We start from the raw sequence: 54332 nt of genomic DNA, 5'->3' as shown, positions 1-54332 counted from the left end.
GCCCGGATGCTTATCGTGAAAGCGTTCCAGTAGAAGATCCAGGAAGCACCCTGCCGTGAGGGCATGAACGCCGATCCGAATATCACCTTGCTCGCTGCGCGCATGCATCCCGGCCGTCTTGATCGCCCGGTCGAGAATACCCATGGCGTCATTGACCTGATCGACGAAACGGCGTCCGGCTTCGGTCATCCGAACGCCGCGCGTGTTGCGGTCAAAGAGGACGATTCCAAGGTCAGTTTCCAGCGCCTTGATCCGGGCGCTCACGCTCGACTGGCTAGTGCCCAGCGCCAGAGCGGCACGGTGGAAACTGAGATATTCCGCGACAGCGAGAGTCTGGATCAGGGCAACCATCGGGACATGGCTTCGAAGGATTGAAAGGCGAGAAGCTATTTCCGGTTCTTTTCTCTGCCTCCTTCGCATGTTGTTTACCGCCGAGCTGAAACGTCACACTTCAGCGGCGGAAGCGGAGTTCTTGAACAAGGAAAGGCTGTTGCAGCTACGAGTCCAACGACATGCGGTCACTTTGGATTCGCGCATCACGGCTGCCCCTCAGCAGTTACTTCATCGCGGCGTTCGCGGCGGTTTCTCGCGGGAATTTCGCTGTTGACCAGCCATAATGCGATGCCGATCAGAATGCCTCCGCAGGCCTGGAGCCAGGAGAGCGTGGCGCCAAGTATGAAATACGACAGGATCACCGTGAACAACGGGGCCAGGAACAGAAAGCCGCTCGTCTTCGTTGCGCCCCCCTTGTTCAACGCCACGAACCACAAACCGAAGGAGCCTGTTGAGGCGGGGATTGCGAGCCAGAAGAACCATCCCCACTGCTCCCTCGTGACGGATGCCGGCCAGTGCTCGCCTGTACCGTATGCAAGCCCCAAGACAGCGAGGGAGCCGATCAGCATCTGCCAGAAGCTCAGCCCCCATGGACCAAACGGCAGATTGGCGCGTTTGTTGATGATCGTAGCTGTCGCCCAGCAGAGGGCGGATGCAATACCGATGATTTCACCGAGCAAAGTGTCGCCACCGGAAAGCATGTCTGGTCCAAGACCAATGGCGAGTCCGACGCCGATGACGCCGAGGACAAGCCCGGTCAATCTTCCACGATGAAGTGTTTCGCCAAGAAAGAAACGGCCCAGCACGGCAACCCAGATAGGATTGGTGAAAAGTAAAATGGCGGCGGTCGATGCGGACACGAACTGCATTGCCCAGAAGAGCAGGCCCATGACCGCTGCCGTCTGGACCAGCCCAATAAGGATCACCAGAGCAATATCACGCAGGCTAGCTCGGCGCGGAAAAAGTACCTGTCTGAGGTTACCCTTGTCGAGGAGGACCAAAGGGAGGGTGGCGAGTGCTGCAACAAGGAAGCGCCATCCCACCAGAATCATGGGGTCGAAACCCTGCTGGATCAGGATTTTCCCTGCGACGAAGCTGGACCCCATCAGAAAGGTGGATGCAATCAGTATTATAAAGAATGGCACTTGAGATACCGGCGCAGGTCGCGTCCGCGTGGGCATGATTACGCTCCCTGGCTGGACGTGGTAAATTTCGTGATGAGTTCTGCAAGGAATTCGGGCGCGTCTTCCGGTAGGAAGTGTCCAGCGTCGGCGACGATCTCAAGGCGAGCGTTGGGCATAGCTTCCACAAGTCGCTGACCATAGGTAACGGACTGAAAAACATCGCGCTCGCCCCATATAACCATGGTGGGAACTGGCAGAGTCTCGATCGCACCCATCCGGGATGTAAGGTCTTCTGTACGGAGCGCTCGCGCTGCGCGGAGATAGGCCCCGCGTCCTTCAACCCCTCTAAAAGGACGCTCATAGGCATCAATCAGCGCTGTCGTCACTCGGTCGGCACGAACCATCCCGCGCGTCAGTCCTTTCGCGAACCCTTTCTTCAGGTCGAAGTCTGGCGCAGTGAGGATATCATCCCAGGCCGGCTCTTTGAGACGCGCAATGCCGGGTTCCGGGAAGGAATCGTAGGCGATTGTGTCAATAAGAACGAGACCAGCGATGACGTTCGGATTTGCAAGGGCTATCAGCTGGGCGACCCCGCCGCCGATGTCATGGCCGACGATGTATCCGCCTCGCCAACCGACCTCTTCAAGGGCATCAACGATGTAGCGCGCTTGGGCGGCAATGCCGAGATCGGCGTCAACCGGCTTATCGGAGTCGCCGTAGCCGAGAAGGTCAAAGACAGTAACCTCGAAGCCGGCTTCCACGAGACGAGGCGCAACCTCGCGCCAGAGAAAACCATGTGTAGGTATTCCATGCAGAAGTACTATCGATGGTCCCTGACCTGCCCGAGCCATCGACAGTCGATAGGGACCGACGGCTACAAAATTGCTCTTAAGTGGCGGGATGTTCATGGCCGTCCTTTCTTCGCCTCTGCCGAAACGTTTCGCCTTTAGCGCGACTGCCGCACCGATCCATCGAGCACCAGCGCCGCCGGGAACTGCGGGATGAGTCGAGGAAGAGCATTCGGCAGTCAGGCTGCTCACACGCCTTGATGCGTGTTCGTAGCGGGCTGCCGAGAAGATCGATTGCATCCCTCGCAATTGTTGCGAGCGCTGTCTGAAATGGATCGTCGGCAAACAGCTTCACGGTTGCCGACCTCGCATCGAGCTTCGGCACCGCCAATGGCAGTGCCGCCATTTCATTCAATGTTGCGACCGCCTCTGCGGGCAAATCGCGCTCGGCGGCAGCCGCATCGGCAACCGCCCATATCGCTTCCCGGAGCGTCTCAAGGTCAGATGTCTGCTCAGGGGAAAGCGCCAGCAACTCTTGGCTCAGACCAGCGTCGCGCAGCCAGCGAGCCGGTGCGCCTGATGGCGCCAGCACGTCTTGCGGCTCGGAAGCCCTACGACGGACGGTTGCCGGAAGATCCAGAGCAAGACGGCCGGAATTGAATCGGAATTCATCTACGTTGATCATACAAACCGTATAAACCGGTTTGTTAGGTTTATCAAGTTTTCTTTATCCGAGCGTCACCTGCCGACTAATCCCTGCACGCGGACATCCTGACTACGACGTGCGGAGCCACTTCCACGCTACGCCGCCTATGGGAGCACTGTCGCCGCGAACTCGTTCACGTCGCCTGCGGCGCACGCGACAGGGCGCGCCAGCAGCTTGCGCACAGCTTCGTCGTTCACTTGCCGCCGGTGACGTCCAGGAATGTACCGGTGATGAAAGACGCTTCGTCACTCGCCAGCCACACAATCGCGCGGGCGACTTCTTCGGGCTGACCACCCCTTCCCATGGGAATCGTGTCCCTGACCCGATCCACCCGTCCGGGTTCTCCGCCGCTGGCGTGCATCTCGGTATAGATGTGGCCGGGGCGAATGCAGCAGACGCGTATTCCCTCCCGCGCAACTTCCTTGGAGAAGCCGGTTGTGAATGTCTCGAGAGCACCCTTCGAGGCGGCGTAGTCGACATATTCGTTCGGGCTACCGAGCCGGGCCGATGCCGACGAAATGTTGATCACGACACCACCCCGCCCGCTGTGGCGGGTGGACATCCGTCTGACCGCCTGCTGGGCGCAGAGCATCGGACCGATCGCGTTGACCGCGAATATCCGCTGCATACGCTCGAAGCCGAGATTTTCCAGCCGGGATTGCTGTGCAATGATCCCGGCGTTGTTCACCAGCACATCGATCCGGCCAAACTCCCGGTCGATCGTGGAGAAAAGCTGGGTGATTTGCTCGGGGTCGGCACTGTCTGCCCGCACGGCCAAAGCCCTGCGCCCGGCGGCTTCCACATCGGCTGTGACCGCATGAGCCGCAGCCTCATTGGAAACAAAAGTGATGACGACATTATAGCCTTTGGCCGCGGCCAGCCGCGCAGTCGCAGCACCCACGCCACGGCTTCCTCCGGTTATCAACATCAGGGGTGCCTGCAAAACGGTATTCATTTTCTGGCCTTTCTCAGGGCGTTGAATGAGGCCGGTCAGGAGCCGGTCGGTTATTTGGGGTCAGTCAATTATGCGACAGTTGTGGCGTCGGCTGCCGGGCTTCGCAGATGGGAGCCTAGCGCCAGGACAAGCGGAATGATCGAAACCGCGGTGGCGGCCGCCGCAAGAACCCCGACCGTTCGGCTGCTGTGATCCGCGATTGCCCCATAAAGGATCGGGGCGAGACCCCCGGAGCCGATAACGCTCGTATAGAAGATTGCGAAAGCTCGACCTGTATCGCCGTCCGACAGTTCAGGCACAGTGCCGTAGAGCACCGACGATGTGCCGTTGAGAACAACGCCGAGCAGCGGCAACAGGATGAGCGTCAAGGGCAGCGGCGTGAACAGCGTCGCGACGATCAGCGAGGCGGTCATGGCCTCGGCCACCATCACGGTCCTGACGACGCCCAGCCTTACTCCAAGGCCGCCGAAAACTGCTTTCCCGAACGCGCCACCGATAAACAGTAGCGCAAGTGCGACACCAACCGTCGGTAGGCCACCACCGCGTCCCTGAACAAGAAAGGGAAGAAACAGCAGATACCCCATGCGGGTGGCGGTATCGAAGCCGCCGATCACTGTGAGAATACGAAAACCGCTGCGTCGGCGGCTGATGGTCCGCTGTCTCTTGCTTTCGGTGGCAGCAGAAACGGGCGGCACCAGCCGAACCAGGGTGAACATCAAAGCGGCCCCGAGCGTCGCCATCAGTCCCAGCACTGGTCGCCAGGTAAGAACCGTCAGCAGCAATGCGACAAGCGCCGGCAAGATGGCCTTTCCGAGATCGCCCGCGAAATTATAGATACCGAGAGGGCGTCGCGCGGCATCCCCATAACTTTCGGTCACAAGCAGAGACGCACGCGGGTGCTGAATGCTCGACCCAATGCCGGCCACAACGAGGCCGACGCAGAGCCCCGCCAGCCCCAGTGGCAGAGCCATGATCACAAGGCCGGCTACCGCGATAGCTGTGGAGAGGATCAGCGCTGCGCGTGGCGACCAACCGCTAAGGAGCCGATTGGCAGGTAGCTGAAGCCCGCCCATGGTCGCGTAATAGAGGGCACGGATAACGGCAAGAGCCGCATAGGACAGCCCGAACTGCGCCTGCCATACCGGCATGAAGGCATAGAGGGAGTCTGTGTAACCATCATGCAAGGCATGTGTGAGGCTCGCTCCGACAAGGCTACGTTTTTGATTATTCCATCGATTGCTGCGGTTCATCTCTCACTGTTCTGCCCGGAATGCTGTTTACCTTGCCATGTCTGGCCAACTTGTCATTCGACGGTATACGTGTGAGATTTCATCGACTAGTATGGTTTTGCTCACGCATATCGTTCGCTTTTCTCACGGTTTCAACATGCGCCATCTTCCTCCCTTAAATGCCCTGCGCATATTCGAAGTCGCTGCCCGGACAGGCAGCTATGCAGAGGCGGGAGCTGAACTCGGCCTCACCCATGGCGCGGTGAGCCGTCAGATCGCCGTATTGGAAGGCTGGTTGGGGCAGAAGCTGTTCGTGCGGGATGGTCGCCGCATGGTCGCTACGCCAACAGCGAAAATCTTCGCCGCAGAGGTCGGGCTTTCATTCGACCGTCTGTCTGTCGCAGCAGAAGCCTGCGGCCGCCCGAACGCGCGCCGCATCCTGCGCGTGAGCGCCCCGACCAGCCTCGCGATGCGCTGGCTCATTCCCCGGCTCGGTCGCTATCATGCCGATCACCCGCATGTCGGAGTCGTCGTCACGACCGTGTCCTGCGTGCAGGAAGAGTTGCGCGGCGGCGTGGATCTCTCGATCCGGCGTGGCGTTGCGCGGGATGATATCTGGCCCCAACACCATGTCGTTCCGGTGCTGGACGACGTGGATACGTTGATCATGAGCCCCGCGTTATTCGCCGAGCGCCCAATCCTCAAGCCTGCGGAAATTGAGGGACATACGCTGCTTGCTAGTGAAACGCGTCCCGGCGATTGGGTGAACTGGCTTGAAGCGGCAGAACTCCAGCATCTCGCCGGACTGTCGCGTCAGACATTTGACCACTTCTTCGTTGCCCGCCAGGCGGTGGAAGATGGGCTTGGCATCGGGATCGGCCCGCTTCCCATGCTTGATATCGACATTGCCAGCGGAAGGCTGATGACGCCTCTGCCAGACATTCGGGTGCCGAGAACGGGCTATGTCGCGGTTATCCCCCGTCAAGCCGATCCTGGAGACTTGGTTCGAGGTTTCGTTGACTGGCTGATCCACGAAGCGCGTGGCATGAAAAAGGGTGCTGCGGAATTTGGCCAAGCAGCCGAATAGAAGGCACTACAATCCAAGCCCACGTTGCCGTCCAAGCTGCCATGAGACCGATCCGCCCTGCACGATGGCCATGACTTCGCGGCCGAGCTGACGGTCGATGACCGGCCGCCACGGGACAAGCGTGAACTCATGGCTCTTCTCGATGAGCGCGAACTTGCCGCTGGTTAGCTGCACGGTGCTAGTGAACTTGCCGCTGACGGTTTCGCCGCCTGTGGCAGCGCGGAACGGCAGCGCCTTGCTTTCGGCCATCTCTGCACCGACGCGGGCCACCTCCCGCTCGCGCAGGTTGGCGAGAAGGTTGCGTCGGTAGAAGACGCGGCCATTCTGCTGGCGGGTGGCGTCGCCATGTTCGATATGATGGTCGCGCCGCTGGTCCATGGCCTCGCGCACCTGCTGGCCGAATCCGGTCGAAGCGAGATCCGATGCGTCGTTCGCCAGCATGCGCCGGTCGAGCCAGGTGGCGCCGTCAGCGCCGATCTGTTTTTCCAGATCGAAGGCGGAGAGGACGCGCACGCTGGCCTGCCGATTGCGGCCGGCATCATAGGCGGACGCACGGTTCTCGAAGTCTTCAGGGATACGCCATTGGTCGGCGTCGATCCGCTCGACGATCCCGGCCCGGCGTAGCGCCTCCAGCCGGCGCACATGGGCATCGACATAGGCTTCATAGTCGCCGCCGGGAACGCGGCCCTCAAACTTCGCCTGCTCCAGATGGCGGCTCGGCCGATAGACGCCATCCTCGGCGATGGCCGTGATGGTGCGGTCGGACGGTCGGGCCATCGTTTCGGCCGGGCCGATCTCGATCACGCTGCCTATCCGCGCATCCTCGACGCGAGCCGGGTCAATGCCGGGGACATGGTGCGTGCGGCCGTCGATGCCGTCCACCACGATAGTCAGGTTCTCGCCCATCTCGTCGGTCAGATATTTGTCAACGACGCGGCCAACGATCGGAGTCTCGGGCGGCCCGTCATGGATATGGAAGGTCATGGGATCGCGCTCCAGGCCATCGGCCTTCAGCGCCTTGTGCATGTTGCGGATGATGTCGCCGCGCTCGCCCAACTCGCGCAGGGTCGGCTCCATGCGTTCGCTCATTTCCCAGACGCCGGGCGCGTGCTCGGTGGCCAGCCCCATCTTCTCCAGCTTGGCGAGACGACGCAGGCGCAGGGTCCGGTTGAACTGGCGGCGCGGATCGTCGGGTTCGTGGCGCAGGTCGAGGAACCGTTCGTCCGCTTCTTCGGTCATCGCCCGGTCGATGCGGGTGAAGCGGTCCTGATCGACTTCGGCCGAGAGCTTGCGGCTCTGCTCGATCTCGGTCACGGGGCCAAGCTCCAGCGTGGTCAGCTCGCTTGCACGCTCTCGAATGCCGTTGGCGAGATAGTCGCCATTGATGACAAGGTTCTCGCCCAGATCGTCCTTGCCCCGGACGATGACATGCACATGGGGATGGCCGGTGTTGTAGTGGTTGACAGCGACCCAATCGAGCTTGGTGCCAAGGTCGGCCTCGACTTGTTTCATGAGGTCGCGGGTGTGGGCGGTCAGATCGGTCAGGTCCGCGCCGTCCTCCGGCGAGACAATGAACCGAAACTGATGCCGATCCTCCTTGCCGCGATCGAGGAAGGCGTCGCCATCGGCCCGGTCCTCGTTGGCCGAATAGAGCTGACCGCGCTCGCCGTCGCGCGAGGTGCCGTCACGCTGGATGTAGCGCAGATGGGCGGCGGCCTTGCCGTTCTTGCCGGCCTGTTGGACGTAGCGGGTTTTGACGACGACGCGCCGGATGCCGGGCGCGCTATGACGCCAGCCGCCTGACAGGGTGCGGGCGCGGACAAAGGATGCGCCACGGCCTCGCCGGACGCCGGGACCGCCAGTCGCGCGGGGCGCCTTGCCGCCCCCGGCGGGCGACTTCCCCGCCGAGCGCGATCCGAGACGCGACGAATATTTGGGATGGGCGTTGCTATGCTGGCGGGCGAGCTTCTTCGCTTGGGTGAGAAAGCTCTTGGCCTTGCCCGCCTTCGGCGTGTCGGACCGGATGCGGCCGGGCTTCACCCGGAAGCGGTTCTCGTCGTCGGCGCTCATGGACGCGCCTCCGGCCTGAATCCACGAAAATCGGGTGATCGGCGGCCATGGTGCCGGTCGAAACCCAGCAAAGCCAAGGCTTTGCGCAAGATCACGGCACGCGCCGTCCAAAAACAGGGTGCCGCTCGCGGTTCCCCTAACCAGTGTGCAGACAACAAGAATTTCCAGAACATTGGCGACGTGGTGCCATGTTCCTTTATCTTGCCCTCCGCACTTCCTTCCCTTTCTGCCCTTCCTCCCCGGAATCCAGCCAGGCGAAACCCCGCATGACTGGACACCGGAACGGCTCGCACGAAGCGCGGGAACGCCATCCTCATGGCGCTCCCCCGTCATCGGCGCGAGCCACGAAAATGCTGCCGTCCTGCGGCTCCGTGTCGGCGGCATCCCGCACCGGAACGGTTGCGCGAGTGCCGCCGGATTGCACGTCCGACGACGGCGCGGCGGCAGTCCGCGTGTCGGCCGAGCGCGCAACGAACAGCGGAGCCGCGCGCCAGTCGGGCGGCGGCGCTGGTGCTGGCGCGGGCGTTTCGGATACGACCGCGCCGCCGAGAACCGGCGCGAGCGCGGCGACATAGGCGCGTGTCTCGGCGGGCAAGGCGCGGCTGGTCGCGCGATGGTCATCGTAGCGGCCGGGACCGGCATTGTAGGCCGCGAGCATCGCCGCGACATTGCCGTAGCGATCCCACATTTCGCGCAGATAAGCCGCGCCCGCCAGAATGTTGTCGCGCGGGTCGTAGGGATCGCGGCCGAGGCCATGACGGACGCGCAGGCCCGCCCAGGTGTCAGGCATCACCTGCATCAATCCCATCGCCCCGGTCGAGGAGATCGCGCGCACGTCGCCCGCGCTCTCGGCGCGCAGCACGGCGCGAATCCAGTGCTCGGGAATGCCGAAACGCTGCGAGGCTTCGGTGATGAAGCCGGCATAGGGATCGGCGGCGAGGACGCGGGCGACCGGCGCGGTCTGTGCGACCGCAACGGTCGGTCCCATGCCAAGCGCGAGCAGCGCGGCCAGCAGGAAAACGGCGCAGAGCGATCCTGCCCTGTCTCCGCCACGACGCCAGCCTGCCAGCGTGCTCGCTGCGGTCAAGGGTGCGCGCGAAGCGCCGGCCGTTGGCCGCCCCTGACCTTCGCTGCGCGCGCCGGCCGTCCTGCGGTCGAGCGGGACGAAGGAATGAGCCCGCTTTTCCGCGAACAAAGGAATGGCCGGAACGCGCACCGATCAGCTCCGATCCTCGCGGGGCTTCTGCCGCTTCCACGACAGCCGGTAGGTGCGACCCTCATCGCCGGCCTGGAACAGCGCCGGACGAAACAGCGCGCCGAAAAGCGGGCTGTCGATCTCCAGCGCGATGTAATCCCCGGCGCGTTCGCCGTTGCGTTTCCACGCGGCGCCGATCTCCGGGCCGTCCTCGTCGTCGAGGTGGATGCGCCAGGCCGGTGCATTGTCGGCGTCGCCCGGCTCGATGTCGACGAGCACGATGGGTTCATCGATGCCGAACAGCCGGACGCGGCCGGCATAGCCGTTGGCGGTGGATTCAAAGATATTGTCAGGCATGGTCAGTCTCCTTGTGGTTTGGGGTGAAGTGACGCTTCAGAGCGCCGGCCATTGCGTGTGGGCGCGCCATTCGTAGCGGCCGTCGCCTTCTTCATCGGTCCAGAGCGGCAGCGCCCGGCCGATGACGGAACTTGCGGGGATGGGTCCGAAGTAACGGCCGTCGAGGCTGTCCTGGACCTCCCAATTCATGAGGAAGATTTCGCCGTCGCCGATGACGCGGCAGCCCTGCCAGATGGGCAATTCGCGGCCGATCCGGTCGCGTTGCAGTGCCTTGCCCATCTCCACGCCGTCCACCGTGATGGTGGATCGCACGCGGCATACGCGCTGTCCCGGCAGGCCGAGGACGCGCTTCAGAAGCGGCACGCCGCGCCCGACATAGCCGCGCCCGACCATGAAGTCGGCGAGCGGCTTGGGCGGCATCACGGCGACCAGCTCGGGCACCTCGATCCGGTCACCCGGCTCGACGGTGTAGAAGCCGATCGGCGCGCTGGCCGTGGCGTTCCAGATCAGTTTGGTGGGCGTTGGGATGAACGATGCGATGGCGACGCCCATCGCCGCGAAATACGTCACCATGACGTAGCCGAACCGGGTCATGGCGCGATCCTCCGACGCCCGATCCACGCCGCATGTCGCTCCGGCGTGTAGGCATGTGGTTCCAGACCGGCGATCAGCCGGTTGTGGACGTGCCGCCAGTGATCCGGCGCGGCGTCGGCCGGATCGAGGCCGAGCGCCTCCACCGCGTCGATGGCGGCCAGCACGCGCTGAACCTTCCCCCAGCTATCGAGGCGCAACAGGATGTCACCGCCGGGGCGCACGAAGGGCAGCGTCTGGAAGGGTTCGCCGCGGCCGATGGCGCGCACGATGTCGATGCGTGAGACGACAGTGCCATGTTCGCCGGAAGCCCAGCGGACGAAGGCGAAGACGCTCTCGGGCGAGAAGCCGACGATACTGCGGCGGCGGTCGATGATCTGTTCGTAGCTCTTGCGGCCGAAGCGTATCCAGCGCTCGACCTTGCGCTTGTCGAAGGTCAGCTCGACCAATGTGGTGAAGGGCGCAGGCCCGTCCGGCAACGGACGGCCGTGCGAGCGGCGGGCCGCGTTGCCGGTCATGTCGGATCTCCTTCGGTGGTTGGAAATTCGCGGGCGAGCAGGTCACGCAGCATGTCGGCGACGGTGATGCCGCGCCGGAACGCCGCGACCTTGATGCGCCCGCGCAGTTCGGGCGTGATGTCGATGGTCAGGCGGGCGGTGAACGCTTCGCCGGCCGCCTTGCCGCTTGGCGGAGCTTCGGCCGCCCTGACCCAGCTTTCGGCATTGCCCGGCCGGGAGGCGAAGTCGGATTTGCGGGGAGCGCGGCTCATGGAGCAGCTCTCCCGACGCCGAGACGGTCGATCTCGGCGGCCAGCGCCACGATCTCGCGCGCAGCCGGGCTGCCGTCGTCGATCTCGGAAGCGAGCCGCCCGGACTGCGCGGCATCGGCGAAGACGACGCGCTGGCCGATGGTGGCGGCGAGCAAGGGCGGATCGTGGTCGGCCAGCGTCTCGGCCGTCTCGCGAGCAATGACGGTGCGCGCGCCGCAACGGTTGAGCACGAAGCGCGCCCCCAACTCGGGCCGGTAGATGCGCGCCTCCTTCAGAAGCGCCAGCATCTCGGCCGAGGCCCAGCCGTCGAAGGGGGACGGCTGCACCGGCATCAGCACCAGATCGGCGGCGAGCAGCGCCGAGCGCATGAGACCGGCGACGCGGGGCGGCCCGTCGATGACGACGAGATCGGCGTCACGCGCCAGCTCCGGGGCTTCGCGGTGCAAGGTGTCGCGGGCCAGGCCGACGACACTGAACAGCCTCGGCAGGCCCTCATGGCTGCGCGTCTGCGACCAGTCGAGCGCGGAGCCTTGCGGGTCGGCGTCGATCAGGATGACGCGCCGTCCCTGAGCGGCCCAGGCTCCGGCGAGATGCAGGGCGAGCGTGGTCTTGCCGACGCCGCCCTTCTGGTTGAGGAGCGCGACAATCATGGCGCACCTCGGTGGCCGGAACCAGCACTGGCACCGGCACCATGGATCGCGTGCGCGCGCGTCAAAGAAGAAGAGTTAGATTCTTTGTTAGATTCTTCTATAGAGTCCGGCGTGCGATTTGCGCCTAATGTCCCGATACTGCGTGCGCCTAATGTCCCGATAGGATTCACATGGTTATCCACAGGCACTGTGGATAGATTTTCGGGCAGAAAACGCAGCAGTTCGCGCCCGTCTTCCCATTCGGTCAGGAGCAGGTATCCGGGCAGCGACTGACGAGCCGCGATCCGCCGCAGGTCGAGCGCGAAGTCGGATGGTCGCGCTGCGCTGCCGGATTTCTGATGAAGGTGGGAAATCTCGAACGCCCAGCCCTCGGGCTGGCGCCCGGCGTGTTTGCGGGCGACGCGGTAAAGCCAGCGTTCGATCCCGCCCGTCAGCCGGAAATAGGCCGGGTCGATGGTCAGGACCAGCGAGCGGTCGCTGACGCTGTTGTAGAACCATTCGGGCAGGACGAATTCCATGCCTTCGACGCGGCCGGCGCGCGTCGTCATCTCTTCCCATTCGTTGATCCATGAGAATTGCCGCCGCCGCCAATGCTTGCCGTTGCGGATGGTGGTGGCGATGACGGTGGATTGCAGGCGCGCAAGCGCGGCCTTGAGCAACAGATATTCCCGATTGCCGGTAGCTCGTCCGATCGAGCGCAGAAGCTGATAAGGCATGAAGCGGAAGAACCGCGACGTGGGGATGCCGTTGTTCCCGGCCGCGACGATCTGCGAAGCGGCCCAGATCAGCACATCGGCGTCCCAGATCGTCGCCATGCCATGTTCGGGCATGGCGAATACCTGCACCTCGACATCGGCGGCCCGGTAGAGGATCGGCGTGGTGCGGGGGCGCTTCGCCAGCGAGAAGAAGGGCCGTTCCATCAAATCGCGCTGGTCGCGCGGGGCGGCGTCGCCGGTCGCCACGATGAACGGGTCCAGGCGGGTGCGCTCACTGTCTTCGCTCGGCTGTGCGGGTCTGGGGTCGTCGTCGCGCAGCATTTACAGTTCGTCCCGCTCTTGCGGCGTCAGCGGGCGAGCGGCGAAGACCGTGCCGGTATTCTTGTCGCTGGTGGATTTGCGGGTGCCGATGGCGCTCCATGCTTCCAGATCGCGCAGGGCGTAGAGGACGCGGCCGCCGATCTTGCGGTAGGTCGGGCCGGTGCCATAGGTGCGGTGCTTTTCTAAAGTGCGGATGGACAGGCCGAGGAAGCGTGCGGCTTCCTTTGTGCGCAAAAGGCGCGGTGGCAGGTCCGGATTGCGAACGGCCATGGGGAATCACCTCGTAATTCGTCAGACAGGCGGCTGCCGAAGCGACAGCGGGCTGTGGCGAACGATGGCGAGGGATCGGCGGCCTGTAGCGTGCCGCATTTGCGCCTATGCGCTGGCGGCACCCCCTGACGGGTGATAGTCAGCCGGAAAAGGCGAGATATTTCAGCGTTTCACCGCCTGCGGCGCGGATTCGGTCAAGACAATTGCGCACGCATCGGCTAAGGGTGAAAGCGGAGCAGACGCGCTGCTCCGGGGCGTCGAAACCCCTGACTAGTGGTTGTTGCCGGCCGTAACGGCAACGCACTCCTTGACCTATGGTCGGGGAGCCTGTGGCGTATACAACAGGCTTTCCGAGCTAAAGGCCATGGGGCCGTCTAGTCACGGTTTCGAACTCCCCGATCACCAGGAGTCAGAGAGTCTTATCTGCGGGGGCGCACCGCAGGCACTCTTCTGAAGAAAGGGGAATGACGATGCGGGTTCCTGTCGAACTTGATCCCGATGTGGACGACATCGCGCCGACTGGCGACGAGATCACCACCTATGACGAACGGCATTTCGTGACCTATCTGCGCCTTCTCGATGCGAAGGCCGAAAATGCGGACTGGAAGGAAGTGGCGCGAATCGTGCTGCACCGCGATCCGGTCGCCGAAGAACTGCGGACACGGCGATGCTGGCAAAGCCATCTGGAACGGGCACAATGGCTCTCACGCGAGGGCTACAAACGGATTTTGGAACAGGCTGCCGCCAATAAGGCGTGACGCTCGGTATCGTCGGCAACCGCAAATACTGGCTGGATTCAGGTTTTGCCGGGTTTGATCGGATAATGCAGCAGCAGGCGATAGCCGCCGCGCATCATCCTGATGCCGTGGGCGACGAGGCGACGGGCTTTGTTCTTGGCTGGATCGCCTTCGAAATCCTCCTTCGTGCCGTGGAAGCCGAGCAGGACTTCGGCGATGGCGCGATAGCTCTCACCGCGCAGACGAGCATCAAGCGCGCGCAGGGACAGGATGTGCCATTCCCGGAGCTGGTCGGGAAGGATGCCGATAGGCGGTCCCGGCGGTCGCCGGGTGAGAGATCGCCAGAGACGGCGTGCGGCATGGGCGCGAAGCTCCAGAAATGAATCCATCGGCAAGGTCACGGCATAGAAGGCTGCGGCGTCGGGCACCGCGTCCGGCAACCAGAACTGGTGCGCGACGTTGCCCACCTGCCAGACGCCATGCCAGCCATCGGCGGCGCGGCGCAGATCGAGACCATCGAGATGGGCGAGAGCGACCAGCGGCTCGGTTTCTACGGCCTCCTGTTCGACAGGCGACAGCATGACCGCCTGCGGCTGAAGGCGCGGAGACCAGAACGGGGTATGGCTATCAGGCGATGCGTCGGGGTCGCTTGCGAAATCGCAACCCCCAGCGCTGCGCGAACCGCTCCAATTGCCGCGCGCCGGGTTCTCCGGTCAGGGCAATGGCGTTGAAGTCATGGCGATACTCATCGTTGCGACGAAGATATTCCCAGGCGAAACCGGCGGCGGGCAAATTCTTGGTGTGCTTGTAAGCCGCCGGAACACGCCAGTCGATGCTAAGCATGGCGTCTCTCCCAATGGCGGGTCGCACAAGGCAGACCCGAACTGGAAGCCTGCTGGATGTCAGGCGGCGACTGTAGCTGCGCCAAGGGTATAAGTGGTGTCGGTAACTCGATAAATTCCTTAGTTATTTTTGTCTTAACAGTGGTTATCTGGATTCGCGAGCCGGGCCTAGCCCGGCGAGCCGCGGCCGTGTCCCCGGCATGGCCGCACCGCCGATCCGCTGAGCCGGATCGGCGAAAAATTGGGCAATCTGAAAGCCTGAAAAGCGGAAATCCGTAGAGCCGGTTTTCCGGCTCTACGGCTTGGCGGTCATCGGGCCTTGAGGCGCTGCATGCCTTCGGCCAGCGTCCAGAGCGCGCGATTGAGGGTCACGTTCTGGTCGATGCCGTTGATAGCGCGGGTCTGGCTGCGGCGAATACGGCCGTCCGAAGTCTGGCGGCGTCCATGCAATCCGCCCCTTATCATGTTCTCCTGAATGGTGTTGTAGGTCATCCAAAGACTTTGCCCGACATCCTCGCGGCGGCGCGGCTGGATGATCTGATCCGGGCGAACGGGGCTTTCTTCTTCGCCGTAGCGGGCGACAAGGCTCGCCTCCGCCAGAACGCGGCGCTCATCTTCGCCAAGCTGGATTTCCTTCATGGTCTCGCTGGCGTCGATCAGCCGGGGGAAGTCCTCCGCGACGGTATAGACGCCTTCGATAATGTCATGCTGGATACTTCCCTTGTGGGGAACGCGCACGTCCTCGAACCGCTCGCCCGCCACTAGGCTGTTGGTGCAGACGAAACGCAACATTCCGGCGAACATCTGATAGCTGCTGGTTCCGTCATGGGAATTGACGATGATGACTTCCGCCGCCTCCTGCTTGCCGATGCCGTCATCCCGGCGCAGGCGCAGCATATGCTTGGCGTGGCCGTGGCGGCTGCCGTCGCGTGGGACCGACTGCACGGCGAAGAACGGGAACCATCCTTCCCGGCGCAACCCCTCCACAATGTCAATGGTGGGAACATAGACGTAACGCTCCGACCGGCTGTCATGGGCCTCGCGGGCGAAGATCGAGGGGACGTGCCGATAAAGCGCCTCGTTGTCGAGCGCTTCGCGCCCGCTGATCTGATGGCTGTTGCGGCCGAACCGGGTGGCAAGGTGATGATAGGTCATGATCTTGATCCTTATGGGTCTGGGTTGGAGCGCAGCGCTGCGCTGCAACCCTGGCCGTCGCCGAGACCGGGGGGTGCAAGGCGCAAGGGCGGACGGGCGGAGGGGGATCACCCGGCCTGCACAAGCGGATCGAAGTCGTGACGAGAGTGCGGAGCACATATCCGCGCGGAAGGCTGGGGATACCGCCCGGCCGCCCTTGTGCCGCGCCAGGGGGCAGCGCCCCCAAGCAACCCGCCCGGCCAGAGCAAAGCGGAGGACGGGGAGAAGATCCGATCGGGATACGCAAAGCCTGAAAACCGGAAAGCCGCGTATCCTGATCTCCTGGTTTCCTGAAAGGCGGCGGAGATGAGCAAAAAGAAGCCCCGCTCGGTTGAGCGGGGCAATCGGGGAGCTGGCCTTAGTCGCCGTTGCGGCGGGACCAGATGAGGTTGTGGGAATTTCCGTCCTCGGCTTCGACCAGGCTGGCGTAGATCGGTGCGGGGAAGCTCGGATCGTCCAGCTTGACGGAGAGGTATTCGCGCTGCGTCTCGCGGGCGGTCTTCCTCCAGGCCGCGCCGAACTCGGTAGCACCGGCGAAGATGCGGAAGTCGGGGGCGCGCTCGCTGTCGCCCTCGCTGGGAACGAACTTGGCCTTGACGTTGAGGGTCAGGGTCTTGACCGCGCCGGTGAAGCCCGCGCCGTTCTCGTTCTGGGTGAAGGTGCCGATGGTCGCCATTGTCGTATTCCTTTTCCTGTCGGGCCGCACCATTGCGACCTCGATGGTGGTCGTGAGACCGGGGACGATCGGCCCCGCACCCCTAGGGGCTGGAACATCGTGGAAGGCGGCCGGCGGCAGCTTTTTTGCTTCGCGATGCAAAGCCGAAGGCGGCGGAAAAAAGTTGGCGACGGACGTTGCGGGAAGACGAGCGAGGCGAAGCCGATCTTCGGTCAGACCCATTCCAATCGAGGACGCGAATGGAGCGCCCGTTTCAGGAAATCGCGGGAATACGGCAATGGCGGCCGTCCTGCGCCTCGCCGGGATCGGGGACGCTGCGCCGGTCGCCTTGGGTGCGGTCTTTTCCACCCTGACCGCCAAGGCCAGTTCGTATGATACCAGCGGGGCGTTGGCGGGCACGGCTTCGTCTGACCTTCGCCGGTGCTGGCGTGCCCGGTGTGGCCGGAAGACCGCTTGCGGGGCGGCATGCACTACCTCGCCAAGCGGATGATCCGAGCTTCCCGGCGCTGATCCGCCCCGCCCGTCGAAGCGGACGGAAAGCCTAACCTCATCATGGGGCTGCCGTGGCGACCGTGACCGGCCTCCGAGACTGCCTCCCTCACCGGATGGGAGCTTCCCGCGAAATGTCCGCCGCCGCCCCTTGCGTTATGGGATTGAAGCCGAATGGCGGAAACGCGGCGAAGTCGTGGTTCCGGCGCAGCCGAAAGCCCGGCCCGGAGGGCAACGCCCAATCCTGTGACGTTCAACAGCACTCGTCATGGATTCGGGGGCGAGGCTTTTTCCAGCCGTGCAACGGCCTTGGGGTCGGAAGCCTCTTTGTGCAGAGCATCCCAATTGTCGGGCGGATTGCCGTCATCCAGCATCCCCTTGAAGACCTTGTAGGCATCCGTTTTGGAGCCATAGGTCCGCAAGCTGTTTTCGTCGTTCACCCATGCGAAGATGATGACCTTGCTGGTGCTGCTGTAGCGGAAAAAGAGCCGGAAACGACCATTGCCGAACTTGGCGCGAAACCAGTGCTTGCGGTCATCGCCAAGGGTCGCGCCCTGGCGATAGATGGAAGCTGTCGGGTCCGATGGCACATTGACGGTGACGAGCTGGACCAGGGACGCGAGTAACTTGGCGTCTGCGGATTTCTGATAATCGTCCGGTTTCTTCGCTTTGAGCGCGCCGACCGCCTCGATCAGCTTTTCCCACTGATCGAGAAAGAGAGGGTGTGCGAGGACCGTCCAGCCATTGATCGTCGGCATATCAGATCGAAACGTCCCCCTCGATCTCGGCATCGAGATCGACCGTCATGCCCGCCGTCAGGGCAACAGCCCGGTCGAGCAAGGACTGGGGGAACGGAAGAACGGATTTCTCGGGGTGCTTCGCCATGTCTCGCGCGAGAAATTCGAGAAAGCGGTCGATCACGGGATCGGCGGTTTCTTCAATCTCGGCCTTCTGGACATAGACGCGGTGCTGCTCGTCAATGAGAAAAGCAATGCGTCCACCATAGTCAACGCCCAGCGCCTGCCGAACGGACTTCGGCACGGTGGTCTGTCCCTTGGCGGTGATGGTGCTTTCTTCTTTCAGCAACGCTCCCATGGCGGGCCTCCATAAATCGGTCGAGTGGAATGTAAGGAATATTCCTTATCATGTCAAGATTGGCCGTCGCCTTGCTCTGCCAGCCGGTTCCGCGCCTTTATTTCGCGGGGTGGCCGACACCGTTCACCAGCCGCGCCAAGGCAGAGAAGCCGACGAAACCGCCTCCGACGATACAGAAGATTTGCCGCCAGATGTCGGACGGGACGGCCTCCTTGGTGACGCCATGGACCAGCGCATAGCCCGCAACGGCGGCGGGAGCGGCGAAGATTAGCGCCACGATCAGGCGGATGATGGGAGTGCGGATCGTCTCGAACAGCCCGGCCAGAATGCCGAAGGCGGCACAAGCCGAGAACAAGCCGACGAGTCCCGCACCGATCAGGCCAGAGCCGGTCTGATACGCGAACTGCGCTGCGGTCAGCCCGAGCATGAAAGGCAGGGCATAGACGGCGAGATTGTAGGCGAGGACGCAGAGCAACGCGACCAGCGCAACACTCATGAACATGACGGCGACCATGATGTTTCACCTTTGCTGACGGCACCGCCTTTCGTGCAATCGCCATGATGGCGGCTGCACGTTCCGATGTGTGCCGATGTGTTCTTGTTCTGTCGAGGTCATCCGGCCGCGCGGGGAAGCCGCGCGGCCGGATTTTACGGGTAGAAGGCCGGGACCGCTGACGCGATCCCGGCCCGCCGTTCATTCCGCCGCGACGGCGAAAGGCTCATCTTCCACGGTTTCGGCGCTGTCGGTTTCGGGCAGAGCCTCGTCCTCCATGGCGAGGGCTTCCGGCTGCTCGTCCACCGCCAACCATGCGGGCCGCTCCGTGCGCAGGATCGGCGGGAGCCACCCGGTTCCGGCCAGAAGCCGTTCGGCAGCTTCCGCCATGTCCGGCTTCTTCTTGTCCGCGATCCGCTCGGCGGCTTCGTCGCCAAGCGCCTCACGCACGGCGTCAAGGATATGGGCCTTCGTGACACGCCCGAGATAGGCCCGAACGGTCGGCGTCCAATGCGCCGTCATGTCGAGCGCAACCGCCGTCGCCAGCCTGTCCGCCGTTGCATAGGCGTGGCGCTTGTTCTGCTCCCATGGCAGCTTGAGGGCGTTGACGGTCTGCGCGGCGCAATGGGCGAACAGCGCCATGACGCTCGCATGGTCCAGACCGGCGATGAAGCCCCAAAGCTCGGCCACGTCGCGCGGCATGTCCGCCGCCCATCCGGCATGACGATCCGCCAGCGCCTTCGCCGCCGCCGTGTCCTCGATGCCGTCCGCATGCCCGCCAAGGCTGGCGCTGATCGGGCGGATTTCGAGGGCGTGGGCGTCCCCGCCGCCACGATAGAAGGTCTGCGCGGCAAGCGCATGGGTGACGGCGATCAAGGCCATGTCCGGCTGTTCGCCAAGAGCGAGACGCAGGCCAAGCGTCCGATGGGCCGTCAGGTCGCGAATGAGAAGATCGGAAATCGGCTTGCCGTCTTCCTCCGCTTCATCGTCCTCGGCGTCGAACGCGGAAACATGGTTGCCGTCCTCGTCATACTCGCCGTCCTCTCCGATGATTTCGCCATCGCCGTTGACGTGAACGCCGTCGATGATGGTTTCGCCATCTGTGCTTGCTTCTTCTTCCGGTTCCGGTGCCTCGTCCTCGGGCCGGATGAAACCGCGCTCGATCCGGGCTTCGCCGTCATGGTTCAACACCACGAACACGCCGCCGCGCCCGATCTCGTCGGCGTCATAAGCGTAGCGCAGCCCGTCGATCCGCTCGATCTCGGCTTCAAGCTCCGCAAGGCGCTGATCCACATCGGGCGGCAGGTCTGTGTCTGCGTCCTGCCATTCCGCCGACAGGCGCTCAAGTTCCTCCTGCGCGGCGTCGTAGGCGGCTTCCTGTTCCTCGGAAAGCTCCACCGGCTGCGGATAGGTGCGGCGCATGCCGTGCGCATGGGGCCAGTCGATATAGGCCAAAACCCATTTCCACCCCTCGGCCTCCCGAACCTCGGCGGCAGTGCTTTCCAGTTTGTCGAGGGCAAGCCGGTCCAGCAGCGCGGCGTCCTCGTAGAAGCCGCCGCGATCCTCGGTGAACAGGTCACGGATAATGTTGCCACCTGCCTCGGTATAGGCTTCCGCGCCGACGAACACCGCGCGCCGATCCGAAGCCGCCACATTGCTAGCGGTCAGGTCGCGGCGGATGATCCACGGCTCCTTGTTGTAGGACAGATTCTCATAGACCTGTTCCTGCCGGTCGTAGTCGTCGGTGATGGCGAACGCCTGCAACTGGTCCATGGTCAGCCCGCCATCGCGGTAAACTTGAATCAGCTTGGGGCTGACAGCGCCGAGGCGAAGCCGCTGCTTCACGACATGCGCGGACTTGCCGAACCGGGCCGCGATTTCCTCCGCGCCCCATCCGCGATCTTCCGAAAGCTCGCGGAACTTCTCGAACTCGTCGGCGGGGTGAAGGTTTTCGCGGTTCACGTTCTCGTCAAGGCTGATCTCGGCGGCGTCGTTCGCCGTGTCGATGACGCAGCGGATCGGCTCCGTCTTCTTGATCTCCTTGCGCTTGGCGCGCAGAAGCTGCGCCAACCTGCGGCCTTCCCCGACGCTGACGAGATAGAAGCCGGTCGGTTCCCCGCCCGCGTTCGTTTCCGGCTCTACCACAAGGTTTTGCAGCATCCCCTTGGCGGCGATGCTTGCGGCCTTCCCCTCGATAGACGCCTCGCTGTGCGGGGTCTTCCGGGCATTCTTCGGATGCTTCTTAAGCTTGTTGAGCGGGATGAAAACCGTTTCGCCATGTTCTGGAACGGTCGTGATCTGTGTAATGGTCGTCATGATCTTGATCCTTTTGGTCTGGGTTGGAGCGCAGCGCTGCGCTGCAACCCTGGCCGTCGCCGAGACCGGGGGGTGCAAGGCGCAAGGGCGGACGGGCGGAGGGGGATCACCCGGCCTGCACAAGCGGATCGAAGTCGTGACGAGAGTGCGGAGCACATATCCGCGCGGAAGGCTGGGGATACCGCCCTGCTGCCCTTGTGCCGCGCCAGGGGGCAGCGCCCCCAAGCCACCCGCCCGGCAAGAGCGAAGCGGAGGACGGGTACAAAGCTAGATCAGGATGTGCAAAGCCCCAAAACCCGAGGACCGAGCATCCTGATCGCCGCTTTTGTTATTCTGTTGCGATATAGTTGGTATCGCTTAGGAATTGATCATCTGCCATACTGGCCAAATAGATGTCAAAATATAAAGACGAGAAGACGCGCTTGGACATTCACGAGCTTAAACTACTGTTGCAACAGCATCTGACAGACGGCCTAGTAACGGTTGTCGGCTCTGGTCTGTCATGCGCGGAAGGGCTGCCGGGTATGGGCGAGTTGGGCACTCATCTCGATGCGACAGTGACAGCAGGCTTGGCGGCAGCGGAGGTAGATCGGTGGAAAGCGATTTCACCGCTCCTGCCAACCAAGGGACTCGAAGCGGCTCTTCTGGAAGTGCCCCCGACGACAGGACTGGAAATCGCGATCGTTGCGCGCACGGCCGAACTGATCGCTATACGTGAGCGTCAAATTGTTGCCGAAGTTTTCTCGCGGACCCGGACGCTGCGTTTTACCGGGCTCGTCAAGCACTTGTTGAAACCTCATACCGGACTTCCGGTGGTTACTACCAACTATGATCGCCTGGTTGAGGTCGCCGTGGAAGAAGCCGGTCTCGGCGTTGATACGTTGTTTATCGGCCATTTTGCAGGAGAGTTGAACGAGCAGGAAAGCCGCCTGAGCTTCTGCCGGGAAGTGACGCTGAAGGCCGGACGAGCACAGTTTCGTTATCGTCCGCGCGCCAATATCTTCAAACCTCATGGCAGTCTCGACTGGTATCACCGTGACGGGAAGCCCGTCCGCTACTCTGGTGATCTCGATCTACCGAGGCTCATCATCACGCCGGGGTTGAACAAGTTCCGCAACGGCTACGAAAGCCCGTTTGACCGCCATCGGGAACGGGCAAATTCGGCGATCGACCGTGCCAGCCGCTTTCTCGTGATCGGCTATGGTTTCAACGACGATCACCTTGAAACTCACCTGACGCCCCGTATCCGCAGCGGCGTGCCCACGCTGCTTTTAACTTACGGACTGTCGGATAATGCGGTGAAGCTCGTAAACGAGTGCCGCAATGTCATCGCGATTCAGCGCGCCGAACAAGCTGGTGTTTCCGGCTCTGGCGTCTTTGTCGCTGGCGTCGAGACCTTCTTTCCTGGTCTGGACCTGTGGGATCTGGGCTCATTCGTTGCCGAGGTGCTTGAACCATGACTGAAGCCGCTCTCCAATTTGCTGACGAGGATAAAATCGGGCGCGTCGCGTCGGTCGATACCAGCCGTGTTGCGATCGATGTGACGAACTCCGTTCTGCTCACGCGGATCGGCATCGGACAGCTCATCGCCATTCGCGGCGCGACGGAGCGCGAATACCTCATCGCCATGACAGAGCGCGTTACCCGCAGCATCAGGGAAGAATTGCCCGGCCCGGACGATGAGGATGCCGATGGCGGGCTTTTGGCAGCGGTGCCGACCGACCTGATCCAGGGCGTGTTGATCGGTACGTTCAGAACGGTGGAGGGAGATCGGCGGAATACATTCAAGCGCGGTGCGGATAGCTTTCCGCAGATCGACCGGGACTGCTTCGTCATTGAAGGCGGAAATCTTCAGCGCTTCATGGGAATCCTGGGTGCCGGTTTTTCCGCCGATGAAAGACTCAAGCTCGGCACGTTCGTTGCGGATCGCACGGCCGATGCGATCGCCAGTGGGGACAAGTTCTTTCAGCGGCACGCAGCGATCCTCGGAAGCACCGGGTCCGGCAAAAGCTGGGCTGTTGCACTGATCCTCGAACGGGCCGCCAAGCTGAAGTTTCCAAACATCATCGTGTTCGATATGCACGGCGAATACGCTCCGTTGGCAGATAAGGCGAACGGAGGATTCGCTACGCGCTTCCGCGTCGCTGGTCCCGGCGATCTGGAAAATCCGGGAAACGACACGCTGTTCCTGCCATATTGGTTGCTCAACCGTGATGAAATGCTGTCGATGATCCTCGATCGCAGCGACCAGAACGCGCCAAATCAGGCGTCGCGGTTCACGCTGCATGTCCGCTCCTTAAAAGGGCAGACACTCGATGCTGAGAAGAAGGCCGATATCAAGAAAACGTACACTGTCGATTCGCCGATTCCTTACGACGTCAAACAGTTGGTCGGGCTTCTGAACACAGACAACACCACAAAAGGGGTGGGTAAGAACGGCCCGGTGAAGGGGGAATGGGAGGACAAGCTGACCCGGTTCCTGTCGCGCCTCGAAGCAAAGCTGGACGATCGTCGCTACGGCTTCATGTTCGCACCGCCACCTGCTGCGATGAAATACGACTGGCTTGCAACGCAGGTGCTCAAACTGCTGCAATCTGGCGATGACACAGGCATCAAGGTTATCGACTTCTCCGAAGTGCCCGCCGACGTACTCCCCGTGGTGACGGGAACGCTGGCGAGGCTACTTTATGATGTTCAGTTCTGGATGAGCGGGAAGACCCGGACGCCGGTTACGCTGCTCTGCGACGAGGCTCATCTTTACCTTCCGGTTCGCGATGACGCTGACGCGGTCCAGCGTCAGGCCCTCGGATCATTCGAGCGGATCGCCAAGGAAGGCCGTAAATACGGCTTCTCGTTGCTCGTGGTGAGCCAGCGCCCGTCGGATGTCAGCCGGACGATCCTGAGCCAGTGCAATAATTTCTTGGCTTTGCGCCTGACGAACGAAACCGATCAGGGCGTCATCAAGCGCCTGATGCCGGATTCGCTGGCTGGGCTGACGAGCATCTTGCCATTGCTTGATACGGGTGAGGCGCTGTTGTTGGGTGACGCTGTTCTGCTACCGACGCGGATCAAGCTCGACATGCCAAAAGTGCCGCCGGATAGCGCGACGCGAGATTTCTGGAAGGAATGGGGATCGGCCAAGCCGGATGATGCCGCAATAACTTCTGCGGTCGAATGTTTGCGGGGGCAATCGCGTAACGGCGGATAAAGCCCGCAAAGGCGCATTGGGGGGGAAATGATTCTAACGGATAATGAGACAAAGGTGGATCTCCTCAACAATGAGGCGATCGCCAAAACTATCATCGAACTGCTGCGTGAAAAGCCTGACCGCGCTGTGACAATCGGTGTTCATGGCGACTGGGGCGCAGGCAAATCCAGCATCCTTGAGATGATCGAGAATGGCCTCAGTTCGGATGAGGACGTGCTCTGCATCAAATTCAACGGGTGGCGTTTCCAGGGGTTCGAAGACGCCAAGATCGCGCTGATCGAGGGCATCGTTACCGGGCTCGTTGAAAAGCGGCCCTTACTCACCCAGGCCGGCGTGGCCGTGAAAGACATCTTTCGGCGGATCGACTGGCTGAAGATCGCGCGGCGCGGGGGCGGTCTCGCGTTCACCGCGTTCACCGGCATCCCCACAGCCGATCAGATCGGCGCAGTGGTGGGCACCTTGAAGGGAATCTTCTCCGATCCCTCGAAACTCGCCACGCAGGAGAATTACGACAAAGCGATCGATGGTGTGCAGGGTCTGCTGAAGCCCGGAGAGTCGAAGAACGTCCCGGAGGAGATCGAAGCCTTCAGGAAGGCTTTTGACGATTTGCTCAAGCAGGCAGGCATCAAGCAACTGATCGTACTCATCGACGATCTTGACCGCTGCCTGCCAGACACGGTGATCGAAACGCTCGAAGCCGTCCGACTGTTCGTCTTCACCGCTCGCACCGCATTCATCGTCGCGGCCGACGAGGCGATGATCGAGTATTCGGTGCGCAAGCATTTCCCCGAGTTGCCGGACACGACTGGCCCCCGTGACTATGCGCGCAACTATCTCGAAAAGCTGATCCAGATTCCATTCCGGATTCCGGCTTTGGGCGAAACAGAAACCCGTATCTACGTCACCCTGTTGCTCATCGGCGCCGAGCTGGGTGACGACGATCCCGCTTACTCGTCGCTCATCACAGTCGCGCGTGAATTGCTCAAACGGCCTTGGAAGACGGCCGGGCTCGACGCGCAGACGGTGAAGACCGCCTTGGGCGACAAAGCCGGCCAGGTACAGAACGCGCTCACCTTGAGCGACCAGATCGGTCCGATCCTGGCCAGCGGTACTCAGGGCAATCCGCGGCAGATCAAGCGCTTCTTGAACACCTTGCTGCTGCGCCATCAGACCGCGCTCGCTCGCGGCTTCGGAGAAGAGGTGAAGCTGCCCGTCCTGGCGAAACTAATGCTGGCCGAACGGTTCCTCTCCAGACTATTCGATCAGATCGCCAGCGCCGCCGCCCGTGATCCAGACGGCCGTTGCGCAGACTTGGCGGCGCTTGAAGCCGCCGCGTTGGAGAAGAAGCCAGTTCCAAAGGCCAAGCGGGCCGGGCCGAAAATCAGTGTCATCGATGACACCAAGCCGACCGTCGTGCCGGATTCCAAAGACAGTGCCGTTCTGACGGAATGGAAGGCGGCCGACGCGATACGGGCCTGGGCGCGGCTATCGCCGGCCTTGGCTGAGGTCGATCTGCGCCCCTATCTGTTCGTCACCAAGGATCGGAAAGACTATTTTGGCGCGGCCTCCGTCCTCGGGCGTCTCGCCGCTGTGGTCGAAAAACTGCTCGGCCCAAAACTCGCGGTCCAAGCGTTCGAAGGCGAACTCAAGCAACTCGTTCCTGCGGAGGCGGCGCAGGTCTTCGAGGAACTGCGCGGGCGCGTTATGGGCGGAGACACCTTTGATACCGTGCCACCCGGCATCGACGGACTCGCGGTGCTAGTTCGCGCGCATCCGACGCTTCAAGCCAATCTTCTTGACCTGCTCGAAGCCTTGCCCGCCGATCGGTGCGGGCCTTGGCCCGCGTCGGGTTGGGAGGGTGTCGTCAAGGATTCCGACGCCGTGGCGCGCTTCGAGAATCTACTCTTAGGATGGTCCACCTCCGGTTCGTCCTTCCTGAAGCCCACGGCGAGCGCCGCGCTTCGCACGCGGAAGGGTGGTCGCTGATGGGCACGTCGAACGCCTATGGGGGTGCAGGAGGCGGTACGCCGCTCATTCCGAGTTGGTTGCAAGGTGACAGCGACGGCGGAGCTGGCGCGGGTGATAGCGACGGAACGCAATCCCCGGCTCCTGATGGAGCGCCGCCCGCAGTTCCTCCCGCGCCAGCACCTCGGCCGACCGCGCCGGCAGGGGCGTCGGATCGCTTCACTTCCGCCCGAAACAATTTCACGCGTTTCGCAAGTTCGGGCGGAAGCGACCGTAGGAGCCTCGGCCGCGCGGTTTCGCAATATGTGTCCAAATCAGCGGGCGGCTCACGCCAGGCTGCGCAGCGGATGGGTTCGTCGCGGGGCGCGGGTGCTGGACTGGTCAGGTTCCTCAACGACGCCAGCGCGAATGGCGTGCGTGAGGCGCTACGAACGCTCAACCTTGAAAGCCTCGCCGGGCGTCCGATCGAGGAAGTGTTCGCGGGTCTCGCCGATTATATCTGCCCCGAAGGTGGGTCTATTGATGAGGGAATCGCGCGAGACGCCTTCGTCGAGACGATCGCCGATCTCGCCGGTGCTGGCATTACCGACATCGACGCGCTGACACCTGGGCAAATCCAGACCGTCTTCGAACTATATGCGACTCACGCGATCGAGGCGCGCATCTGTAACGACATCGGCACCAAGGTCGTAACCTTGCCTGCCGATCCGCGCGCGGCCGAGAGGGTTCAGGCGCAATTGCGTGATTTCATCCAGCGGGGTGTCAGCGACGCGATCAACGCCGCGGGTGTCAACATTCAGTCGCTGACCCCAGATGCAGTGATGGGCTTTGTAACTAACGTCTATCAATCCGCCTTCGACGTGTTGCAGACGATGGGCGATGGGGAGGCAGCGAAATGAGGCGCCATGTCATCATTGGCCGTTTCGGCGAGGACGATAAGACCCGTGTTCCAAAGGCGCGCGACGAAGTCGCATCGATCTTACAGTTGGTAGCGGGCAAGCGTCTCGATCATGGGATCGGCCACGCCTTGGCTGACCTCAAGGCGCTGCACCTGACCCCGAGCGAGATCGGCGCGGACATGCTCGTGGTCGCGGCCCACGTTCACGCAGCGGACACCCGCATCTCCCGCTCGACGGAATCGCAGGATGCCTGGACGCGCGAGATTCGATTAGTCGTCCCCGTGAGCGATCCAGTGCGATGGACGGCCGCCGCGCCGATCTTGGTCCGCGCCTTGAACTTCCTGACAGGCGACAGATGGGATGTGGGCTTCCGCAAACGGGCCAAGGGCTACGCGAAGCTGGTTTCTCCTGCCGCGCCCACCCTCATTCCCGCCCCGTTCGATGGCGTGAGCTTGTTCTCCGGTGGTTTGGACAGTTTGATCGGTGCGATCGACAGCTTGAATGCCGGCGAGACGCCGCTTCTGGTCAGCCATGCCGGCGAAGGACTGGTGAGCAAGTCGCAGGAGCAGTGCTTCCACGGTTTGAAAGCCGCTTATAAAGCCTCTTCTTTCGATCGGCTGCGGGTATGGATGAGCTTCGATAGCGGGTTTGTCGAGGACGTCGGATCGGAGGACACCACACGCGGCCGCTCGTTCCTGTTCTTCTCGCTGGGCTTGGCCGCCGGGACTGCGCTCGGCCGCGACTTCGTGCTCAAGGTTCCGGAAAACGGGTTGATCGCGCTCAACGTGCCGCTCGATAGACTTCGGCTCGGCGCGCTCAGCACCCGCACGACGCATCCCTTCTACATGGCCCGGTGGAACGATCTGCTGCGGGCGCTCGGTGTCGGAGGGAAGGTCGAAAATCCCTATTGGGACAAGACCAAGGGGGAGATGGTCACCCAATGCACCAATCCGGCCCTGTTGAAGCAGCTCGCCCCGCTGTCGCTATCATGTTCATCGCCGACGAAGGGGCGCTGGACCAAGAAGCCACAGGGACACTGCGGATACTGCCTACCGTGTCTCATTCGACGGGCCTCTCTACAGGGCAAGGATTCGACAATTTACGGCGTGCCAGACCTGAAGACTGCCACATTAGACACCCGACAGGCCGAAGGTCAGCAGGTCCGATCCTTTCAGATCGCGATCGCGCGGCTATCGAAGCGTCCGGAACTCGCCAAGGCCCTCATCCACAAGCCAGGGCCGCTCTATGATGATCCTTCCCGTCACGATGACTTGGCTGATGTCTACCGCCGCGGATTGGAAGAGGTTGGGCGCTTGCTGACTGGCGTTCGCACCGCACCGTCGTAAGAGGCATCATGCGATCAAGTCTCGTTGATTTTCATTGCCACCTCGATCTCTACCCGGACCACGTGGCCGCGGTGGAGCGTTGCGAGAGCGATGGCGTTTTCACCCTCGCCGTGACCACCACGCCTAGAGCTTGGCCGCGGAACCATGAACTGGCGTCCGCCACCCGTCACGTTCGCGCGGCTCTCGGCCTGCATCCTCAACTGGTCGGCGAGCGCGCCCGCGAGATCGGGCTGTGGGAGGAATTGCTTCCGCTAACACGCTATGTTGGCGAGGTCGGACTGGACGCCGGCCCGCGGTTCTACAGGTCGTTTGAGACGCAAAAAGAGATTTTCGCTCGTGTGCTGACGCTCTGTGCGGCGGCGGGGAACAAGATCGTCACGACGCATAGCGTCAGAGCGACGAAAGCCGTGCTCGATATGGTCGAGCAATACATGCCGCCCCAGCGTGGACGCGTTGTGCTTCATTGGTTCACCGGTACCGCGAAAGAGGCAAAGCGGGCGGTAGATCTCGGCTGCTATTTTTCAGTGAACGCCGAGATGCTCGTAAATGAAAAGCGGGCGGCAATAACCAAATCTTTGCCTCTCGATCGCATTTTGACAGAGACGGACGGACCGTTCACACAAACTAGCGGTAATCCTTCCACACCAAGCGATGTTTGGGTCGCTGTCGAGGGATTGGCGCGTCTGCATGGGATTTCAGTAAGAGACATGTCCGCAGCCATTCTGAATAACCTCAAAGACCTACTTGCCGAGCGGAGCTAGATGGGCGGCTCACCGTCGCCTACGGATGCATTGGTATGTGCTGCATCCCCGGCGGTTGCAAACGCGGCAAACCATGGCTCGACTTGTAAGGCATTCCTTAGAGGCGTTCGGATTAGATCCGGTGCGCTTCAAACATAAGTTGCGGCCATAGACTTGCCGTCTTTAGTCAGCGATTGGAGGTGACTAATTGCCTCTGCGACTGAGAACTCTTTGCCAGTCTTATCCTTGAAGTTGCTGGGCAGCCCTGTCCACACTACGACATCATATTCTTTTTCGGCAGCCCATTCAGCGACTGCGTCCGGCACGGGGGGCGAACAAGTCCGGCTGCCATCGCGGAAATAGAAACCTATTCGCTTCATGATCGTACCTTCGCGGCAGCGCAGATCGGCAATCGCGTCATCAGGGTTGCTGCGCCTGCTGAGCGAGTAGGCGGCCAGGCCCTGCGCCCGTGCAAGCTTATCCTCGGGGTATCCGGGCCGAGCGGCGCTCGGTCGCGTGGAGAAATGTTCGAACCACGTCTGTAGTTTGATGCATTCCGGTGGAACCGGTACCGCGTAGAAGTCTGCCGCATATTGCAGGGTCGCCATGGCAACGCAGTCGGCCACGGTTACCCATGCGCTCCTCCCGGTCATCACCCGATATCTTGTGGAGAACCCCGAAGTACAAGCGGACGTCGTCTTGTCAGATCGGTTGGTTGATCTGGTCGAGGACGGCTTCGAAGCCGTGATCCGTATCGGTCCACTTTCGGAAACCAGCGCACTTAGCGCGCGAGAGCTCAGCCCTTATAAATTGATTGCCTGCGCCGCACCTGGCTATCTCGAAGAGCGCGGCGTCCCCGCCACACCTGACGATCTGAGCCGGCATGAATGCCTAGGCTTCAGTTACTGGTCGCAGGCGATGGCGCGTGAATGGACTTTCCGGAAAGCAGGCACGCTGTTTCGTATACCCGTCCATGGCAGGTTGAGGGCGAATGACTGGAAGGGCCTTCACCATGCGGCGCTGGTCGGCTTTGGAGTGACGCTCGGGCCAATGGTTGCGCTGCGCGACGACATCGCAGCCGGTCGTTTGGTTCAGGTTCTTGCCGACTACGACGGGCCTTCCCGCCCTATGCATCTTCTCTATGCGCAGGATCGCCGGATGACGCCCAAGCTGCGGCACTTCATCGACACGGTGCTGGCTGCGTTCCCTCGCGAGCCGGAGGCGTAGCGGCAAGGAGTTCGCTACCTGACCTTCGACAGGACCATCGCGCAGGCCCACCGACACGCAGTAGGCGCAAAAATGTCTGATAATTCAGTATATTGTCCGCTCCCGCGGCGACCTTAGCACCAAGATCCACCTGGCCGTGCGCAGCCTTGACTGCCCGGCCAGGATCATCCTGACCGCCGGTCAGCGCGGCGATGCGCCCCAGGCTGCTGCCCTGCTCGGTGAGGATCGGCCCGACGGGCGGCTGGCCGATGCCGCCTACGGCGCAAATCACTTCCGCGAGGCCATCACCAAGGCTGGCGCTGTCGCGATCATCCCCAACAACCCGTCACGGATGAAGAAGCGTCCGATCGACCGCTTATTTGGGAGGGTAATAGAGGGCTATGGAGTAGATATCGTTCTCATCGCTATCCCGCATGGCCCGCCACTTGCCCTCGCGAAAGCTTTCTCCCGATCCGGCTGCGGCCGGATTTTTCCGTTGTTTTCGAGGGTTATGCGGGAGGGGCTGAGCACTGCCCCTGCTGCCAGGAGGCCCGGAAGCGGTCTCTCGGGGCTGATATTCTCCGGACCTCATGACTGCGCCATTTTGGTGAATTTCTCATAAGCCCCTGTAGATATACGAGAAATCAAAGCCATTGAAATTGCTTGGATTGGAGTCGCGTTTGGGGCTGCCGCGACCGGGTTCGGAAGTTCTTAGGCCATGGCCCGTTCCAGTCTCTGCTTCCGGCGCTCCCAGTCGGGCATCACCTTGTCGAGGAGATCGAAGAAGGCTGCCCCGTGATGGGGTTCGGCCACGTGGCAGAGTTCGTGGGTGATCACATAGTCGATGGCATCGACCGGCGCCTGCACGAGGCGGCGGTTTAGTAGCAGACGTCCGGCCGGTGACATGGACCCCCATCGCTGCCGGGTCTGACGTACGATGAGCCCCTTCGGCCTGAATGCCTCGGGATCCGGGAACAGACCGAGACAGAGTTCGATCCGTTCCGGAAACTTGATGTGGGCCCGGTCTCGATACCATGCCTCGACCAGTTTGCGTGTCACCTCCGGCCTGGTCGGCCGGTGAGTCTGCACGACGATGAAGCCGCGGATCAGCTTCACGCTTTCCTGGACATGCGGGACGACCTTCAGCCGGTACTGGCGCCCTAGGTAAAGATGCGTTTCTCCGGCGACGAACCTGCGCTCCGGCGTCCGCGGCAGGAATTGGGCAAAGTACCGTTGCTGCCTCGTCACCCATGCCGCGCGCTTCCGCAGCTTGGCTTCGATGGCGTCTAGTGTCGCGTCTTCCGGGGCCGCGATCACCACCGACGCATCCGGCTCGACGGCGATCTCCAGTGTCTTCCTTGGGCGGCGGACGATTTCGTATCGGATCTCCTGCTCACCGTACTGCAAGCAATGCAATTCCGGCGTCATGCTGCGAACCGGGCCCGGGCGAGGTCCATGATCTTCAGTTCGAGCTCGTCGAGCACCTCCACGGGCAGGTCGACGCCCTTTTCGTCGCGCAGGACGTCGAAGAAGTAGTCATCGATGGCGTTCCGCAGATTGTTCTGGGCCACCTCGTTCGACCAGATGTCCACGATCAGGTGGGACTTGATGATGTCGATGATCTGTTGAGCGATCGCTGCGGCATCGTCGCCGGCTACCAGCTCATCGCCTTCGGTCTTCAGCTGACCGTCCAGGATCCCGAAGAACGCCTGCGCATCCTCATCGCCCCGGATGCTTTCCGGAACATCGCGGCCGCGATCCTTGCGCGCGACCTTGCTCGCGAGGTCCACGACGCTGTTCAGGTATTCGCGCTCGGACAGCCGCTTCTCGCGGTAGGTGCGGATGGTCTCTTCGAGCAGCTCGGAGAACTGTTTGTAGAACGTCGGGTCCTCATCCATCTTCTCGGTGATCGCCCGCCGGGTCGCGCTGGCGATGCGATCGGCCCTCGAGGCCTCGGACACCCCCGTCTCTTCGACGACGGCCTTCAGCGCGTCGGGATCGTTGATGTTGACCACCTCGATGATGGTTTCCGCCGGCATTGCCACGACGTGGTCATCAAGGAGCTTCTGGATCTTCGGCTCGAACTCGCGGACATCGACCGTCTCCTGGTAGCGGAGCTGGACCGAGCGCTTGAGTTCGGAGAACTGCTTCCAGTCGCGTTTCAGGGCATCGATCTTGGCCTCGTCGAAGACATCGAACAGCTTGTCGGACGAGAGCGAGATGTGCAGGCACCGGCTGAACGCCTTGAGGCGCGCGTAGAACTCGTGGCGCAGCGCCTCGTCAGCAAGGTGCTGCTCAAACTGCTCCATGTCCTTCTTGTTCCGCACCGGCTTGAAGAGGTCCCAGAGCTGATCGTGCAGCTGGGGCAGCTTGCGGATCTCCTCCCGGACATCGTGCACCGTCCCGGCGAGGTCAGCCGCCTCGTAGCCCTCAAAGGCGCTGTAGGTGGTCAGGGCGCTGTCCAGCTCGCCAAGTAGCCCCTCGTAATCGACGATAAAGCCGAACTGCTTTTCCGTTCCGCCGTCCTCGTAGAGCCGGTTCACCCGCGCAATCGCCTGCAGGAGATTGTGTTCCTTCAGGGACTTGCAGACGTAAAGTACGGTGTTCCGGGGTGCGTCGAAGCCGGTGAGGAGCTTGGAAACGACGATCAGGATCTCCGGATCGCCGGAGCCCTTGAAGGCATCGATGATCTGGCGGTTGTACTCCTCCTCGGTCTTGTACCGCGCCATCATATGCGACCAGAAGCGGCGTACCAGGTCCTTGGACTCCTGGTCGACCTCCTCGTTGCCCTCGTTCTCGTCCGGCGGGGAGATGACGATCGCGCTCGAGACGTGGCCGATTTCGTCGAGAACCTCCTTGAAGCGGACGGCCGCGGCCTTCGAGGGGGCAACAAGCTGCGCCTTGAAGCCGGTCCCCTGCCAGTGCTGGCGATAATGCTCGGAGATGTCGAACGCCTTGGCTCGGATGGCCTGGTCGGTCTTCGACAGCGCGTCCATCCGGGAGAACTTGCGCTTGAGGTCGGCCTTCTGGCTGTCAGTCAGCCCCTCGCTGATCTTCTCGAACCAGCGGTCGATCACGGTGCCCGAGACCTGCTGCTCGACAAGTCGCCCCTCGTAGAGCAGCGGCACGACGGCGCCGTCGGCGACCGCCTCGTCGATGGCGTAGCGGTGGATCAGCCGCCCGAAGGTCGAAAGCGTGTTCTTCTCCTTCTTCAGAAGGGGCGTGCCGGTGAAGCCGAGGTAGCATGCCTTGGGCAGCAGACGCCGCATCTTGGCGGCGAACTGGCTGTGCCCGCCGTAGCGCCCCGTCTGCGTTCTGTGGCTCTCGTCGACCAGCACGAAGATGTTCGGATCCTCGTCCGCCAGCTTGCTGTTCTTCAGTGCCGTATCGAACTTGTTGATGATCGTGGTGACGAGTGGTGCCTTGTTATGCACGAGCTCCAGAAGGTGCGCCCCGCTCGTCGCACGGACCGGCTCCAGGTCGCAGGACTTGAAGGTGTCCTTGATCTGCTTGTCGAGATCGTCGCGGTCCGTGACGATGATGATCCGAGGGTTCTCAATGCTGCGCTCGAGAGCGAGCGAGCGCCCAAGCATCACCATCGTCAATGACTTGCCCGAACCCTGCGTGTGCCAGATCACGCCGCCCTTGCGCGCGCCGCTGACGTCGTGCTGCTTGACGGTCTCGACGGCGCGCCGGATCCCGAAGAACTGCTGGTGGCGCGCAACCTTGCGGACGCCGCCATCGAATACGGTGAAACGGCGGATGAGATCGAGCAGTCGCTCGGGGCGGCACAGCGCGTACACCGTCCGATCCTGAACCGTGACCGCACGCTCGCCCTCGGCGGCCATCGCGTCGAAATACGGGCGCGCGCCCGCGAAATCGCCTGAGAAGATGGCGTCCTTCTCCGCCGCGGTGAGCAGACGGTTGGCAAAGGGTGCGATGGCCTCGTCAGTGTCTTCCTCGTCGCGCCAGGTCTGCCAGAACTTCCGAGGCGTCCCCACGGTCGCATAGCGCGCCTCGTTCCGGTTCATGCCGATCAGCAGCTGGGCGAAGTGGAAGAGCTGCGGGATGTTGTCCTCGTTCTGGTAGCCGATCAGCTGGCTGTCCGCCTTCTTCAGGCTTTCGGTCGGCCGCTTGTTTTCGATCACCAGGATCGGGATGCCGTTCACGAACGCGACGATGTCACAGCGCTTCGTCTGGCTCGACGCGGTCCTCTCGACCGAGAACTCGGCCGTGACGTGCAAGACGTTGTTCTCCGGCCGCTCCCAATCGATGTAGCGGAATGAGTAGCTCTTGGAGTCGCCGTCGATGGACTTCGTGATGGTCGTGCCGAGGACGAGCGTGTCGTAGATGTCCTGGTTCGTGCCGCGCAGACCCTTCAGGCGGTCCGGTGTGGGCTTGAGCCGCCGCATCGCCTCGTGCGCGTCCTCCAGATCGAAGGCATACTCGCGGCCCCGGTGGGTGAAGCGGTTGATGCGCATCAGCTGCTCGGCGAGGATATCGTCCAACACCACGTTCCGCAGGCGCCCGCCGCGCAGGCGAAGCGCCTCCTCCTGCGAGAGCGGCTTAAACCCGAGCGCCACCAGCAGCTGCAGCGCCGGGACCTGGGACTGGTGTTTCTCGGCTGCGTCGAAGGTCATGATTTCGGCCTGTATCCGTGCTTTCGCGCAATCCGACCGAGAATGCCCTTAACGGTGATGTCGATTTGGGAGTTTTCCTCGTAGTCAGCTGGAGCGACGAACTCGACGCGACCGTCCGAGATCAGCTTGTGAATCTTTTTGAGATCGCGATCCGTTCTGTAGGGGTCATATACGGCGACCGAATGCCCGCCCTTGTGGGTCAGCATCTTCATTGTCGGAATGTCGGTGTCGCCGTCTCCTAGGAAGATCATCCGGTCGAATGGTATCGGGCGTTCGTCTTCGGGCATGTAGCTGTTGATGGAGACATTGTCCCAGTGGTTGTCGATGCCCTTGTTGATCCTGAACAGGTACTGGGTCTTGGTCGTGTAGTTGATGCCGACCCCTGGCCACGCCGCTACACCCTCGACATAGATGAATTTCGAAGCGAAGACCTGACGGAAAGCATCGCGGATTGCGCAGCCTTCTATCATCTCGTGGATGCCGGATGAGACGATGTAGTGCTCGAGGACGAGCCCACGCTCGGCAGCATGCGCGTTGATCCGGTCAAACCAGGATTTGTCCGCGAGCCCAGGGAATAGCGGGGCTTCCTCGCCATGGCGTCTCAGGTCTTCGACTGTAACTTGAACGCCTTGCTCGCGCGCCTTGTCGAGCATCAAATGCATATAGACGAGGATTTCATCGGCATCGTGATCCCGCGTACGCGCCTTCACCTCTGCCCAAAAGTCTTCCTTGGTCATGCCGATGTTCGGAATGAAGCTCGTCTCCTGCAGATTGCCGCGGGCAAGCGTTCCGTCGAAATCGTAAATCAGTGCCGTTCGTTTCGGCTCGTCCATCGTCAATGCCCTCCTTCGGCAAACTGCTGCTTCAAATTCCTTGCGTTCGGCGTTAGCCCTTCGGCGGATAGGGGTCCTTGCCATAGGTGTTCCGCTCACGGATCTTCCCGTCACGGCCCTTCAGGAAGGCTTCCCCTTTTGTCTCAGTCGCCTTCTCGCGCGAATGCGCCCAGGCATCGGACTGGGTGTCCGTGACCTTGCTGGCGCGCGTCGCGCCTTCGCGCTTGGACTCCCATTTCCCGTCCGGGCGCTGTTGGGTCCAGTAGTTCTTCTTATCCGGCATGTTCGGCCTCCTCGGTCATAATAGGGGTTTCGGCGTGGTTGAGCGGGACCCTCCACTCGCCGGTTAGAAGCTTCTGCATCAGGCCGCGCTTCTGGCGGGTCAGGGCTTCGATCTCGGCGTCGATGCCGGCGCACTCGGCATGGGATGCGTTCACGATGTCGGCGATTGCGGCTTGTTCGCCTGGATCCATCGGGAGGCGGAGCTTGCCTTCAAGGAACTGGCTGTTGGTGACCGCGATTGTGTTTTTGGCGCCCTTCTGGACGAGGGGATGGAGGTAATTGCGGGCGGCCAGCGGCGACTCGAAGAGCGCGTCGAGGACCACGCCCAGCGCGTAGGTCTGCGGGGTGAAGACGCCGTAGAGCGGGGAGACGATAACCTCGCGGTCGATTTTGCTTTGCTTGATGATGCCGAGCGGGAAATCGCCCGTGGGGCTCTTGGTGTAGACGATGTCGCCCGGAAGGACGCGATTATAGTGGTCGGTGTTCGCAGCCGAGAACGACCGGCCGAGATGCTCGACCTGGTTCACCAGCCCCTTATGGACTGAGACCGAATAGACCTCCTCAGCGCCGGTCGATTTCGATCCGTGCTCGTGGAGGACCTCGCTCAACGGGACAACGCGCCACTCACCGGTGAAGCCGGGCAACCTGACCTTGCCCGTGAACAGATGGGTCCGGAACCAGACGCGGCGGCGGATGTTCAGCGCGCGGAGGGCGTTGAGCTTTTCGAGCGCCTCGTCCCAGGTCCGCAGGATCTCGGCGATCTTGCGCTGTTCGGGGAGGGGGGGGAGGCCAAAGGTGAACTCAGAAAGCGCCTCTTGGCTGAGATTGTTGATGCTGGACCCCCCGCCGCGCCGATGAAGATGCTCTAGGAAAAGTGGCGACCTCACCAGCTTCGACAGGTAGCTGTGGTCAACGGCCGGCGATTTGACGCGCGCACGAATGGTGAAACCGGAAAAGGTCACCGGCTCCTTGACACCCGAGATGAGCACGCAGCGACCAACAAGGTCCTTGTTACCATTGGACCGGACAAACAGAAGATCGCCGTCACGAAGCAGATCATCTTTTCCGATCTCATTTGTGATATTAACAGTTGCGGTTTCGTTGAAGTCAGCAAGCGTCTCATGCCGCTGAAAATCACCAACGCCGACGACCTTAACTGAATGGCCACGCTCGCCGCGCACGAAATTGATTCCGTTGCGAAAGTCCGCAACGTTAGCAAGGGTCGTTCGTTTCCACCCCTCACGCATCAACACCCAGCTCCCTCAGATACCCGGCCATCTTCGCCCGCACCTCGGCGAGTTCCGCCTCGATCCGCTGGATGTCCTTCTGCACGGCGGCCACGTCGATTTCCTCCTCCGGCTCGAAGGTATCGACATAGCGGGGGATGTTGAGGTTGTAGCCGTTCTCGGCGATTTCCTCCGGGCTCGCTCGGTGCGAATACCGCTCGACCTCGGCGCGGGTGGCGTAGGTTTCCAGCACCTTGGCGACATGCGACTCGTCCATCACGTTCTGGGTCTTGCCCGGCGTGAACTCCTTGCTGGCGTCGATGAACAGCACGTCGCGCCGATCCGCATTTGCGCCGCCTTCCTCGCGCGAGCGGTCGAAGATCAGGATGGCGACCGGGATCCCCGTGGTGGTGAACAGGTTGGCCGGCAGTCCGACCACGGCGTCGAGCAGGTTCTCCTCGATCAGCTGCTGGCGGATGCGCCCCTCGGCCCCGCCCCGGAACAGCACGCCATGCGGCACGATCACCGCGACGCGGCCGGACTGGCGCTTGGCGATCTCGATCATGTGGGTGATGAAGGCGTAGTCGCCCTTGGATTTGGGCGGCACGCCGCGCCAGAAGCGCTTGTACTGGTCGCTGTCGGCGTCCTCCGCGCCCCACTTGTCGAGCGAGAAGGGCGGATTGGCGAGCACCACGTCGAAGCGCATCAGGTGGTCGCCTTCGACCAGCGCGGGGCTGTTGAGCGTGTCGCACCATTCGATGCGGGCGGCGTCCTTGGCGTGCAGGAACATGTTCATCCGGGCCAGCGCCCAGGTCGCCCCGTTCACCTCCTGCCCGTAGAGGGCGAAGTTCTCGGAGCCGACTTCCTGCGAGGCCTGGATCAGCAGCGAGCCGGAGCCGCAGGCGGGGTCGCAGATCGTGTTGCCGGGCTGTGGCGCAGCGAGCTTCGCCAGCAGACGCGACACGGCGGTGGGCGTGTAGAACTCGCCCGCCTTCTTTCCGGCGTCCGAGGCGAAACGCGAGATCAGGTAGATGTAGCACTCGCCGATGATGTCCTCGGTCACCCGCGACGGGCGCAGGTCGAGCGCAGGCTTGGCGAAGTCCTCGAGAAGATTCTTCAGGCGGCGGTTGCGATCCTTCGGGCGGCCGAGGTTGGCCTCGGAGTTGAAGTCGATGTTGCGGAAGACGCCCTCGAGCTTGGCCCGGTTCGCGTCCTCGATCTTCTCCAGCGCGATGTTGATCAGCTCGCCGATATTGGCCTCGTTCCGCTGGGCGTAGAGGTCGTAGAAGCTGGCGCCCTCTGGCAGGATGAAGCGCTCGCGCTCGAGGCGGCGGCGAATGCGGGCCACGTCGTCGCCATACTGCTTGCGGTAGGTCTCGAGATGGTCGTTCCAGAGGTCCGAAATGTACTTCAGGAACAACATGACGAGGATGTAGTCCTTGTACTGGCCGGCATCGACGGCGCCCCGGAAGGTGTCGCAGGCCGCCCAGGCGGTTTGATTGATCTGCTGTTGGGTAATCTGATCGGTCATCAGGCAATTTCCTTCTGGTCGGCGGCCTTCGCTGCATCGCCGAGAATGGCGCTTACGAGTTCTTCGCGGCGAGCGGCGAGTTGACGGAGCAGCTGCCCCTCCTGCCGGGCGAGGGCGTCGAGTTCGACGATACGTTTCTGCGTGGGCAGGTCGGGCACGGCGATCTCGAGGTTCTCGAGGACCGCCATGGGAATCATTCTGAGGCTTGTGCCCTGCGCTTCCGCGCCGAGCCTGCGCTGCGCGTCGGGCTGGTTAATGGCCCATGCCACGTATTCGGGGAGAACGCGGTCCCTGTCGGGGCGAACGATCACCAACGGGACAATGACCACGACGGGCTCCGGCAGCGAAGCGGGAATGGCCACCGCGGCGTTCGGCTCGCCACGCGATCGAAAGACGACCTCGCCGCCGCGGACGAAGTATCGGTCGGACAGCTTGTCCAGGTCGTACCTCTGGAAGTCCGGTCCTGGCGCTTCACCGTTCGTTCCGACGTCTCGCAGCTGAAGCGCCGGCACGCCACCCTCCGACAGCGGATCGAGCCTGCCGCGCGCCGTGTAGCCGGAGTGAATGTCCGAGAGCTCCGCGAGCCGCATGAAAGAATCCTCTGTAAGACGATTTACAGAGATCTATGCGAGCCCGCCCCTCGAGTCAATCCTTCAAAGCGCAGTTTTCTTCCTACAGAGAAAAATGCAGCGCCTGATGCTGCCATGTGAGCGGGAACGGCTCCAGCACCTGCGCGAGCGTCACCTCCGGCCCCTGCTTCCCGTCCAGGATCGCGTCGATGATGTCAGGCGCGAGCAGCGTGAGCCGTAGGACGCGGGTCATGTAGGAGGGCGCGATGCCCTCTCGTTCGGCCAGTTCGGCGATGGTGGCGTATTCGCCCGACTCGAGCATCCGCTTCCATCGGAACGCACGGGCCAGCGCCTTGACCAGCGTGCTGTCAGTACGCTGCGATTGCGTGGCGCCCTCGGGCAACTGCATCTCCTTCTTCCCGCCACGCTTCACGATCCGGAACGGGACGTGGAGCGTCACAGTCTCCGGGATCGGCGTGCTGCGGTTCATGCGGCCGCCTCGATGCCGCCGGCCAGCATCTCGCGCGCGAGGCTGCCGAGCCCGTCGACGCGCAGGCGCACGTTGAGCCCGTCCGTGCCGATGTCCACACGCTCGACCAACAGCGCCACGATGCGCGCCTGTTCGGCCGGGAAAAGCTCGTCCCACATCGGATCGAGCTGCTGCAGGGCCGCGCGGGTATCGGCCTCGGTGATGTCGTCGGCGTGGGCGCGCGCGGCCTTCCACGTGCCCGCCACGATCTCGGGTTGGCGAAACACGGCGCGCAGCTGGTCGATGATTGCCGCCTCAATCTCCCCTGCCGGTAAGCGTCCAACAGGACACGAACCCGCACCATGCTTAAGCACCGTCTGGCTTACGTAGTAGCGGTAGAGCTTTTCGCCCTTGCGGGTGTGCGTCGGGGAGAAGGCCGCGCCGTCGGGTCCAAACAGCAGACCCTTCAGCAGTGCCGGCGACTCGGCGCGTGTTCGCATCGCCCGCTTGCGCGGGCTCTCCTGCAGAATGGCGTGGACGCGGTCCCATGTTGGGCGGTCAATGATGGCGTCGTGCTCGCCGGGGTAGCTGTCGCCCTTGTGGACCGCTTCGCCGATGTAGGCGCGGTTATTCAACATCCGGTAGAGGTATTTCTTGTCGATCCGGTTGCCCCGTGGCGTGCGGATATCGCGCTTCGCGACCTCGCGTGCCAGTTCCGTCCCGGATCCGATCTCGAGGAATCGACCGAAGATCCAGCGGACATGCTCGGCGGCTTCGTCATCGATCACCAGCTTCCGGTTCTGGACCCGATAGCCGTAGGGCGGCACCCCGCCCATCCACATGCCCTTCTTTCGGCTGGCGGCGACCTTGTCGCGGATGCGCTCGGCCGTGACCTCCCGCTCGAACTGGGCGAACGAGAGCAGGATGTTCAAAGTCAGCCGGCCCATCGACGTGGTGGTGTTGAACGACTGCGTCACGGAGACGAAGGTTACGCCGTTCCGGTCGAACACTTCGACCAGCTTAGCAAAGTCGGCGAGCGAGCGGCTGAGGCGGTCGATCTTGTAGACCACCACCACGTCGACGAGCCCGTCCTCGATGTCCTCGAGCAGCCTCTTCAAGCCTGGGCGCTCGAGCGTGCCGCCCGAGATGCCGCCGTCGTCATACTGATCGCGGACCAGCACCCAGCCCTCTGAGCGCTGGCTGGCGATGTAGGCTTCGCATGCCTCGCGCTGGGCGTGGAGCGAGTTGAACTCCTGCTCCAGCCCTTCCTCGGAGGATTTCCGAGTGTAGATCGCGCACCGGAGTTTCCGGACCATTCCTGATTTCGCAGGGGCCTTCGTCATGTCCGCGCCCTCCGGTTCTTCAGCCCAAAGAACACCCACCCATTCCAGCGCGTGCCCGTGATGGCGCGCGCGATAGCGGACAGCGACTTGTACGGCCGCCCCTGCCATTCGAAGCCGTCGGCGGTGACGGTGACGATGTACTCGACACCTTGCCACTCGCGGAGCAGCCGCGTGCCGGTGATGGGGCGGTCACGGTCGAGGCGCATGCCGCGCTTCTTCTTGTCACCGCCGTCGAGTTCCTTGCCCAGCCGTTCCAGCCGCCGGATCGTCTCCGGCTTCAGCCCGCCATAGGCGAGCTCCTGGATGCGATAGGTCAGCCGGCTCTCCAGGTAACGCCGGTTGAACGGCGGAGGCTCGCTGTCGAACAGATCGCGCCACTGCTGCTTCAGTTCGGGCGTCGTCGCAGTCTTCAGTGCCGCCAGGCGCGCGGGGATGGGATCGTGGGTCGTCATGCGTTTCTCCGGTGAGTTGGAGTTGCATGACGGCATCGCTCGGCCGGAGAGTGTAGGCGAATTTCTCCAGTCTCGTCAGAAGGTTCGCCCCGCTCGCGCAGCAGCAGCCGGATCAGCCCGAGCGCCAGCAGGCCGCACAGTTCGCCGCGGCGCTCGGCGGGAGTCATCTGGTCGGGCGGCAGCGGGTTTGAACCCCGCTGTGGATTTGTCGGCACGTTTCGCATGGGGGAAACGCTACCCGCACACCCTCCGAAAACAATCGGATTCAAAGGCTTATGGGAGTCCCGCGTAAGCCTGCGCAGAGGATAGGAACCGGCGGAGCCTCAGTGACGAATCGCCGGCGCGACCTGGGCATCGGTGTCGAGAACCAGCGCCGATCTCCAGAGCGGCGTCTTCATGAACACCGCCTCCTCGAAGCGATAGCTAGCCGTGCCGCGTCCCTGCTGTAGCAGCCCCGCCCAGCAGAGCGGGCGCAGCACCTGGATGTAGAGCTGGCCCATCACCTCGTCGTAGCGCGGCAACGGCCCCATCTCGGGTTCTCCGAAGAGCACGCGGCGAAGGTGGGCGCCGGTGGCGCCGTTCTCGGACTCGACGTTGAGCACGTTCAGGAAAACGTCCCAGTTGCCCAGGATCGGCGCGTCGTCGAACCGCGACATGCTGGCGTGGTTGATCCGGAACAGGAAGAACGGGACGACCGTGCCGAAAATCCGACCGGGATGGCCCGCCAGTGCCTGGCCAGCCTTGGTTGGCCGGAATTCGCCCTTGTAGTGCCGCCCGAGCTTCATCGCGATCATCAGGTCGTGAAGCACCATCAGCGGGGCGAAGTCGGGCTCGTTCAGCACCTTGTTGACGGCGAAGAGGTCCGCCTCGGTGTGGCCGGGCCAGTCGAACTCGGCCGCGGCCCAGTGCACGAAGACCCGCTTGAAGGCCCTGGACGGCGTCAGGGAAATGCCGCCATGCTCGTCTACCCAGGCGAAGGTCTTCTCCATCCCGCGCACCAGCGGCGAGAACACCAGCGCCGGATCGGCATCATCGACCTCGCGGAACGCAATCACCTCAGATCTCCCGCGCGAACCAACGGATGCGGCCGACGATGTGGATCTCGTCGGCCGTTCTTTCGTATTCGGGGTAGTGCTTGTTGTCGGAGATGACGCGCACCGCGGGCGGGTCGCTGTTGGGGATGTGCTCGAGCCGCTTGGCGACCAGCCCCATCCCGTCATCCAGCACGAAGATGCCGGGCGGGTTGGGCGCACGCCGGGTCATGTCGACCAGCACCGCGTCACCGCTGAGCAGCGTCGGCGCCATGCTGTCCCCCTCCACATGCATGATTCGCAGCTGCGACGGGCTGGCCTTGAGGCTGTTGCGGATCCAGGAGCGGCGGAAGTGGTAGACGCGGCCGGGCGTGTCGCCGTCCTCGGTCACGACCGCGCCGCCGCCCATTGCTGGGCGCGGGGTGGCGTGGGCGATGGCCACGAAGGCGTCGTCAGGATTGTCCAAGAAGGGGGGCTTCCCCTCCACCTCGCCAATGCCGTGGATCAGCCAGTCGCGATCGACCTTCAGCACGCGGGCGACCTCTGCCAGCCGGTCTATGCCGGGGCGGGCTGAACGGCCACGGAGGATGTCGTAGACGAAGGAACGGTTCACGCCGGCCATCTCGGCAACGTGGGCAGGACTGATGCCGAGCTGATTGGCCCGGGCTCTGAGGCGGTCGGAAAGCGTGTGGTGCTCGGTCATGTCATCCCCACCCGTCTGTGGATGAAATAGGATAAAATCGGATTGATCGAAGCCCGTCAAGCGAATAAGAACAGAAGGTAAACATCTTACACGGGAATCGGCGCGGAGGGCAGTGAATGCACATCGACAAATTGTACTTCACGCTCCCCGAGATCCTCGAGCGGTGGCAAATCACGGAAGCGGACCTGATCTACCTTGCCGAGAACGACAAGCTGCGTCTGTCGGTGCGCGTGTTCGGCGTGCCCATGGAGTTCGGCGACTACGAGGAAGGTGCGGACGGCGAGCCGTACAAGGTGCCGTGGGAGCAAAGCTACCACAGCGGCCTGCTCGATCTCCACGCCCGCGATGTGTTCCAACTTTTCCGGTGTGGCGAGGTCCATCTCGAGAGCTTCCGGACGCCGAAGGCCGACTACGCGACGACCTGGGGCGATGCGAAGCCCGTCCTCGTCATGATCGGCGACCTCCTTCTAAGGCGCGATGAACGCGACCGTTTCGAGATCGAGACCGGGTTCTCGCCGGGCGGACAGCCGATGGAGGAGGCGACCTTCATCCACTCGGTCGACTATCTCGAGGTTCGCTGCAACGGCTGCCGGTTCAAGCTGGGCCCGATCCAGGCGGAAGTCGTGCGTGCGCTGCACGAGGCGGCGCAGGCCGGGGCGCCCTGGGAGAACGGCAAGGCGATCCTGTCGCGCGCGGGCTCGAAAAGCCTGCGCATGGCCGACGTCTTCAAGTCGCAGAAGGACTGGCGGCATCTGATCCGCTCCGACCGGCGTGGCGGCTACCGTCTGAATCTCGACTGACCTATCCCCTGCCGCTCGGCCTCTGTGGGACCGGGAGGGGGATGAGTGAGGGATGGTGGGGGATGACGGTGCCCCGCCAGCGGCCAAACACCAGTCCTGCAAGGGCTGACTGATCCCCCTCCGCATCCCCCGCCGATCCTGACGACATCCCACAGCGGAATTTCGCATGTTCTCCTCGACAACGAGAGGAGACACCGATGCTGCAGAGGCATTGCCTGAACCAGAAGGAGCTGGCCCGGCGCTGGGGGATCTCCCACCGGACGCTGGAACGCTGGCGATACAGCGGCCAGGGACCGGCCTTCCTAAAGCTCGGTGGGCGCGTGCTCTACCGGCTCGCCGACGTCGAAGCCTTCGAGCAGAGCCAGCTTCAGCGTGCGCTGAAGATCAGCGAGGCGGTCGCGCGCGCCGGCCACGCGCCCCGCCGTCTGAGCGCGGACCCCGCGCGGGCCGCACGGGTATGCTGATGGTCGCCGCGATCCCTTTCGGCGCCCGCGTGGCAATGCCGAAGCTCACCGACGTCGAGCTCTACGCCTGGATCGCGCAGGCCGAAGCTGGCGCCAGGATCGAGTACCACTGCGGCTTTCTCGGGATCGATGTCACGCCGGTGATTTCGACCTTACCCGAGCCCGAACGCCGTCAGCTTGCCGATCTCGGTCAGGCCGCGTTGGGCGCCTTCGAGAAGGGCCTCGTCCACCTCGTGCAGGAGCGCGTGGGCCCCGACCGCTTTGCCTACATCGCCGTCGCCCGGCCCAGACCGAAGGCCGCCGCTCCCTCGCTCTCGGCGCTGCTCCTCGAAGAGCGGGCAGCGTGATGGCCCTGCCATTCCCTTCCAACGGAGACCCCGCCATGCCGCACCCCGACAATGCCCCCCGCCTCATTGATCTCGAAGGTCTCGCCATCGGCGACATCGCGGCGCTGCCGCCCGAGATGCTGCTGGATCTGCAGACGACGGCGCTCGCCGAGACCGCCCGCGTGAAACGGCTGCGGGACCGGCTCGAGGCCGGAATCGCGCAACGCTACGAGGCCGCCGTCGCGGCCGAGCGAACCGCTCAGGGCAAGACCAGCGGCACCGTGCGCGTCGAGGACGAGGGCGTCGTGATCGTCGCGGACCTGCCCAAGAAGGTCGCGTGGGATCAGGACCGTCTCGCCGCCATGGCAGAGCGCATCCGCGCCGCCGGCGACGATCCGACCGAGTATCTCGAAATCGCCTACCGCGTGCCCGAGCGGCGTTTCGGCGCCTGGCCCGCGGCGATGCGCGAGGGCTTCGCGGACGCGCGCAGCGAGACCACCGGCAAACCCGTCTTCCGGCTCGAGGCTCGAGACCGGTGACGCGCGGCGGCGGGACGCCCGGTCGGCAACGCCGGGCAGGTTCCCCTTCGGCACCCGGTCACCCCCGCCGCCGCGCACCCTGAACGCAACCTCCGGAGAACCCCATGGCCTTCCGCATCATCACCGCCGACGAACGGCTCTCAGCCGCCGAGAACAAGACGTCCCTCGCCATCTTCGGCCCGCCCGGCGTCGGCAAGACGACGCTCCTGAAGACGCTGCCCGCCGAGGAGACCGTCTGCCTCGACCTCGAGGCCGGCATGAAGTCGGTGCAGGACTGGCGCGGGGACTCGATCCCGGTGCGCAGCTTCACCGATTTCCGCGACCTCGCCGTACTGATCGGCGGGCACGATCCGGCCCAGCATCCGAAGTCCTGGTACGGCGCCGAGTATCACGCCTGGCTGCAGCAGCAGTATCTCGGCACGGGCATCGAGGACTTCCTCGCCCGCAAGCGGATCGTCTTCGTCGACTCGATCACCGACCTGACGCGTCAGGCCATGGCCTATGCCCGCCAGCAGCCGGAGGCCTTTTCCGAGCGGACCGGGAAGCCCGATGTCCGTGGCGCCTACGGGCTGCTCGGCCGCGAGGTGATCCAGGCGCTGAAGCACCTGCAGCACGCCCGCGGCAAGACGGTGATCTTCGTCGGCGTGCTCGAGAAGGTGACCGACGAGTTCGGCACGGCGACCTGGCAGCCGCAGATGGAGGGCACCAAGGCCGGGCGCGAGTTGCCGGGCATCGTCGATCAGGTGGTCTCGATGCAACTCTTCGGCCGCGACGCCAAGGGCGACTGGACCCTCGACGAAAACTCCGCCGAGCGCCGCCTCGTCTGCCGCTCCGGCAATCCCTGGGGCGTTCCCGCCAAGGACCGCTCCGGCCGCCTCGATGTGACCGAGGCGCCCGATCTCGGCGCGCTGATCGCCAAGATCGACGGCCGTGCACCCGCCCACACCGCCACCCCTTCCTGATCCAGACGCAAAGGACAGATCCATGAGCTACGATCTCAACGACGCCCAGCCGCAGATGGCCCCCATCGGCGAGCTGATCCCCGACGGCACCTTCGCCAAGGTCCGCCTGACCGTGCGCCCCGGCGGCGTCGACGGCGCCACCCCGATGGACACGAAGCTCCTGAAGGCCTCGCAGTCGAGCGACGCGAAGATGCTGGACTGCGAGTTCACCATCCTCGAGGGGCCACATGCCCGGCGGAAGTTCTGGCAGAGCTTCACCGTGGCGGGCGGCAAGGTCGACGAGAAGGGCCAGTCGATCGGCTGGAAGATCTCCAAGTCCACCTTTCGCGCGATGGTCGACAGCGCTCTCGGGCTCGATCCCAGAGACGAAAGTCCCGACGCCAAGGCCAAGCGGGTGCTGCCCGGGCTCAAGCATCTCGACGGCATCGTCTTCGCCGCGCGGATCATGGTGGAGCCCGCCTCCAACCCCCAATACCGCGACCAGAACCGGATCGCGAATGTCGTTCTGCCCGACGAGCCGCAGCATGCCGCGATCATGCGCGGCGAAACCGTGCCCCCGGAGCCCGTCAACGCCCCGCCGCGGAAAGCCACGAGCGCGCCGGCGCCGGGCTGGCAGGCGCCCACGCCGGCATGGGGTGCGCAACCGCAAGCCCCGGCGGCGGCTCCGGCCTGGGGCGCACAGGCGCCCGCGCCGCAGCCCACGCAGCAGTCGCCCGCCCAGCAGTCGCCCGCGTCCCCGCCGTCCGCGTCGGGCGGAGCGCCGGCGACCGGCATGCCCGCCTGGCTCAATGGGTGAGGCGCGGTCGGCAGCACGGCGGCGGAGGTCAACCCGGCCTTCGCCGCCGCCCGAGGCCCGGCGCGATCCTGCCGGGCCGATGACCCCGGATGAATGGCAGGCGCACGTGACGCGCGAGGCGGCGCTGGAGATCGGACGATGGCTCGAGGCCCGAGGAAGACTGCACGCCCCCATCGCAAGCCTCAGCCTCGGCGACCTCGAGGCCATGGCCACCAACGCGATCTCGCGCTGGATCGTGCTCCAGTCCGAAAAACTCCAGAGGGCGGGTTGGCCGCCCGAGGACCCGATCGGGAGCTTCTTGCTCGGGTAGCGCTCTGCGCCGTCTGCGCCCGAGAGGCGCGCGGCTTCGGCTACTGCCACGGCCTCCGCTGGGATCGCCATCCATACCACCGCTTCTGCTCGCGCCGCTGTCAGGACGTGGGCAGCGCCATCGCCCAAAGGAACAACGGCATGATCGACAAGACCGCGCGCGAGGCCCGTGCGATCCGCGACGCGCGGACGCTCTTCGCCGAAGCGCTCACCGACCTCGGGCTTATGGAGCCCTTCTTCCACCGCGGCGCCGAGGACATCGACCGCCTGATCGAGGCGGCGGTCACCGGCTACATCGACAGCATGCAGGAGCAGGCCGCGCGCAAGGAGCGCACCGGCACGGTCCTGGATGACCCTCTGCCATTCTAGTCGGAGAGCGAAATGACCAACGGTGAAATCTGGAGAACCGTCCCGAGCGCCCCCGACTTGCTAGTGAGCAGCGAGGGGCGCGTGATGCTCGCGCCCTATCGCGGTCCGATACCCAAGGGCGGCGAACGATCCTACGGGGGCACGCCGACGTTCGGCGTGTGGAACAAGCAGGATGCCCGCTTCATCATCGTGGTGCGCGGAACGACCTACAAGGTCGCGAGGCTCGTCGCAGAGGCGTTCCACGGACCCGCGCCATTCGACCGCGCCGTCGTCATGCATCTCGACGAGAACGCCGCGAACAATCGCGCCGACAACCTCGCGTGGGGGACGCAGCGCGAAAACCTGAACGCGCCTGGTTTCCTCGAATACTGCCGTGGGAGGGCCGGAGATCGTCATCCCGTCGCCGTCGGCAAGCGTCGGAGGGCACGGTCATGATCGACCTGAACGACGACACCGCGTCCTGCAGCTGGAAGCACCTGCTCGAGGCCGCCACCGAAAACGCCGTCACCGACTTCGAGATCGAGTTCTGCGACAGCCTCCACGAGAAGCTCGCGCGGTTCGGCGAGAACGCCCGGCTGACGGACGCGCAGTTCCACAAGCTGACCTGCATCGCGCAGGCCGGCGGGTTCTGGGAGCGCGAGCGATGATCGACCTCAACCATGGCTCGGGTTTCCTCTACGGCGCCGGCGCGCCACGTCCTCCCATCGCCGAAGCCGTGTCTGCCGCCATCGACACGGCGCTGTCCGCGCGCCACCGCGCCGAGCGTCCGCGGACCTATGTCAGCTCCTCGGGTCTCGGCCGCGATTGCCTGCGCCAGATCCAGTACGACTTCCTCGCGGTGCCGAAGGACGAGGGCCAGGAGTTCGCGCCGCGCACGCTGCGCATCTTCGAGGCGGGCCACCGGGCCGAGGACATCGTCGCGGGCTGGTTCCGGATCGCCGGCTTCGACCTGCGCACCGAGCGCCCCGATGGTCGCCAGTTCGGGTTTGAGGCCCTCGGCGGGCGCTTCAAGGGCCATATCGACGGCTGTCTCGTCTCGGGCCCGGTCGCGGTGGACTATCCCGCGCTCTGGGAGAACAAGGCGCTCGGCGCGGTCAGCTGGAAGGATGTGGTCAAGCGCGGCGTCAGCCTCGCACGGCCGGTCTACGCGGCCCAGATCGCCCTCTATCAGGCCTACATGGAGCTGCCCAACCCGGCGCTCTTTACCGCGCTGAACCGGGACACGATGGAGCTGCACGCCGAGCTCGTGCCCTTCGATGCGCATCTCGCGCAGGAAATGTCGGATCGCGCCGTCGCCGTGGTGCGGGCCTCCGAGGCCGGGGAATGGCTGCCGCGCGCCGCGGCCGAACCTACCGCAGTGCTCTGCTGCGGCGGCATGGCGGCCGGCAAATGGCACGCCCCCTGTGCGTGGGCGAAACGGTGCTGGGGTGAGCGGCGTCCCGGAAACGCTCCGGTGGAGCGTTTCAGCCGCGAACGGGCGGAGCCCCGGCCATGATCCCCGACGCCTATGAGCTCAAGCGGATCGTGCGCGCGCATCGCGAGCGGTTCTGGTGCTCCGACCTTCTCGGAGCGGCGGAGTTCGCGCCGATCTATTTCTTCGACGATCAGGCCGCCTTCGATGGCGATATCGTCGACCGCGCGATGACCCGGGTGCTGACCGGTCCGCTTCGGCTGCCGCACCCGTCCGTGATCTTCGAGGTGCGCGAGCAGCGCGCGTCTCCATCGGGCCTGATCGTCTGCGCCCGCGCCGACGGTGATATCGTCGAGGCCACGTTCCTCATGCGCAAGCGGGCGCCGCGCGGCTGGACGGATTGCCTAGTGCGGATCTGGATGCATCCGGACGGCAAGGCGGAGATAGAGGGCAACCCGGCGGAGCAGAGCGACGAGACGGTCCGCGGTCACGGCGAAGTCGCTGCCGGCATCGTCTGGCGCGCGCTGACCATCCTCGGCGCCTCACCTGAAATCCGCGACCGCAAGGTTTCGCCTGCAAAACGGTCCCGCCTGTCCCGCGAGGGCGTGCGCGGATGGGTCTGGCGCCAGGTCGCCATCGATCCGGAGCGCCTGCGCGCGGCGACGCCGCCTCAGGGCGGCAGTCACGCCAGCCCACGCTGGCACATCCGACGCGGTCACTGGCGGCAGCTCGCCGACGGTCGCCGGGTCTTCGTCCGTCCGTGCGAGGTGGGCGATCCGACCCGCGGCGGGATCGTCAAGGATTACGCAGTGGAGGCACCCCATTCATGACCGAGTTCACCCCATCCGCCACGCAGGCCACCGCGATCCGCGAGATCAAGGAGTGGTTCGAGACCCGCACCGAGCAACAGCAGGTGTTCCGCCTGTTCGGCTATGCCGGGTCCGGCAAGAGCACCGTGCTGAAGTTCGCGCTCGAGGAACTCGGCCTCTCGCCCCACCGCAGCGCGAAGGACGGCCGGTGCGTGCCCGGCGTCGTCACCGCCACCTTCACCGGCAAGGCCGCGCTGGTGCTGACACGCAAGGGCACGCCGGCGCGCACCATCCACAGCCTGATCTATTCGGTGATCGAGGCGACCGAGGAGGAGATCGAGGAGGCTGCCCGCAAGATCGCGCTGGCCGAACGCGACGCGCTTCGCCTCACCGGGTTCGCGCGCACCACGGCCGATGCCGCGATCGAGGCGATGCGCCAGGGACTCTCGGCGATGAAGCACCCGCGCTTCGCCCTGAACCCGCAGAGCGACGCGGCCGACGCCCGGCTCATCGTGCTCGACGAGGTGTCGATGGTCGGCGAGGAGATGGCGCGCGACCTGATGAGCTTCGGCAAGCCGATCCTCGTGCTCGGCGATTCCGGCCAGCTGCCGCCGATCCGGGGCGAAGGCGCCTTCACCCGCGACGAGCCGGACGTGATGCTGACCGAGATCCACCGCCAGGCGGCGGAAAGCGCGATCATCCGTCTCGCCACCATGGCGCGGGAGGGCCGGCCCATCGGCTTCGGCGTCTACGACGACCATGTTGCCAAGCTCCGCAAGGGCGACATCACGCCGGAACAGGCGCTCCGCGGCGGCCAGCTGATCTGCGGACTGAACGCCACGCGGTTGCAGATCAACAACGCCATGCGCGCCGCCGCAGGGCTCGGCGGGACCTGGCTGCCCACGGGACCGGCCGAGAAAATCATCTGTCTGAAGAACCAGAACGATCTGGGACTGATCAACGGGATGTTCGTGACGCTCGAGGACATCGTCGACGAGGGCAGCCTCTACTTTTCGGCCGTCGTCCACGATGAGGACGGGCGCCGCATCGGGGAGCCCTACGACGACGGTCGCCCGGGCCGGCTGCGCATCTACAAGGGGCATTTCGAGGACCACGTCGCCTACGACAACAAGCGCCATGACCGCGACTACAAGGAGAAGCGCCTGCTGACCGAGGCGACCTTCGGCTGGGCGATCACCGCCCACAAGGCACAAGGCTCGCAGTGGGAGAATGTGATCGTCTGGGACGACGGGCTCGGCCGCAGCGAGATCGACCGCCGCCGCTGGCTCTACACCGCGATCACCCGGGCCGAGCGCGGGCTCGTCCTTCTGGCCTGAGGGGCGCGATGATCGACCTCAACGACATCGCGGTCCAGAAGACCCGGCACGATCTGGCGGCGGTGAAGGACCGCCTGGCCTCTTCGGCCGCCGACTGGCTGCCCCGGCTCTTCCCCGAGGCCCGGCTTGCGCGGGACCGTCGTTCCTTGCGCTGCGCAGACCTCTCCGGGCGCCCGCCGCGCAAGGAAGGCTCGTGCACCATCCATCTCGACGGGCCCTATGCCGGCTGGGGCTTCGACTACGCCACGGGCGAGCGGGCCGGTCCCATCGACCTGATCGCGCAGGCGACCGGGCTCTGCGACGGCGCACTCTTCGACGAGGCGGCGCGGCTCGCGGGGATGGATCACACTGCGCCGCAGCCCGCGCCGAAGTCGTCCATGCGCGCGCGCCCGGATCACTCGGCCGAGATCGCGCGGCTGGTCGACGGGGCCGAGCCGATCGCAGGCACGCCGGGCGAGACCTATCTGCGCGCCCGAGGGGTCTCGGATCCCGGATCGCCCGACCTGCTGTTCCATCCCGACTTGCCGGACTTCGACAGCTGCCGGGGCTGGCCCGGTCTGATCGCGATCCTGCGGCTGCCCGACGGAGGGCGCGCGCCCGGCATCCACCGCACCTTTCTGCTCGACGACGGCAGCGCCAAGGCGCGTCCGGGCAAGAAGATGCTCGGCAGCGTGAAGGACGCCGTGGTTCGCCTGTTCCCGATGCCGGGGGACGGACACATCGGCATTGCCGAGGGCATCGAGACCGCGCTCGCCGCGCACGCGCTCTACGGCACACCGGTCTGGGCGGCGCTGTCGGCCGACGGACTGGCGCGGTTCCAGTGGCCCGAGGGCGCCCGGCGCGTCACCATCTACGCCGATGCAGGCGACGCCGGTCGCCAGGCGGCCGCGACGCTTTCGGACCGCTTGAACCGGGCGGACATCCCGAACGAGATCGTTGCGCCGCTCCATGGCGACGATTTCAACGACGACCTGCTGCGCGGCGCCCGCGCCAAGGATTACACGCGCCCGGCAGAAGCGACAGCGGGTAGGAAGGCCGCGGATGCGGTCGACCCGGAGACGGCCACACCCATCGTTGCGTCCGCCGACGATCCCGCGACCTTGATCGCTGCGGCCGAGGCGCTGACCAACCCGCCCGAGTTCGAAGCGCTGTCCACTCTGCTCGGGCGCATCGCGCTTGCAAAGCTCGACCCGCTGCCCGAACGGCAGGTCATCGCGGGGATCAAGTCCGCGACAGGCATCGGCATGTCGGTCCTCACACAGCAGCTGGCCGAGCTCCGCCGCCGTGTGAACGCCACCGGCGACCCGCACGCACCGATCCCGAAACCTGCCTGGTTCAGGCGTCTCCGGCTCGACCTCGCGGGCGCGCCCGAGCGCAACGAGGCCAACGTCATCGTCGCACTGACTTCCGATCCGGCTTTCGCCGGCGTTCTCGCCTTCGACGAGTTCGCGCAGGAGATCGTGGTGCGCCAACCGCTGCCGTGGGATTGTGCTGCCGCATCCCTCCCGCGTCCCTGGGAGGACGCCGACGACATTCGCACCGCCGAATGGCTGCAGCTGCGCGGCATCAACGTGGCGCCGGTGGTCGTGAGCCGCGCCGTCGGCGCCGTCGCCCGCGAGCTGCGCATTCATCCTGTCCGCGACTGGCTAGACACCCTGAAATGGGACGGCACGCCCCGGGTCGAGACCTGGACCAGCGCCTATCTCGGCGCGGAACCCACGGCGTTCCATCACACCATCGGCGCGCTCTGGCTGATCTCGGCCGTCGCCCGCATCTACCGGCCCGGCGTAAAGGCCGACCACATGTTGATCCTCGAGGGGCCGCAGGGCGCGCGCAAATCCACTGCGATCAAGGTGCTCGCGGGCGAGGATTGGTTCACCGACGAGCTCCCGGAACTCGGCTCGAAGGACGCGGCGCTGCACATGCAGGGTGTCTGGATCGTGGAAATCGCCGAACTCGACGCCATCGGCCGTGCCGAGGTCTCGCGCATCAAGGCGTTCCTGACCCGCACCACCGACCGCTTCCGCCCGCCGTATGGCCGCTATACCGTCGAGGTCCCGCGCCAGTGCGTGTTCGCCGGCACCGTGAACCCCGACACCTATCTGCGCGACGAGACCGGCAACCGCCGCTTCTGGCCGCTCCGCTGCGGCGCCATCGACATCGCGGCGCTCGCCCGCGACCGGGACCAGCTCTGGGCCGAGGCGGTCCATCGCTTCCGCGCAGGGGCAATCTGGTGGATCGACGATCCGGCGCTACTGGCGGAAGCCCGAGAGGAACAGGACCGCCGCTACCAGTCCGACGCCTGGGACGACCTGATCGAACACTGGCTGACGCACGAGATCCGCACTGTCTCGGACGGATTCCCCGACTACGGCAATTCCCGGACGGAGAGCGTTCCGCGCCCGGAGCCGCTGAGAGATGTGTCGGTCGGTGAGATCCTCGAGGAGGCCATCGGGCTCGAGCCAGCCCGCTGGACCCGCGGCGACCAGATGCGCGTCTCCGCCTACCTCAAGGCGAACGGATGGGAGCGGTACCGGCGGCGCGACGAGGGCGGGCGCGAGGCGCCGCGGGAGTGGCGGTATCGGAGAGGTGCCAGGTAGACTCGTGATGAGGCGGCAAACGGCCAAAACCGGACCTTGGTATCGACATCTCTGTATCCAGCGGCGTTGTTGCAGAACTCCGTTTTCTGAGGGATTCACACTGCGAATCCAGTGGGCTAAGGGGCGAGTATGAGCAAGCCTGAGCCCACCCGCTACCGCACGAT

General features: G+C 63.9%; 59 protein-coding genes and 1 pseudogene (1 of these 60 running past the window's edge). 24 read left to right on the top strand and 36 right to left on the bottom strand.

Annotated features, from left to right (window positions below):
* From ACDP63_RS13550 to ACDP63_RS13525, 6 genes are all read right to left on the bottom strand, one after another.
* On the bottom strand, positions 1-351 hold the beginning of the coding sequence (locus tag ACDP63_RS13550) for a LysR family transcriptional regulator (protein WP_198585894.1). It extends 549 nt beyond the left edge of the window; the window shows 351 of its 900 coding nt (coding positions 1-351); it begins with the start codon at positions 349-351; the stop codon falls past the left edge of the window.
* A 185-nt stretch (positions 352-536) separates the two neighbouring features.
* Complete coding sequence (locus ACDP63_RS13545; RefSeq protein WP_030091831.1) at positions 537-1514, bottom strand: DMT family transporter; 978 nt, start codon at positions 1512-1514, stop codon at positions 537-539.
* 2 nt (positions 1515-1516) lie between these two features.
* Positions 1517-2365, bottom strand: a complete 849-nt coding sequence (locus ACDP63_RS13540; RefSeq protein ID WP_081876278.1) for an alpha/beta fold hydrolase — start codon at positions 2363-2365, stop codon at positions 1517-1519.
* On the bottom strand, positions 2346-2930 hold the full coding sequence (locus ACDP63_RS13535; protein WP_081876279.1) for a CGNR zinc finger domain-containing protein: 585 nt from the start codon (positions 2928-2930) through the stop codon (positions 2346-2348). Before ACDP63_RS13535 ends, ACDP63_RS13540 begins: the two co-directional genes overlap by 20 nt.
* 214 nt (positions 2931-3144) lie before the next feature.
* Positions 3145-3906 carry a glucose 1-dehydrogenase gene (locus ACDP63_RS13530; RefSeq protein ID WP_030091833.1) on the bottom strand — a complete coding sequence of 254 codons (762 nt, stop codon included), beginning with the start codon at positions 3904-3906 and terminating at the stop codon, positions 3145-3147.
* Between the two features lie 68 nt (positions 3907-3974).
* Positions 3975-5156, bottom strand: coding sequence for an MFS transporter (locus ACDP63_RS13525; protein WP_030091834.1), 1182 nt, complete (start codon positions 5154-5156; stop codon positions 3975-3977).
* A gap of 91 nt (positions 5157-5247) precedes the next feature.
* Here ACDP63_RS13525 and ACDP63_RS13520 point away from each other — a divergent pair, with 91 nt between their 5' ends.
* Positions 5248-6222, top strand: coding sequence for a LysR substrate-binding domain-containing protein (locus ACDP63_RS13520; protein ID WP_409928129.1), 975 nt, complete (start codon positions 5248-5250; stop codon positions 6220-6222).
* 6 nt (positions 6223-6228) lie between these two features.
* Here ACDP63_RS13520 and ACDP63_RS13515 read toward each other — a convergent pair whose 3' ends face one another.
* The 9 genes from ACDP63_RS13515 to ACDP63_RS13475 all read right to left on the bottom strand — a co-directional run bounded on the left by ACDP63_RS13515 (position 6229) and on the right by ACDP63_RS13475 (position 13161).
* Positions 6229-7461 (bottom strand): DUF3363 domain-containing protein, encoded by a 1233-nt coding sequence (locus ACDP63_RS13515; protein ID WP_198585930.1) that lies wholly within the window; start codon positions 7459-7461, stop codon positions 6229-6231.
* 1144 nt (positions 7462-8605) lie between these two features.
* Complete coding sequence (locus tag ACDP63_RS13510) at positions 8606-9280, bottom strand: lytic transglycosylase domain-containing protein (protein ID WP_245409815.1); 675 nt, start codon at positions 9278-9280, stop codon at positions 8606-8608.
* 231 nt (positions 9281-9511) lie between these two features.
* Complete coding sequence (locus tag ACDP63_RS13505) at positions 9512-9844, bottom strand: DUF736 domain-containing protein (RefSeq protein WP_030092764.1); 333 nt, start codon at positions 9842-9844, stop codon at positions 9512-9514.
* Positions 9845-9880: 36 nt separating this feature from the next.
* Positions 9881-10417 carry a S26 family signal peptidase gene (locus tag ACDP63_RS13500; RefSeq protein WP_409928134.1) on the bottom strand — a complete coding sequence of 179 codons (537 nt, stop codon included), beginning with the start codon at positions 10415-10417 and terminating at the stop codon, positions 9881-9883.
* Between the two features lie 17 nt (positions 10418-10434).
* Positions 10435-10953 (bottom strand): DUF2840 domain-containing protein, encoded by a 519-nt coding sequence (locus tag ACDP63_RS13495; protein WP_030092762.1) that lies wholly within the window; start codon positions 10951-10953, stop codon positions 10435-10437.
* Positions 10950-11204, bottom strand: coding sequence for a hypothetical protein (locus ACDP63_RS13490; RefSeq protein WP_030092761.1), 255 nt, complete (start codon positions 11202-11204; stop codon positions 10950-10952). Before ACDP63_RS13490 ends, ACDP63_RS13495 begins: the two co-directional genes overlap by 4 nt.
* Positions 11201-11854 carry a ParA family partition ATPase gene (gene parA / locus ACDP63_RS13485; RefSeq protein ID WP_030092760.1) on the bottom strand — a complete coding sequence of 218 codons (654 nt, stop codon included), beginning with the start codon at positions 11852-11854 and terminating at the stop codon, positions 11201-11203. Before parA ends, ACDP63_RS13490 begins: the two co-directional genes overlap by 4 nt.
* Positions 11851-12891, bottom strand: a complete 1041-nt coding sequence (locus ACDP63_RS13480) for a replication initiator protein A (RefSeq protein WP_030092759.1) — start codon at positions 12889-12891, stop codon at positions 11851-11853. The genes parA and ACDP63_RS13480 overlap by 4 nt, the downstream gene beginning before the upstream one ends.
* The gene (locus ACDP63_RS13475) at positions 12892-13161 is read right to left on the bottom strand and encodes a helix-turn-helix transcriptional regulator (protein WP_030092758.1); all 270 of its coding nucleotides are present in this window, start codon (positions 13159-13161) and stop codon (positions 12892-12894) included.
* A 470-nt stretch (positions 13162-13631) separates the two neighbouring features.
* On the opposite strand from ACDP63_RS13475, the gene ACDP63_RS13470 reads away from it, so the two are divergent.
* Positions 13632-13919 (top strand): DNA -binding domain-containing protein, encoded by a 288-nt coding sequence (locus ACDP63_RS13470; RefSeq protein ID WP_030092757.1) that lies wholly within the window; start codon positions 13632-13634, stop codon positions 13917-13919.
* 38 nt (positions 13920-13957) lie between these two features.
* On the opposite strand, the gene ACDP63_RS13465 is transcribed toward ACDP63_RS13470, so the two are convergent.
* From ACDP63_RS13465 to ACDP63_RS13430, 8 genes are all read right to left on the bottom strand, one after another.
* Positions 13958-14479, bottom strand: coding sequence for a DUF2285 domain-containing protein (locus ACDP63_RS13465; RefSeq protein ID WP_030092756.1), 522 nt, complete (start codon positions 14477-14479; stop codon positions 13958-13960).
* Positions 14480-14525: 46 nt separating this feature from the next.
* Positions 14526-14741 carry a transcriptional regulator domain-containing protein gene (locus ACDP63_RS13460; RefSeq protein ID WP_081876353.1) on the bottom strand — a complete coding sequence of 72 codons (216 nt, stop codon included), beginning with the start codon at positions 14739-14741 and terminating at the stop codon, positions 14526-14528.
* 308 nt (positions 14742-15049) lie between these two features.
* Complete coding sequence (locus ACDP63_RS13455; protein ID WP_099865077.1) at positions 15050-15895, bottom strand: DUF932 domain-containing protein; 846 nt, start codon at positions 15893-15895, stop codon at positions 15050-15052.
* Between the two features lie 397 nt (positions 15896-16292).
* Positions 16293-16610 carry a DUF736 domain-containing protein gene (locus ACDP63_RS13450; protein WP_030093188.1) on the bottom strand — a complete coding sequence of 106 codons (318 nt, stop codon included), beginning with the start codon at positions 16608-16610 and terminating at the stop codon, positions 16293-16295.
* A 755-nt stretch (positions 16611-17365) separates the two neighbouring features.
* Positions 17366-17857, bottom strand: a complete 492-nt coding sequence (locus ACDP63_RS13445; RefSeq protein ID WP_030093187.1) for a type II toxin-antitoxin system YhaV family toxin — start codon at positions 17855-17857, stop codon at positions 17366-17368.
* Position 17858: 1 nt separating this feature from the next.
* Positions 17859-18194 carry a type II toxin-antitoxin system PrlF family antitoxin gene (locus ACDP63_RS13440; RefSeq protein WP_030093186.1) on the bottom strand — a complete coding sequence of 112 codons (336 nt, stop codon included), beginning with the start codon at positions 18192-18194 and terminating at the stop codon, positions 17859-17861.
* 97 nt (positions 18195-18291) lie between these two features.
* Positions 18292-18708 (bottom strand): hypothetical protein, encoded by a 417-nt coding sequence (locus ACDP63_RS13435; protein WP_030093185.1) that lies wholly within the window; start codon positions 18706-18708, stop codon positions 18292-18294.
* Between the two features lie 180 nt (positions 18709-18888).
* Positions 18889-21003 carry a ParB/RepB/Spo0J family partition protein gene (locus tag ACDP63_RS13430; RefSeq protein WP_099866429.1) on the bottom strand — a complete coding sequence of 705 codons (2115 nt, stop codon included), beginning with the start codon at positions 21001-21003 and terminating at the stop codon, positions 18889-18891.
* Positions 21004-21425: 422 nt separating this feature from the next.
* Here ACDP63_RS13430 and ACDP63_RS13425 point away from each other — a divergent pair, with 422 nt between their 5' ends.
* The 6 genes from ACDP63_RS13425 to qatD are packed head-to-tail and all read left to right on the top strand — an operon-like array spanning position 21426 to position 29182.
* A complete protein-coding gene (locus ACDP63_RS13425; protein WP_099866484.1) occupies positions 21426-22463 on the top strand; it encodes an SIR2 family protein in 1038 nt (345 codons plus the stop codon).
* A complete protein-coding gene (locus tag ACDP63_RS13420; protein ID WP_099866428.1) occupies positions 22460-24211 on the top strand; it encodes an ATP-binding protein in 1752 nt (583 codons plus the stop codon). Before ACDP63_RS13425 ends, ACDP63_RS13420 begins: the two co-directional genes overlap by 4 nt.
* 27 nt (positions 24212-24238) lie before the next feature.
* Entirely contained in the window at positions 24239-26197 is a 1959-nt protein-coding gene (gene qatA, locus ACDP63_RS13415; RefSeq protein ID WP_409928128.1) for a Qat anti-phage system ATPase QatA, read from the top strand.
* Entirely contained in the window at positions 26197-27075 is an 879-nt protein-coding gene (gene qatB, locus ACDP63_RS13410; protein WP_099866483.1) for a Qat anti-phage system associated protein QatB, read from the top strand. Before qatA ends, qatB begins: the two co-directional genes overlap by 1 nt.
* Positions 27072-28421: a Qat anti-phage system QueC-like protein QatC gene (qatC, locus tag ACDP63_RS13405; protein ID WP_099866426.1), complete on the top strand. Its 1350-nt coding sequence runs from the start codon at positions 27072-27074 to the stop codon at positions 28419-28421. Before qatB ends, qatC begins: the two co-directional genes overlap by 4 nt.
* Positions 28422-28429: 8 nt before the next feature.
* A complete protein-coding gene (gene qatD, locus ACDP63_RS13400; RefSeq protein ID WP_099866425.1) occupies positions 28430-29182 on the top strand; it encodes a Qat anti-phage system TatD family nuclease QatD in 753 nt (250 codons plus the stop codon).
* A 128-nt stretch (positions 29183-29310) separates the two neighbouring features.
* On the opposite strand, the gene ACDP63_RS13395 is transcribed toward qatD, so the two are convergent.
* Positions 29311-29769 (bottom strand): hypothetical protein, encoded by a 459-nt coding sequence (locus ACDP63_RS13395; RefSeq protein ID WP_409928127.1) that lies wholly within the window; start codon positions 29767-29769, stop codon positions 29311-29313.
* Between ACDP63_RS13395 and ACDP63_RS13390 the strand changes: the two genes are divergently transcribed.
* Together ACDP63_RS13390 and ACDP63_RS13385 are read left to right on the top strand one after the other, a co-directional pair.
* Positions 29768-30388, top strand: a complete 621-nt coding sequence (locus ACDP63_RS13390; RefSeq protein WP_409928126.1) for a LysR substrate-binding domain-containing protein — start codon at positions 29768-29770, stop codon at positions 30386-30388. The two genes, ACDP63_RS13395 and ACDP63_RS13390, sit on opposite strands and share 2 nt — an antisense overlap.
* 15 nt (positions 30389-30403) lie before the next feature.
* Positions 30404-30740: pseudogene (locus tag ACDP63_RS13385) on the top strand (IS5/IS1182 family transposase); the annotation flags it as partial.
* Between the two features lie 338 nt (positions 30741-31078).
* Here the strand turns inward: ACDP63_RS13385 and ACDP63_RS13380 are convergent.
* The 12 genes from ACDP63_RS13380 to ACDP63_RS13325 all read right to left on the bottom strand — a co-directional run bounded on the left by ACDP63_RS13380 (position 31079) and on the right by ACDP63_RS13325 (position 43446).
* Complete coding sequence (locus tag ACDP63_RS13380) at positions 31079-31795, bottom strand: M48 family metallopeptidase (protein ID WP_409928125.1); 717 nt, start codon at positions 31793-31795, stop codon at positions 31079-31081.
* The gene (locus tag ACDP63_RS13375; RefSeq protein WP_409928124.1) at positions 31792-35007 is read right to left on the bottom strand and encodes a type I restriction endonuclease subunit R; all 3216 of its coding nucleotides are present in this window, start codon (positions 35005-35007) and stop codon (positions 31792-31794) included. The genes ACDP63_RS13380 and ACDP63_RS13375 overlap by 4 nt, the downstream gene beginning before the upstream one ends.
* On the bottom strand, positions 35004-35840 hold the full coding sequence (locus tag ACDP63_RS13370) for an HAD family hydrolase (RefSeq protein WP_278503182.1): 837 nt from the start codon (positions 35838-35840) through the stop codon (positions 35004-35006). Before ACDP63_RS13370 ends, ACDP63_RS13375 begins: the two co-directional genes overlap by 4 nt.
* 52 nt (positions 35841-35892) lie before the next feature.
* The gene (locus ACDP63_RS13365) at positions 35893-36123 is read right to left on the bottom strand and encodes a DUF2188 domain-containing protein (RefSeq protein WP_054538604.1); all 231 of its coding nucleotides are present in this window, start codon (positions 36121-36123) and stop codon (positions 35893-35895) included.
* Entirely contained in the window at positions 36113-37369 is a 1257-nt protein-coding gene (locus tag ACDP63_RS13360) for a restriction endonuclease subunit S (protein WP_409928133.1), read from the bottom strand. The genes ACDP63_RS13365 and ACDP63_RS13360 overlap by 11 nt, the downstream gene beginning before the upstream one ends.
* Positions 37362-38879 (bottom strand): type I restriction-modification system subunit M, encoded by a 1518-nt coding sequence (locus tag ACDP63_RS13355; protein ID WP_409928123.1) that lies wholly within the window; start codon positions 38877-38879, stop codon positions 37362-37364. The genes ACDP63_RS13360 and ACDP63_RS13355 overlap by 8 nt, the downstream gene beginning before the upstream one ends.
* Complete coding sequence (locus ACDP63_RS13350; protein ID WP_013654482.1) at positions 38879-39469, bottom strand: restriction endonuclease subunit S; 591 nt, start codon at positions 39467-39469, stop codon at positions 38879-38881. The genes ACDP63_RS13355 and ACDP63_RS13350 overlap by 1 nt, the downstream gene beginning before the upstream one ends.
* A gap of 82 nt (positions 39470-39551) precedes the next feature.
* On the bottom strand, positions 39552-39938 hold the full coding sequence (locus tag ACDP63_RS13345; RefSeq protein ID WP_041375641.1) for a bacteriophage-like protein: 387 nt from the start codon (positions 39936-39938) through the stop codon (positions 39552-39554).
* Positions 39935-41260, bottom strand: a complete 1326-nt coding sequence (locus ACDP63_RS13340) for a recombinase family protein (RefSeq protein WP_409928122.1) — start codon at positions 41258-41260, stop codon at positions 39935-39937. The genes ACDP63_RS13345 and ACDP63_RS13340 overlap by 4 nt, the downstream gene beginning before the upstream one ends.
* A complete protein-coding gene (locus ACDP63_RS13335) occupies positions 41257-41712 on the bottom strand; it encodes a DUF2924 domain-containing protein (protein ID WP_409928121.1) in 456 nt (151 codons plus the stop codon). The genes ACDP63_RS13340 and ACDP63_RS13335 overlap by 4 nt, the downstream gene beginning before the upstream one ends.
* A 323-nt stretch (positions 41713-42035) precedes the next feature.
* Entirely contained in the window at positions 42036-42767 is a 732-nt protein-coding gene (locus ACDP63_RS13330) for a hypothetical protein (protein WP_134727203.1), read from the bottom strand.
* A gap of 1 nt (position 42768) precedes the next feature.
* A complete protein-coding gene (locus ACDP63_RS13325; protein WP_134727204.1) occupies positions 42769-43446 on the bottom strand; it encodes a S24 family peptidase in 678 nt (225 codons plus the stop codon).
* Between the two features lie 116 nt (positions 43447-43562).
* Here ACDP63_RS13325 and ACDP63_RS13320 point away from each other — a divergent pair, with 116 nt between their 5' ends.
* The 14 genes from ACDP63_RS13320 (at position 43563) to ACDP63_RS13255 (ending at position 54168) form a co-directional block, all read left to right on the top strand.
* Positions 43563-44246 carry a hypothetical protein gene (locus ACDP63_RS13320; protein ID WP_409928120.1) on the top strand — a complete coding sequence of 228 codons (684 nt, stop codon included), beginning with the start codon at positions 43563-43565 and terminating at the stop codon, positions 44244-44246.
* A 197-nt stretch (positions 44247-44443) separates the two neighbouring features.
* Positions 44444-44710 carry a helix-turn-helix transcriptional regulator gene (locus ACDP63_RS13315; protein ID WP_409928119.1) on the top strand — a complete coding sequence of 89 codons (267 nt, stop codon included), beginning with the start codon at positions 44444-44446 and terminating at the stop codon, positions 44708-44710.
* A complete protein-coding gene (locus tag ACDP63_RS13310) occupies positions 44710-45057 on the top strand; it encodes a hypothetical protein (RefSeq protein WP_409928118.1) in 348 nt (115 codons plus the stop codon). Before ACDP63_RS13315 ends, ACDP63_RS13310 begins: the two co-directional genes overlap by 1 nt.
* 35 nt (positions 45058-45092) lie before the next feature.
* Complete coding sequence (locus ACDP63_RS13305; protein ID WP_409928117.1) at positions 45093-45575, top strand: hypothetical protein; 483 nt, start codon at positions 45093-45095, stop codon at positions 45573-45575.
* Between the two features lie 104 nt (positions 45576-45679).
* Positions 45680-46537: an ATP-binding protein gene (locus tag ACDP63_RS13300; protein ID WP_094022089.1), complete on the top strand. Its 858-nt coding sequence runs from the start codon at positions 45680-45682 to the stop codon at positions 46535-46537.
* A 22-nt stretch (positions 46538-46559) separates the two neighbouring features.
* Positions 46560-47333 (top strand): hypothetical protein, encoded by a 774-nt coding sequence (locus tag ACDP63_RS13295; protein ID WP_409928116.1) that lies wholly within the window; start codon positions 46560-46562, stop codon positions 47331-47333.
* A 79-nt stretch (positions 47334-47412) separates the two neighbouring features.
* Positions 47413-47643, top strand: coding sequence for a hypothetical protein (locus ACDP63_RS13290; RefSeq protein ID WP_115756407.1), 231 nt, complete (start codon positions 47413-47415; stop codon positions 47641-47643).
* A gap of 140 nt (positions 47644-47783) precedes the next feature.
* On the top strand, positions 47784-48011 hold the full coding sequence (locus tag ACDP63_RS13285) for a DUF6511 domain-containing protein (protein WP_409928115.1): 228 nt from the start codon (positions 47784-47786) through the stop codon (positions 48009-48011).
* A 12-nt stretch (positions 48012-48023) separates the two neighbouring features.
* The gene (locus ACDP63_RS13280) at positions 48024-48446 is read left to right on the top strand and encodes an HNH endonuclease signature motif containing protein (protein ID WP_409928114.1); all 423 of its coding nucleotides are present in this window, start codon (positions 48024-48026) and stop codon (positions 48444-48446) included.
* Positions 48443-48658 (top strand): hypothetical protein, encoded by a 216-nt coding sequence (locus tag ACDP63_RS13275; RefSeq protein ID WP_168782150.1) that lies wholly within the window; start codon positions 48443-48445, stop codon positions 48656-48658. The genes ACDP63_RS13280 and ACDP63_RS13275 overlap by 4 nt, the downstream gene beginning before the upstream one ends.
* Positions 48655-49506 (top strand): hypothetical protein, encoded by an 852-nt coding sequence (locus ACDP63_RS13270; protein ID WP_409928113.1) that lies wholly within the window; start codon positions 48655-48657, stop codon positions 49504-49506. Before ACDP63_RS13275 ends, ACDP63_RS13270 begins: the two co-directional genes overlap by 4 nt.
* Positions 49503-50252 carry a hypothetical protein gene (locus tag ACDP63_RS13265; protein ID WP_409928112.1) on the top strand — a complete coding sequence of 250 codons (750 nt, stop codon included), beginning with the start codon at positions 49503-49505 and terminating at the stop codon, positions 50250-50252. Before ACDP63_RS13270 ends, ACDP63_RS13265 begins: the two co-directional genes overlap by 4 nt.
* Entirely contained in the window at positions 50249-51568 is a 1320-nt protein-coding gene (locus ACDP63_RS13260) for an ATP-dependent RecD-like DNA helicase (protein WP_409928111.1), read from the top strand. The genes ACDP63_RS13265 and ACDP63_RS13260 overlap by 4 nt, the downstream gene beginning before the upstream one ends.
* 8 nt (positions 51569-51576) lie before the next feature.
* Positions 51577-54168, top strand: coding sequence for a VapE domain-containing protein (locus ACDP63_RS13255; protein WP_409928110.1), 2592 nt, complete (start codon positions 51577-51579; stop codon positions 54166-54168).
* The last annotated feature ends 164 nt before the right edge of the window (positions 54169-54332 follow it).

Origin of the sequence: Paracoccus sp. P2 (assembly GCF_046335115.1) — a bacterium.
Lineage (GTDB): Bacteria > Pseudomonadota > Alphaproteobacteria > Rhodobacterales > Rhodobacteraceae > Paracoccus > Paracoccus pantotrophus.
The sequence above is the reverse complement of the archived record's forward strand: the minus strand, read 5'-3'. Positions and strand labels throughout refer to the sequence as shown.

Excerpts from the sequence above, each read along its gene's own strand:
- ACDP63_RS13295 (WP_409928116.1), top strand. The coding sequence starts at position 46,560 with ATGAGCTACGATCTCAACGACGCCCAGCCGCAGATGGCCCCCATCGGC.
- ACDP63_RS13455 (WP_099865077.1), bottom strand. The coding sequence starts at position 15,895 with ATGACCTATCATCACCTTGCCACCCGGTTCGGCCGCAACAGCCATCAG.
- ACDP63_RS13470 (WP_030092757.1), top strand. The coding sequence starts at position 13,632 with ATGCGGGTTCCTGTCGAACTTGATCCCGATGTGGACGACATCGCGCCG.
- ACDP63_RS13335 (WP_409928121.1), bottom strand. The coding sequence starts at position 41,712 with ATGACGACCCACGATCCCATCCCCGCGCGCCTGGCGGCACTGAAGACT.
- ACDP63_RS13300 (WP_094022089.1), top strand. The coding sequence starts at position 45,680 with ATGGCCTTCCGCATCATCACCGCCGACGAACGGCTCTCAGCCGCCGAG.
- ACDP63_RS13440 (WP_030093186.1), bottom strand. The coding sequence starts at position 18,194 with ATGGGAGCGTTGCTGAAAGAAGAAAGCACCATCACCGCCAAGGGACAG.
- ACDP63_RS13305 (WP_409928117.1), top strand. The coding sequence starts at position 45,093 with ATGCCGCACCCCGACAATGCCCCCCGCCTCATTGATCTCGAAGGTCTC.
- ACDP63_RS13375 (WP_409928124.1), bottom strand. The coding sequence starts at position 35,007 with ATGACCTTCGACGCAGCCGAGAAACACCAGTCCCAGGTCCCGGCGCTG.
- ACDP63_RS13285 (WP_409928115.1), top strand. The coding sequence starts at position 47,784 with ATGATCGACAAGACCGCGCGCGAGGCCCGTGCGATCCGCGACGCGCGG.
- ACDP63_RS13310 (WP_409928118.1), top strand. The coding sequence starts at position 44,710 with ATGGTCGCCGCGATCCCTTTCGGCGCCCGCGTGGCAATGCCGAAGCTC.
- ACDP63_RS13325 (WP_134727204.1), bottom strand. The coding sequence starts at position 43,446 with ATGACCGAGCACCACACGCTTTCCGACCGCCTCAGAGCCCGGGCCAAT.
- ACDP63_RS13460 (WP_081876353.1), bottom strand. The coding sequence starts at position 14,741 with ATGCTTAGCATCGACTGGCGTGTTCCGGCGGCTTACAAGCACACCAAG.
- qatB (WP_099866483.1), top strand. The coding sequence starts at position 26,197 with ATGGGCACGTCGAACGCCTATGGGGGTGCAGGAGGCGGTACGCCGCTC.
- ACDP63_RS13430 (WP_099866429.1), bottom strand. The coding sequence starts at position 21,003 with ATGACGACCATTACACAGATCACGACCGTTCCAGAACATGGCGAAACG.
- ACDP63_RS13505 (WP_030092764.1), bottom strand. The coding sequence starts at position 9,844 with ATGCCTGACAATATCTTTGAATCCACCGCCAACGGCTATGCCGGCCGC.
- ACDP63_RS13280 (WP_409928114.1), top strand. The coding sequence starts at position 48,024 with ATGACCAACGGTGAAATCTGGAGAACCGTCCCGAGCGCCCCCGACTTG.
- qatD (WP_099866425.1), top strand. The coding sequence starts at position 28,430 with ATGCGATCAAGTCTCGTTGATTTTCATTGCCACCTCGATCTCTACCCG.
- ACDP63_RS13530 (WP_030091833.1), bottom strand. The coding sequence starts at position 3,906 with ATGAATACCGTTTTGCAGGCACCCCTGATGTTGATAACCGGAGGAAGC.
- ACDP63_RS13450 (WP_030093188.1), bottom strand. The coding sequence starts at position 16,610 with ATGGCGACCATCGGCACCTTCACCCAGAACGAGAACGGCGCGGGCTTC.
- qatC (WP_099866426.1), top strand. The coding sequence starts at position 27,072 with ATGAGGCGCCATGTCATCATTGGCCGTTTCGGCGAGGACGATAAGACC.
- ACDP63_RS13420 (WP_099866428.1), top strand. The coding sequence starts at position 22,460 with ATGACTGAAGCCGCTCTCCAATTTGCTGACGAGGATAAAATCGGGCGC.
- parA (WP_030092760.1), bottom strand. The coding sequence starts at position 11,854 with ATGATTGTCGCGCTCCTCAACCAGAAGGGCGGCGTCGGCAAGACCACG.
- ACDP63_RS13350 (WP_013654482.1), bottom strand. The coding sequence starts at position 39,469 with ATGCGGCTCGCGGAGCTCTCGGACATTCACTCCGGCTACACGGCGCGC.
- qatA (WP_409928128.1), top strand. The coding sequence starts at position 24,239 with ATGATTCTAACGGATAATGAGACAAAGGTGGATCTCCTCAACAATGAG.
- ACDP63_RS13380 (WP_409928125.1), bottom strand. The coding sequence starts at position 31,795 with ATGACGCCGGAATTGCATTGCTTGCAGTACGGTGAGCAGGAGATCCGA.
- ACDP63_RS13465 (WP_030092756.1), bottom strand. The coding sequence starts at position 14,479 with ATGCTGTCGCCTGTCGAACAGGAGGCCGTAGAAACCGAGCCGCTGGTC.
- ACDP63_RS13510 (WP_245409815.1), bottom strand. The coding sequence starts at position 9,280 with ATGGGACCGACCGTTGCGGTCGCACAGACCGCGCCGGTCGCCCGCGTC.
- ACDP63_RS13265 (WP_409928112.1), top strand. The coding sequence starts at position 49,503 with ATGATCCCCGACGCCTATGAGCTCAAGCGGATCGTGCGCGCGCATCGC.
- ACDP63_RS13320 (WP_409928120.1), top strand. The coding sequence starts at position 43,563 with ATGCACATCGACAAATTGTACTTCACGCTCCCCGAGATCCTCGAGCGG.
- ACDP63_RS13355 (WP_409928123.1), bottom strand. The coding sequence starts at position 38,879 with ATGACCGATCAGATTACCCAACAGCAGATCAATCAAACCGCCTGGGCG.
- ACDP63_RS13390 (WP_409928126.1), top strand. The coding sequence starts at position 29,768 with ATGGCAACGCAGTCGGCCACGGTTACCCATGCGCTCCTCCCGGTCATC.
- ACDP63_RS13255 (WP_409928110.1), top strand. The coding sequence starts at position 51,577 with ATGATCGACCTCAACGACATCGCGGTCCAGAAGACCCGGCACGATCTG.
- ACDP63_RS13290 (WP_115756407.1), top strand. The coding sequence starts at position 47,413 with ATGACCCCGGATGAATGGCAGGCGCACGTGACGCGCGAGGCGGCGCTG.
- ACDP63_RS13515 (WP_198585930.1), bottom strand. The coding sequence starts at position 7,461 with ATGACCGAAGAAGCGGACGAACGGTTCCTCGACCTGCGCCACGAACCC.
- ACDP63_RS13260 (WP_409928111.1), top strand. The coding sequence starts at position 50,249 with ATGACCGAGTTCACCCCATCCGCCACGCAGGCCACCGCGATCCGCGAG.
- ACDP63_RS13500 (WP_409928134.1), bottom strand. The coding sequence starts at position 10,417 with ATGGTGACGTATTTCGCGGCGATGGGCGTCGCCATCGCATCGTTCATC.
- ACDP63_RS13395 (WP_409928127.1), bottom strand. The coding sequence starts at position 29,769 with ATGGCGACCCTGCAATATGCGGCAGACTTCTACGCGGTACCGGTTCCA.
- ACDP63_RS13365 (WP_054538604.1), bottom strand. The coding sequence starts at position 36,123 with ATGCCGGATAAGAAGAACTACTGGACCCAACAGCGCCCGGACGGGAAA.
- ACDP63_RS13475 (WP_030092758.1), bottom strand. The coding sequence starts at position 13,161 with ATGGCCGTTCGCAATCCGGACCTGCCACCGCGCCTTTTGCGCACAAAG.
- ACDP63_RS13540 (WP_081876278.1), bottom strand. The coding sequence starts at position 2,365 with ATGAACATCCCGCCACTTAAGAGCAATTTTGTAGCCGTCGGTCCCTAT.
- ACDP63_RS13520 (WP_409928129.1), top strand. The coding sequence starts at position 5,248 with ATGGTTTTGCTCACGCATATCGTTCGCTTTTCTCACGGTTTCAACATG.
- ACDP63_RS13340 (WP_409928122.1), bottom strand. The coding sequence starts at position 41,260 with ATGACGAAGGCCCCTGCGAAATCAGGAATGGTCCGGAAACTCCGGTGC.
- ACDP63_RS13345 (WP_041375641.1), bottom strand. The coding sequence starts at position 39,938 with ATGAACCGCAGCACGCCGATCCCGGAGACTGTGACGCTCCACGTCCCG.
- ACDP63_RS13445 (WP_030093187.1), bottom strand. The coding sequence starts at position 17,857 with ATGCCGACGATCAATGGCTGGACGGTCCTCGCACACCCTCTCTTTCTC.
- ACDP63_RS13275 (WP_168782150.1), top strand. The coding sequence starts at position 48,443 with ATGATCGACCTGAACGACGACACCGCGTCCTGCAGCTGGAAGCACCTG.
- ACDP63_RS13315 (WP_409928119.1), top strand. The coding sequence starts at position 44,444 with ATGCTGCAGAGGCATTGCCTGAACCAGAAGGAGCTGGCCCGGCGCTGG.
- ACDP63_RS13480 (WP_030092759.1), bottom strand. The coding sequence starts at position 12,891 with ATGCTGCGCGACGACGACCCCAGACCCGCACAGCCGAGCGAAGACAGT.
- ACDP63_RS13525 (WP_030091834.1), bottom strand. The coding sequence starts at position 5,156 with ATGAACCGCAGCAATCGATGGAATAATCAAAAACGTAGCCTTGTCGGA.
- ACDP63_RS13495 (WP_030092762.1), bottom strand. The coding sequence starts at position 10,953 with ATGACCGGCAACGCGGCCCGCCGCTCGCACGGCCGTCCGTTGCCGGAC.
- ACDP63_RS13370 (WP_278503182.1), bottom strand. The coding sequence starts at position 35,840 with ATGGACGAGCCGAAACGAACGGCACTGATTTACGATTTCGACGGAACG.
- ACDP63_RS13270 (WP_409928113.1), top strand. The coding sequence starts at position 48,655 with ATGATCGACCTCAACCATGGCTCGGGTTTCCTCTACGGCGCCGGCGCG.
- ACDP63_RS13545 (WP_030091831.1), bottom strand. The coding sequence starts at position 1,514 with ATGCCCACGCGGACGCGACCTGCGCCGGTATCTCAAGTGCCATTCTTT.
- ACDP63_RS13535 (WP_081876279.1), bottom strand. The coding sequence starts at position 2,930 with ATGATCAACGTAGATGAATTCCGATTCAATTCCGGCCGTCTTGCTCTG.
- ACDP63_RS13435 (WP_030093185.1), bottom strand. The coding sequence starts at position 18,708 with ATGGTCGCCGTCATGTTCATGAGTGTTGCGCTGGTCGCGTTGCTCTGC.
- ACDP63_RS13360 (WP_409928133.1), bottom strand. The coding sequence starts at position 37,369 with ATGCGTGAGGGGTGGAAACGAACGACCCTTGCTAACGTTGCGGACTTT.
- ACDP63_RS13490 (WP_030092761.1), bottom strand. The coding sequence starts at position 11,204 with ATGAGCCGCGCTCCCCGCAAATCCGACTTCGCCTCCCGGCCGGGCAAT.